At 42.1% G+C, this 57,671-nt stretch carries 47 protein-coding genes and 2 pseudogenes (1 of these 49 only partly in view); 22 read left to right on the top strand and 27 right to left on the bottom strand.

The genetic code is table 11. The features are described from left to right. Nucleotides 1-44: 44 nt before the first annotated feature. Nucleotides 45-2,225, bottom strand: a complete 2,181-nt coding sequence (locus tag AC5590_RS02145) for a cation:proton antiporter (RefSeq protein ID WP_169262924.1) — start codon at nucleotides 2,223-2,225, stop codon at nucleotides 45-47. A 299-nt stretch (nucleotides 2,226-2,524) separates the two neighbouring features. On the opposite strand from AC5590_RS02145, the gene AC5590_RS02140 reads away from it, so the two are divergent. Together AC5590_RS02140 and AC5590_RS02135 are read left to right on the top strand one after the other, a co-directional pair. Continuing rightward, on the top strand, nucleotides 2,525-2,674 hold the full coding sequence (locus tag AC5590_RS02140; protein ID WP_169262923.1) for a hypothetical protein: 150 nt from the start codon (nucleotides 2,525-2,527) through the stop codon (nucleotides 2,672-2,674). 73 nt (nucleotides 2,675-2,747) lie between these two features. Then, nucleotides 2,748-3,449, top strand: coding sequence for a PspA/IM30 family protein (locus AC5590_RS02135; protein WP_169262922.1), 702 nt, complete (start codon nucleotides 2,748-2,750; stop codon nucleotides 3,447-3,449). Between the two features lie 36 nt (nucleotides 3,450-3,485). Here the strand turns inward: AC5590_RS02135 and AC5590_RS02130 are convergent. Further along, nucleotides 3,486-3,876 (bottom strand): annotated as a pseudogene (locus AC5590_RS02130) (hybrid sensor histidine kinase/response regulator); the annotation flags it as partial. Nucleotides 3,877-4,156: 280 nt separating this feature from the next. On the opposite strand from AC5590_RS02130, the gene AC5590_RS02125 reads away from it, so the two are divergent. The 3 genes from AC5590_RS02125 (at nucleotide 4,157) to AC5590_RS02115 (ending at nucleotide 6,782) form a co-directional block, all read left to right on the top strand. Next, nucleotides 4,157-5,278: an IS630 family transposase gene (locus AC5590_RS02125; protein WP_169262921.1), complete on the top strand. Its 1,122-nt coding sequence runs from the start codon at nucleotides 4,157-4,159 to the stop codon at nucleotides 5,276-5,278. Nucleotides 5,279-5,637: 359 nt separating this feature from the next. Next, nucleotides 5,638-6,330 (top strand): RNA-guided endonuclease InsQ/TnpB family protein, encoded by a 693-nt coding sequence (locus AC5590_RS02120; RefSeq protein WP_282453037.1) that lies wholly within the window; start codon nucleotides 5,638-5,640, stop codon nucleotides 6,328-6,330. Nucleotides 6,331-6,344: 14 nt separating this feature from the next. Further along, nucleotides 6,345-6,782 carry an RNA-guided endonuclease InsQ/TnpB family protein gene (locus AC5590_RS02115; RefSeq protein WP_348982672.1) on the top strand — a complete coding sequence of 146 codons (438 nt, stop codon included), beginning with the start codon at nucleotides 6,345-6,347 and terminating at the stop codon, nucleotides 6,780-6,782. Between the two features lie 90 nt (nucleotides 6,783-6,872). Here AC5590_RS02115 and AC5590_RS02110 read toward each other — a convergent pair whose 3' ends face one another. The 3 genes and pseudogenes from AC5590_RS02110 to nfi form a co-directional block, all read right to left on the bottom strand. Beyond that, entirely contained in the window at nucleotides 6,873-7,583 is a 711-nt protein-coding gene (locus tag AC5590_RS02110) for a GDSL-type esterase/lipase family protein (RefSeq protein ID WP_171976442.1), read from the bottom strand. Between the two features lie 66 nt (nucleotides 7,584-7,649). Next, nucleotides 7,650-8,537 carry a CPBP family intramembrane glutamic endopeptidase gene (locus AC5590_RS02105; RefSeq protein ID WP_169262920.1) on the bottom strand — a complete coding sequence of 296 codons (888 nt, stop codon included), beginning with the start codon at nucleotides 8,535-8,537 and terminating at the stop codon, nucleotides 7,650-7,652. Nucleotides 8,538-8,774: 237 nt separating this feature from the next. Next, nucleotides 8,775-9,440 (bottom strand): annotated as a pseudogene (gene nfi, locus AC5590_RS02100) (deoxyribonuclease V). Nucleotides 9,441-9,750: 310 nt separating this feature from the next. Between nfi and AC5590_RS02095 the strand changes: the two are divergent. Next, nucleotides 9,751-10,836: a hypothetical protein gene (locus AC5590_RS02095; protein WP_169262919.1), complete on the top strand. Its 1,086-nt coding sequence runs from the start codon at nucleotides 9,751-9,753 to the stop codon at nucleotides 10,834-10,836. 77 nt (nucleotides 10,837-10,913) lie between these two features. Then, nucleotides 10,914-11,879, top strand: coding sequence for an aldo/keto reductase (locus tag AC5590_RS02090; RefSeq protein ID WP_169262918.1), 966 nt, complete (start codon nucleotides 10,914-10,916; stop codon nucleotides 11,877-11,879). A gap of 7 nt (nucleotides 11,880-11,886) precedes the next feature. On the opposite strand, the gene AC5590_RS02085 is transcribed toward AC5590_RS02090, so the two are convergent. The 8 genes from AC5590_RS02085 to purC all read right to left on the bottom strand — a co-directional run bounded on the left by AC5590_RS02085 (nucleotide 11,887) and on the right by purC (nucleotide 22,062). After that, nucleotides 11,887-12,723 (bottom strand): class I SAM-dependent methyltransferase, encoded by an 837-nt coding sequence (locus AC5590_RS02085; RefSeq protein ID WP_169262917.1) that lies wholly within the window; start codon nucleotides 12,721-12,723, stop codon nucleotides 11,887-11,889. Between the two features lie 37 nt (nucleotides 12,724-12,760). Next, the gene (locus tag AC5590_RS02080; protein ID WP_169262916.1) at nucleotides 12,761-14,050 is read right to left on the bottom strand and encodes a DNA cytosine methyltransferase; all 1,290 of its coding nucleotides are present in this window, start codon (nucleotides 14,048-14,050) and stop codon (nucleotides 12,761-12,763) included. A 309-nt stretch (nucleotides 14,051-14,359) separates the two neighbouring features. Continuing rightward, entirely contained in the window at nucleotides 14,360-15,529 is a 1,170-nt protein-coding gene (lpxB, locus tag AC5590_RS02075; protein WP_169262915.1) for a lipid-A-disaccharide synthase, read from the bottom strand. 132 nt (nucleotides 15,530-15,661) lie between these two features. Beyond that, entirely contained in the window at nucleotides 15,662-16,480 is an 819-nt protein-coding gene (gene lpxA / locus AC5590_RS02070) for an acyl-ACP--UDP-N-acetylglucosamine O-acyltransferase (protein ID WP_169262914.1), read from the bottom strand. Nucleotides 16,481-16,815: 335 nt separating this feature from the next. Further along, on the bottom strand, nucleotides 16,816-17,349 hold the full coding sequence (fabZ, locus tag AC5590_RS02065) for a 3-hydroxyacyl-ACP dehydratase FabZ (protein ID WP_169262913.1): 534 nt from the start codon (nucleotides 17,347-17,349) through the stop codon (nucleotides 16,816-16,818). Between the two features lie 106 nt (nucleotides 17,350-17,455). Next, the gene (lpxC, locus tag AC5590_RS02060; protein ID WP_169262912.1) at nucleotides 17,456-18,307 is read right to left on the bottom strand and encodes a UDP-3-O-acyl-N-acetylglucosamine deacetylase; all 852 of its coding nucleotides are present in this window, start codon (nucleotides 18,305-18,307) and stop codon (nucleotides 17,456-17,458) included. Nucleotides 18,308-18,383: 76 nt separating this feature from the next. Next, nucleotides 18,384-21,074 (bottom strand): BamA/TamA family outer membrane protein, encoded by a 2,691-nt coding sequence (locus AC5590_RS02055; protein WP_169262911.1) that lies wholly within the window; start codon nucleotides 21,072-21,074, stop codon nucleotides 18,384-18,386. Between the two features lie 247 nt (nucleotides 21,075-21,321). After that, on the bottom strand, nucleotides 21,322-22,062 hold the full coding sequence (gene purC, locus AC5590_RS02050) for a phosphoribosylaminoimidazolesuccinocarboxamide synthase (protein WP_169262910.1): 741 nt from the start codon (nucleotides 22,060-22,062) through the stop codon (nucleotides 21,322-21,324). A 412-nt stretch (nucleotides 22,063-22,474) separates the two neighbouring features. On the opposite strand from purC, the gene AC5590_RS02045 reads away from it, so the two are divergent. Next, the gene (locus AC5590_RS02045) at nucleotides 22,475-22,735 is read left to right on the top strand and encodes a DUF7219 family protein (RefSeq protein ID WP_169262909.1); all 261 of its coding nucleotides are present in this window, start codon (nucleotides 22,475-22,477) and stop codon (nucleotides 22,733-22,735) included. 338 nt (nucleotides 22,736-23,073) lie between these two features. On the opposite strand, the gene AC5590_RS02040 is transcribed toward AC5590_RS02045, so the two are convergent. The 3 genes from AC5590_RS02040 to AC5590_RS02030 all read right to left on the bottom strand — a co-directional run bounded on the left by AC5590_RS02040 (nucleotide 23,074) and on the right by AC5590_RS02030 (nucleotide 28,976). Next, entirely contained in the window at nucleotides 23,074-25,647 is a 2,574-nt protein-coding gene (locus AC5590_RS02040) for a GAF domain-containing protein (protein ID WP_169262908.1), read from the bottom strand. 689 nt (nucleotides 25,648-26,336) lie between these two features. Continuing rightward, a complete protein-coding gene (locus tag AC5590_RS02035) occupies nucleotides 26,337-27,470 on the bottom strand; it encodes a glycosyltransferase family 4 protein (protein ID WP_169262907.1) in 1,134 nt (377 codons plus the stop codon). Nucleotides 27,471-27,821: 351 nt separating this feature from the next. After that, the gene (locus AC5590_RS02030; protein ID WP_169262906.1) at nucleotides 27,822-28,976 is read right to left on the bottom strand and encodes an NAD-dependent epimerase/dehydratase family protein; all 1,155 of its coding nucleotides are present in this window, start codon (nucleotides 28,974-28,976) and stop codon (nucleotides 27,822-27,824) included. 312 nt (nucleotides 28,977-29,288) lie between these two features. On the opposite strand from AC5590_RS02030, the gene AC5590_RS02025 reads away from it, so the two are divergent. The 4 genes from AC5590_RS02025 to AC5590_RS02010 all read left to right on the top strand — a co-directional run bounded on the left by AC5590_RS02025 (nucleotide 29,289) and on the right by AC5590_RS02010 (nucleotide 32,810). Further along, nucleotides 29,289-29,636, top strand: a complete 348-nt coding sequence (locus AC5590_RS02025; RefSeq protein ID WP_169262905.1) for a slr0373 family blue light stress response protein — start codon at nucleotides 29,289-29,291, stop codon at nucleotides 29,634-29,636. Nucleotides 29,637-29,731: 95 nt separating this feature from the next. Continuing rightward, nucleotides 29,732-31,243: a stress-responsive protein Ycf46 gene (gene ycf46, locus AC5590_RS02020; RefSeq protein ID WP_169262904.1), complete on the top strand. Its 1,512-nt coding sequence runs from the start codon at nucleotides 29,732-29,734 to the stop codon at nucleotides 31,241-31,243. Nucleotides 31,244-31,383: 140 nt separating this feature from the next. Continuing rightward, nucleotides 31,384-31,734: a DUF1257 domain-containing protein gene (locus tag AC5590_RS02015; protein WP_048868763.1), complete on the top strand. Its 351-nt coding sequence runs from the start codon at nucleotides 31,384-31,386 to the stop codon at nucleotides 31,732-31,734. A gap of 581 nt (nucleotides 31,735-32,315) precedes the next feature. Next, complete coding sequence (locus tag AC5590_RS02010) at nucleotides 32,316-32,810, top strand: P-loop nucleotide/nucleoside kinase family protein (RefSeq protein WP_169262903.1); 495 nt, start codon at nucleotides 32,316-32,318, stop codon at nucleotides 32,808-32,810. 4 nt (nucleotides 32,811-32,814) lie between these two features. Here AC5590_RS02010 and AC5590_RS02005 read toward each other — a convergent pair whose 3' ends face one another. Continuing rightward, nucleotides 32,815-33,006 (bottom strand): hypothetical protein, encoded by a 192-nt coding sequence (locus tag AC5590_RS02005; protein ID WP_211178234.1) that lies wholly within the window; start codon nucleotides 33,004-33,006, stop codon nucleotides 32,815-32,817. On the opposite strand from AC5590_RS02005, the gene AC5590_RS02000 reads away from it, so the two are divergent. Together AC5590_RS02000 and AC5590_RS01995 are read left to right on the top strand one after the other, a co-directional pair. Continuing rightward, nucleotides 32,987-33,088, top strand: coding sequence for a DUF433 domain-containing protein (locus AC5590_RS02000; RefSeq protein WP_348982673.1), 102 nt, complete (start codon nucleotides 32,987-32,989; stop codon nucleotides 33,086-33,088). The genes AC5590_RS02005 and AC5590_RS02000 overlap by 20 nt on opposite strands. A gap of 117 nt (nucleotides 33,089-33,205) precedes the next feature. Continuing rightward, nucleotides 33,206-33,436 carry a DUF4926 domain-containing protein gene (locus tag AC5590_RS01995; RefSeq protein WP_211178230.1) on the top strand — a complete coding sequence of 77 codons (231 nt, stop codon included), beginning with the start codon at nucleotides 33,206-33,208 and terminating at the stop codon, nucleotides 33,434-33,436. A gap of 91 nt (nucleotides 33,437-33,527) precedes the next feature. Here the strand turns inward: AC5590_RS01995 and gcvP are convergent, their stop codons facing one another. The 4 genes from gcvP to AC5590_RS01975 form a co-directional block, all read right to left on the bottom strand. Continuing rightward, nucleotides 33,528-36,422, bottom strand: coding sequence for an aminomethyl-transferring glycine dehydrogenase (gene gcvP / locus AC5590_RS01990; protein ID WP_169262902.1), 2,895 nt, complete (start codon nucleotides 36,420-36,422; stop codon nucleotides 33,528-33,530). A 244-nt stretch (nucleotides 36,423-36,666) separates the two neighbouring features. Then, a complete protein-coding gene (gene gcvH, locus AC5590_RS01985) occupies nucleotides 36,667-37,053 on the bottom strand; it encodes a glycine cleavage system protein GcvH (RefSeq protein ID WP_169262901.1) in 387 nt (128 codons plus the stop codon). Between the two features lie 416 nt (nucleotides 37,054-37,469). Further along, on the bottom strand, nucleotides 37,470-38,612 hold the full coding sequence (gene gcvT, locus AC5590_RS01980; protein WP_169262900.1) for a glycine cleavage system aminomethyltransferase GcvT: 1,143 nt from the start codon (nucleotides 38,610-38,612) through the stop codon (nucleotides 37,470-37,472). Nucleotides 38,613-38,678: 66 nt separating this feature from the next. Then, nucleotides 38,679-39,542: an Rpn family recombination-promoting nuclease/putative transposase gene (locus AC5590_RS01975; RefSeq protein WP_169262899.1), complete on the bottom strand. Its 864-nt coding sequence runs from the start codon at nucleotides 39,540-39,542 to the stop codon at nucleotides 38,679-38,681. A gap of 602 nt (nucleotides 39,543-40,144) precedes the next feature. On the opposite strand from AC5590_RS01975, the gene AC5590_RS01970 reads away from it, so the two are divergent. The 4 genes from AC5590_RS01970 to AC5590_RS01955 all read left to right on the top strand — a co-directional run bounded on the left by AC5590_RS01970 (nucleotide 40,145) and on the right by AC5590_RS01955 (nucleotide 45,549). Further along, nucleotides 40,145-40,876 carry a hypothetical protein gene (locus AC5590_RS01970; RefSeq protein WP_211178229.1) on the top strand — a complete coding sequence of 244 codons (732 nt, stop codon included), beginning with the start codon at nucleotides 40,145-40,147 and terminating at the stop codon, nucleotides 40,874-40,876. A 162-nt stretch (nucleotides 40,877-41,038) separates the two neighbouring features. Continuing rightward, complete coding sequence (locus tag AC5590_RS01965; RefSeq protein WP_172195219.1) at nucleotides 41,039-41,794, top strand: hypothetical protein; 756 nt, start codon at nucleotides 41,039-41,041, stop codon at nucleotides 41,792-41,794. 430 nt (nucleotides 41,795-42,224) lie between these two features. Next, nucleotides 42,225-44,942 (top strand): two-partner secretion domain-containing protein, encoded by a 2,718-nt coding sequence (locus tag AC5590_RS01960; protein WP_169262897.1) that lies wholly within the window; start codon nucleotides 42,225-42,227, stop codon nucleotides 44,940-44,942. A gap of 112 nt (nucleotides 44,943-45,054) precedes the next feature. Then, nucleotides 45,055-45,549, top strand: coding sequence for a pentapeptide repeat-containing protein (locus AC5590_RS01955; RefSeq protein ID WP_169262896.1), 495 nt, complete (start codon nucleotides 45,055-45,057; stop codon nucleotides 45,547-45,549). 235 nt (nucleotides 45,550-45,784) lie between these two features. Here AC5590_RS01955 and AC5590_RS01950 read toward each other — a convergent pair whose 3' ends face one another. From AC5590_RS01950 to AC5590_RS01940, 3 genes are all read right to left on the bottom strand, one after another. Beyond that, nucleotides 45,785-46,126 carry a XisI protein gene (locus AC5590_RS01950; RefSeq protein ID WP_169262895.1) on the bottom strand — a complete coding sequence of 114 codons (342 nt, stop codon included), beginning with the start codon at nucleotides 46,124-46,126 and terminating at the stop codon, nucleotides 45,785-45,787. A gap of 256 nt (nucleotides 46,127-46,382) precedes the next feature. Beyond that, complete coding sequence (gene devC, locus AC5590_RS01945; protein ID WP_169262894.1) at nucleotides 46,383-47,558, bottom strand: ABC transporter permease DevC; 1,176 nt, start codon at nucleotides 47,556-47,558, stop codon at nucleotides 46,383-46,385. Further along, complete coding sequence (locus AC5590_RS01940) at nucleotides 47,555-48,862, bottom strand: ABC exporter membrane fusion protein (RefSeq protein WP_169262893.1); 1,308 nt, start codon at nucleotides 48,860-48,862, stop codon at nucleotides 47,555-47,557. The genes devC and AC5590_RS01940 overlap by 4 nt, the downstream gene beginning before the upstream one ends. Nucleotides 48,863-49,329: 467 nt before the next feature. Here AC5590_RS01940 and AC5590_RS01935 point away from each other — a divergent pair, with 467 nt between their 5' ends. Both AC5590_RS01935 and AC5590_RS01930 read left to right on the top strand, forming a co-directional pair. After that, the gene (locus tag AC5590_RS01935; RefSeq protein ID WP_169262892.1) at nucleotides 49,330-49,539 is read left to right on the top strand and encodes a hypothetical protein; all 210 of its coding nucleotides are present in this window, start codon (nucleotides 49,330-49,332) and stop codon (nucleotides 49,537-49,539) included. Nucleotides 49,540-49,662: 123 nt separating this feature from the next. Next, nucleotides 49,663-49,980, top strand: coding sequence for a hypothetical protein (locus tag AC5590_RS01930; protein ID WP_169262891.1), 318 nt, complete (start codon nucleotides 49,663-49,665; stop codon nucleotides 49,978-49,980). Nucleotides 49,981-50,268: 288 nt separating this feature from the next. Here the strand turns inward: AC5590_RS01930 and pyrG are convergent, their stop codons facing one another. Beyond that, a complete protein-coding gene (gene pyrG / locus AC5590_RS01925; RefSeq protein ID WP_169262890.1) occupies nucleotides 50,269-51,906 on the bottom strand; it encodes a CTP synthase in 1,638 nt (545 codons plus the stop codon). 201 nt (nucleotides 51,907-52,107) lie between these two features. Here pyrG and AC5590_RS01920 point away from each other — a divergent pair, with 201 nt between their 5' ends. Both AC5590_RS01920 and AC5590_RS01915 read left to right on the top strand, forming a co-directional pair. Next, a complete protein-coding gene (locus tag AC5590_RS01920) occupies nucleotides 52,108-54,009 on the top strand; it encodes an N-acetylmuramoyl-L-alanine amidase (RefSeq protein ID WP_169262889.1) in 1,902 nt (633 codons plus the stop codon). Between the two features lie 610 nt (nucleotides 54,010-54,619). After that, entirely contained in the window at nucleotides 54,620-56,467 is a 1,848-nt protein-coding gene (locus AC5590_RS01915; protein WP_169262888.1) for an FG-GAP-like repeat-containing protein, read from the top strand. A gap of 559 nt (nucleotides 56,468-57,026) precedes the next feature. On the opposite strand, the gene AC5590_RS01910 is transcribed toward AC5590_RS01915, so the two are convergent. After that, nucleotides 57,027-57,566, bottom strand: a complete 540-nt coding sequence (locus tag AC5590_RS01910) for a DUF2085 domain-containing protein (protein WP_169262887.1) — start codon at nucleotides 57,564-57,566, stop codon at nucleotides 57,027-57,029. A gap of 61 nt (nucleotides 57,567-57,627) precedes the next feature. Next, nucleotides 57,628-57,671, bottom strand: the final stretch of a protein-coding gene (gene argZ / locus AC5590_RS01905; protein ID WP_169262886.1) for a bifunctional arginine dihydrolase/ornithine cyclodeaminase. The gene runs 2,068 nt beyond the window's last position; the window shows 44 of its 2,112 coding nt (coding positions 2,069-2,112); its start codon lies off the right edge, out of view; its stop codon occupies nucleotides 57,628-57,630.

The following is a 57,671-nucleotide window of genomic DNA, read 5'->3' as shown; positions in this document are numbered from 1 at the left end:
AACGTTATATTTTTTCTATTAATCATTCAGAATTCACTATTGAGCTAATTGATGATCTCTAATTTATCGTTAGCAAGAATGGAAGTAATATGAGAACTAATTTGACTGTGGCGACGAGTAATCAGTAGTGAGGAGCGACACTCAATAGCTAGTTGATCTGTGTATCTTCCCAGGGTTTGACGTTCGATACCCCAAGCGCGACTCGTACCAGCAATAGTCAGATCAACTGCTTCAGAGGCTGCGACTACAGCTTGAATAGGCTCTATAGCTTCCACTATTTTGATGTCAATGCGATCGCGTACACTTTGAGGCAATTGCTCCATCACGTTGTGAAGCTCGTAACTCAGTTCATTTCTGACTTGATTCTCTGCTACAACCTGTAAAACCTGTAATCGGCAGGTATCACGATTTATTAGCAGTCTCAAAGCCAGTATCATTGCCAAATCGTCATGAATGTTTGCAGAATAAGGAACCAACAACCTTTCTAAACGCTCTTGTCCTCGATCTATAAACACCGCTACATCTACTGGTGCATTGGTGAGAATTTGACCAACTCGTCCACCTAAGCGATTCTTACTAAAAGCTGGACGATGCCATCCTACTAAAATTAAGTTAGCTTGCTCAAGTAAGGCAATCCGTGCTGTTTCTCGTGCAACATTGCTCGATGTGCAAACAATAGGATGCATATAGGAGCGTGCTTCTGATGGTTCTAGACGTGAAATCAATTCTTCTAGCTGTTGGCGACGCTGTGTAATAACTCGATCTGCTTCTTGTGGAGTACTTTCAAAGCCATAGTCTTCTTGCAGTTCAATCAAACTGAGTGGGTAAACGACGGCGGGTTGTCGATAGTTGATTGCGATCGCAACAGCCAACTCCATCAAACCTTTTTGGCTGTTGGGATTTGCGACTGGAACCAAAATTCCGTAAGGACGATTGTAAAAATCTTCACCACCAGAGGTGCTTGTTTCTTTTTCTTCTGGTTCTTGCTCAACCACATCCAACTTGATCAGCTTTTTCGGATAAGTCAGCTCTAACAGTGGCGAAGTCATAAATGTTGTGACTAGTGCCATTATCACCAACATGGTAAATAGTAGCGGCGAAATGACTCCAAGACTCAGACCAATATTTAGCACTATCAGCTCAGTTAAGCCCCGAGTATTCATCAACCAACCTAGTGCTGAGGCTTCTCGCTTATCTATACCACTGACACGCGCTGCTACATAAGTTCCGACGTATTTACCTATGATTGCCACTGCGAGCACAGCTAAGCATAGTGCCCATAATTCTGGTTTATTCAGCAAACCAATTTCCGTCCGCAAACCACTATAAGCAAAGAACACTGGTAGCAGAAATATCAGCACAAAATCTTCGGTTTTTATTGCTAATTCCCGCACTAAACCTGCATTCTTTGGCATGGCTGCTCCTAGTAAAAATGCCCCAAATATGAGGTGAATACCAATCAGTTCAGTTATTAGGGCAGAAGCAACCACTCCCATGTAAATCAAAGCTAGAACTAATTGGCTGAGGCGTCCAGTCCGACGGTAGTAGTTGGCAAGGCGTTTCAAGAAAATTCGCCCTACTGTCATCATGAAGCCGATGTAGATCAGGGAGTATAAAATCGTGGGAATAGCTTTGACAAAACTACCAGTATGTGCAACAGCAATAGCCACTGCTAACAAACACCAAGCAGTGACGTCATCTACTGCAGCACAAGTCAGCGCCAAAGTTCCCAAACGTGTTTTTTGCAAATTGTTCTCAGTAATAATCCGTGCTAATACTGGAAAAGCAGTAATCGACATTGCTGCTCCCAGAAACAGTGCGAAGGCGGTAAACGACACACTAGCATTGGATACTAGAGGATACAGCAGAACTGCTAGCAGCGTTCCTAATGAAAACGGTACTAAAATACTGACGTGAGAAGTTAAGATTGCTACCTCTAAATTGCCGCTGAGGTATTTCGGGTTTAACTCTAACCCAATCAAAAACATGAAGAAAATTAACCCTACCTGAGACAACACATTCAGGAAGGGAATTGTTTCGGGTGGAAATAAGGTAGATGCTAATCCTGGAGCAACCAAACCAAAAAGAGATGGTCCGAGCATTATCCCAGCAACAATCTCTCCAATGACTAATGGTTGGTTAATCCACCGGAAGGCGAGTCCTACTAGGCGTGACAGTCCGATAACAATTAGCACTTCAACGAGAACGAGAATAACTGTCTGCATGTTTTCCTCACAATCGACTATCCAGTGGTCTAAAGATGATTCTTTATAACCCTTTAATATGTCAAGTCAACGTTATCTAGTTTACTTATAGTAATTCGTGGCGTTAATTGTTGTTAACAAGCGCCGTTATAGCTTGCAAAGCCCGTTATGGATCAGTATGCATTACCTATTTCTATCAAATGTCTAATGAACCAAGTAACAAAGTGGCATACGCTTTGCGTAAGTATCAGATATGAGCATGAAGGTTGACTAAGGACAGGGCTAGAAAAGCTTAAATAAGCCAAAAAGAAAGAAAAACTATGGGATTAAGCGAACGCGTTAACCGAGTCATAAAAGCAAACTTGAATGATATTGCAGGCAATTTCAACCGGATAGAAGGAGAAATGTTTATTGCTGGAGGAGGTGTACTCAGATCTTGCACCTTTCCGTATAACCCTGGGTTTAGTTAAAAGCAGTGCAATAAAGCTACAGTCTTTTTCTTGGCTTTTATAGGTTAAATAAGGATTTTAGGGTTGTTACTGTGTGTCAAAACAACATCATTTTTTATTGGTGCAAGATGTGAGTGTAGCGGGTGCGGGAATTTCTGCTATGGTTGGGAACATGGGTCTAGCTGGTATAGGCACAGCCGTGGGAATTTATGCCCCTCATTTGATAGCTGCGCGGACGGTTGCTGGAGCTACTGCTTATGGACTCAAAAAAGGAGTGGAAAATCAAGACCCTTTGGCTGTAGGTGCAGCAGCACTTGGCTCAGCTGGCGGTGCGGGTATTTATGCAACAATCGGAAATATGGGATTAGTTGTGGTTGCAGCGGGTTTTAGTATAGGCATGGCTCATGTCGTGACTGCAGGCGCAGTGGTTGGACTTGGGGTTTACGGTTTATCGAAAGTTCTGGACAAATCCGACACTCTTTACAAAATAAGACCCAGCATACAGCAAAGCATTGACAGCGCTACAGCAAACCTTAAGCAATTGGAATTACAGTACAAGCAAGCTGAAGATGAAATCCAACCATGGCATCAAGTCGCTGTGGTAGCTTTGAAAAAAGAACGTTTGGATTTGGCTCGTGAGGCTTTGAATCGGAAGTACATTTATCAAGAAACTGGCTTAAGTCTCAAAAATCAGATTGATCAGCTCCTCAGAGTTATTAACAGTCTGAATAATGATTTGATGGTGATCGAACGAGCGATCGCTTCGCTGCTGTGCGAAGCGCAGATCGCCCCATAGAAGTGCGTTTTCTGACAATCGCTTCTTTTGCTTAAGTTAATCGCTGCGTCCAACTAAGTTGGAAGTGACCTCAACTAATATTGCTGGATCTACTGGTTTTGAAATATGTTGTTGAAAACCTGCTGAAATTGCCTGCTGATAATCAATTTCCCCGGCATATGCCGTGAGGGCGATTGCCGGAATTTGCCCACCTTGCTCTGGTGGCAGAGTTCTCACTTGACGCATGAGTGTGTAGCCATCCATCTCTGGCATGCCAATGTCGCTGAGCAGCATCTGCTTGGCGGAAGTATTCAAACACATGGGGGAGAAAGTCCGGGTGAATGCCTTTACCCGTATCGCTGACGGTGATTTGGGCACAAGATCCAACGCGCTGCAATCGGATGTCTACTGGTCCGCCGACATCGGTGAACTTGACTGCGTTTGAAAGTTGACCAGGAGTGCGATCGCATCAGCATTGCAATCTCGCTGTCGCCGATAAATATGTCTTGCGGAACAGTTGCCTTCACGTCAACAAGGGGTGCAGATACTTTTGATTTTGAATAGCGCTCGAACGATACTACGTGGGATAGCAGCGATTAAATCTAGCATATTTAAGAGTCCTTCTTACATCTACCCAAAGGTACAGGAGTTTAAGCCAGTGGATGAGATTGTAAGCTAATCGGCATTTAAGTTGCATAATAAAAAGGTAAAGTAACCTAAAAGTAACTATGCCACCACCAGCAAGGAACTTTTTAACGCCGGAACAAGTTACTCAGCTACAACAAGCTCTAAAAGAGAGTGAATTACCGCACGTTAGAGAAAGAATTTTAATTATTCTGCTCCAAAATGATGGGAGAACACAACAAGAAATTGCTAATTTTTTAGGTTGTTCGCTTAGAACAGTAGCATATTGGTGTATGCACGGAGACCCAGATAATCTAGAAACATTACATAATAAAAGAGAGTACGAGCATTACTGGAAAGCGACTCCTGAATACATTGAACTATTATTAAAAACAGTTGATAAAGAACCATCAGATTTGGGTTACGAATTTGGAAGATGGACAGCAGAAAGATTAGCCACATATTTAAGTGAGCAAACTGGGATTGAATTAAGTAGCTCGCAAGTGAGGAGGATATTAAAGCAAAAAAAGTATAGTTATATTTGGGCTAAATATGACTTAGAAGATAAACAAAATCCAGTAGAGAGAGCAAAGTTTAAAGAAAAACTTGTTCAATATTTATCAATAGCACGAGAACAACCAGAGCGTTTACAGGTATGGTTTTGGGATGAAAGTGGTTTTAGTTTACGTGTGATTCGACGTCAGAATTGGGGTAAGAAAGGAAAACGTAAAAATCTTCCCGGTCAACGGCGGCATGGTCGTCTTAATGTGATGGGAGCAATAAGAGAAGCAGATCGTAAGCGGGTATGTTTTTTTATTAAAAAAGGTAATGCAGATATTTTTTATGAGCAATTACAACACTTAAATGAGTTGATCAAACAAGAGTGGGTAAACAAAGGAAACCGCTCGGAAGATTTTTCAAAGCTTGGATCTAAGATTATTTTAATCTTAGATAATGCTAGTTTTCATAAACGTAAGGAGATTCTCGCTAAAATATCTCAAGAGTTCCCTAATTTTATTTTAGAATTTTTACCGACTTACAGTCCTGATTATAACATGATTGAATTAGTCTGGCATTCATGTAAAGAATACATCGCTCATCGTTTGTTTAAGTCATTAGATGAATTGAAATCTTTACTAAATAAGTTATTAAATCAAGGTGAGTTAGTTATTAACTGGCATCGCAAAATAAAACATAAGGGAAATAACGTCTATATTGCAGCTTGAATGCGGATTAGCTTAGAGCTTGTCCTAAGTAGCAAATAACCTAGACAAACATAGTCATTCATTTACAAATATCTCCCGTATTTTTAATCAATTCATCAATGAGACCTCTTAGCTGTTCTTGCCAGTCAGGAATGGCTTTTAACTTTTCTTTAACGCCTTCGCGCACTTTAAGACAGACAGGAGACTTGTCAAACGGCTCTTCATTGAAAGGAAGCGCACCAAGTTTGTTTTTTCTTTTAAAAGTCCTTTAAAACTTTTAAATATTAGTATACTAATATTTATGTGGCAAACCTTGAGGTCGCTCAATGCTTTTATCCATCAAGACTAAGTTGAAGCTAACAGCAGAGCAAAAAACAATAATGAGCAAACACGCAGGCATAGCGCGGTTTACTTATAACTGGGGTTTGGCGACTTGGCAGAACTTATATCAAGATGGATTCAAGCCGAATAAATTCCTGCTCAAAAAGTTCTTTAACAACTCAGTGAAAACTCAGTTGGAATGGATCAAACACAAAGGTATTTGTCAAAAAATAACTCAATATGCTTTTGACCAACTAGGTGCTGCCTATGACCGATTCTTTAAGGGCCTGGGAGGATATCCTAGGTTTAAAAACAAAGGTCAGAATGATTCTTTTACTATTAACGCAGCTGGAAAACCCATTCCTATAGGCGGCGTACGTGTTAAGTTACCGACCATTGGCTGGGTTAAGACTTGCGAAGGTTTGCCCCATACTACGACGACTAAGTTATCAATATCTCGGATAGCAGATGACTGGTACATTGCGTTTGCACACTGTGTCGAAACTGAGCCAAGCTCTAAGTCTGTAGATGTTGTAGGAGTGGATTTAGGCATTAAGGAACTAGCTACGCTTAGCACTGGCGTTACATTCCCTAATCCAGAAGCCTATAAGAAAAACATTCAAAAGCTGAAGCGATTGTCTAAAGCTTTGGCGCGAAAAACCAAAGGTAGTAGCAATCGTCATAAGGCAAAAATCAAACTAGCTAAGCATCATAACCGCGTTTCAAGCATTCGCAAAGACTCGCTTCATTAAGTCACGAATTACTTATGCAAAAACCACGCGCTTGTAGTAATCGAAGACTTGCAGTAAATGGCATGATGCAAAACCATAAACTTGGGCAATCCATAGCTGACTCTGGGTTTTATGAATTCAAAAGACAGCTTGAATACAAATGCAAGAAGTTTGGAAGCAAGTTAGTTTTAGCGGATAGATGGTACCCATCATCCAAAACTTGTAGTAGATGTGGCTGTAAAAAAGAATCCTTGCTATTAAGTGAACGTGTCTACAATTGTGAGCATTGTGGACACGTAATTGATAGGGATTTAAATGCCGCAATCAACCTGAGCCATTGCTCCACTAGGGTTTTCCGGCTTGTAAGCGCAAAGCGCACGCCAAGGGCGTTAGACGTAAGGCGTGCCGTAGGCATACGCACAGCGTCTGGGCAGGAGTTAGCATGTGGCGTATCGCGTCTGGCTAAGACGTGAATGCTTTCTGAGGGATAACCGCTCCCATGCTCCCTATGAAGAAAGAAGCAAATGTCTAGACTTGTCTAGGGTTTCTATAGCAGTTAGTTTTCACTCACACGAACTAAAATTGTAAGAAGCAAACGCTTCCCAACTGATAACATCTTCCAAGAGAGTTTGATACCCAAGTGTATTTGGATGAAGACCGTCTTTGCTCAAACGTTTGAGTCTCCAAGCTTCAGTGCGCTCCATCCATTTTTGGAAAATATCGAGATAGGGAATTTTTCTTGCGGTACAAGCAACTCGGATCGCTTCTTTGTAACGGTGCTGGTCGGCATGATTATAGTAAAAGCAATTCATAAATGGCATTTTGGCTTGATCAACTGGTACCATGCCTACGAATAAAACCGGACATAATTGCTGTGCCTGGTCAAGTAAAAATGCAATGTGTGATTCAAAAACCGCAAAATCTGTATAGTTTCGTCCGTTGAGACGACCTAGCCGTGCAGAATCATTGACTCCTACTGAAAGAATAATCAAGTCGGGAACCTGGTTTCGCAGTTCACCACGGTGGCGAAATTCAACTCCTAGCCTTTGTGATACTTGCTGAATGCGATCGCCCCGCACCCCCAAATTGTAAAGAACATGACCTGGGCTATCTGCTAACATCCAACATCGTCGTAGTCGTTCGACCCAGCCGCCTCCTTCTGGATCGCCAAATCCATATACTAAACTATCTCCTAACGCCACAATTTTTAGAGGCTGGCAACGTTTTGGTACAGCTGACAGATGCATTAAGGAACTTGCTTCAAATGTCTGCATCTTTAAAATGTGTTTTTTATATTTTTATAAGATTCTATACATTTCTATATCTATTGTGTAATTTTTTTATGACTCTTTTTGCGAAGAATTGATGAAGTAAGGCATAGCAGCATCTTTGCGTGGCCAGTTTTGGGAAACAAAGCGTACTAAAAGAGGTAACGAGAGAACTATAAACAGGATACCTAACCACAAGCTATGACGTAATTGTTCTAAGTTGTTCATGGTTGGGGTAGGTATTGAAACAGTATTTAACAGGCTCATGACCACTACAAAAGAATTATTCATTGCATGACAGGCAATGGGTACGATCAGTGAGCGTGTCCGGATGTACAACAGCCCTAAAACCATTCCTACCATAGACAATCCCAGAAAATTCGCGTGCCCAATGCCGAACAATAGCGATGAACCCAACAATCCTGCTTGAATGCCCCACTTACTTGCCCAGCGCTGCAAAATAATCCCCCTAAACAGGAATTCTTCCGTAATTGGGGCGACAACCACTAACACGATCGCTTGCAGCAAATTGAACAACACTGGTGCAGTCCTTTGAGGTATTGGGGTTTTGGCAACGTCATATAGGATTCTATCTACAAGTGATGGAGCCATTAATGACAGTAGGTACAACAAGACTAAGTAGGAACCAATAGAAAATAAAATCAACAGAATAACTAAGCCTACCTTCGGCAACCACTTATGGTTATTTGGCAATCGACCAACAACGTAGTTAAGGTGAATTCCTAAGCGCTTGAAGTCTGCCAGTATCCAGAGGCAAAGTGAGCCAAACACGAAAATGTAAAGGACGAGATTTAAGACTTGAGGATTGAAATTCAACGGTTTGGTCACTTGAATTAGCCCCAGCGCCAAACCAAGGACAAAAGATATGAGGAAAAGTCGCAGCAGCAAAGAGCGAACTTTAAGACGGAGAAATGGATTATTGATTGTTTCAGGAGTCATAATTTATAGGATACTTTGCGTAAGGGTATGCAGCAGTTGCTAGTTCTGTTGGTCTTACCCATCAAGGTCTGTTGCTCCTGGCAAAAGTCCCAGTTCGCAAAAAGCTTGGAGTTTTCTAGTCTAGAACAACTGACTTCAATTCTGGATACTTGTTCTCGCAAGCTACCTGTCATTTCATTGAGATCTTGAATCGCGATAATAGGTATCTTGCAACAGACGAGATAGAATTTCTCTGGCTTATTTTGAAGAGGCAAGTTTATCAGCAATGCGTGTTGTTTCTGGCAATCGATATTTTGTGGTACAACGCAATACATAATCAATTGCCGTAGGTAAACTAATTCTATGACCGCTAGATATATAAAGTGGTTTTACTTTTGTACGCGTCCGTAAAACAACTCCAATTGTTTCTTCTTTATCTATGAGTGGTACGCAACTACCGCGTGTTTCTGGCAAGTCTTCATACTTACCAACAAGCAACGATTTAGCAACACCAATTGTCGGTATATCTACAATTAAACCCAAATGGCAAGCTATACCAAATCTTCGAGGATGGGCTATTCCCTGTCCATCACACAAAATAAGATCTGGTATTGTTTGAATCTTTTCCAGTGCATCTAGTACAGCAGGTATTTCACGAAATGAGAGGAAGCCAGGGATGTAGGGAAATGTTGTCGGACGGCGTGCTAGGCTTGTTTCTTGTAGCTGTAAATCAGGAAAACTTAGCACTGCGACAGCTGCACGGCTAATTGTCCCATCCGCTTAAAAACCCATATCTACCCCAGCTACATACTGTATAGGTTGTTTGAGTTTATCTTCGGTAATGACCTCATATCTAAGCGTTTCTTGAATGTTTCTAGCTTCATCCACTGTTAAAGACCAAGCATGACGTTGGGAAATCTTCATATTTATAGCTTGAGTTGAAATTTTGGAGTTTGGGAAATTGTTCTGAATCTGGAAGTGTATAACTTTACTCTTTTTTCTTAAGAGATTTTAATTCATACTTTGGATAGATGCAATAAAATACATTTTTATATGAGATTCCATAGGTTGCTTATTAGCACACCAGTATTGTTTAATGCAACAAAAGTTTGCTGTCGATATGTTACAGTCTAATGTTGCAATGATCAGGTCGAGCAACAACCAGCTGCGCAACTACCCTGTCTTTTGGAAATGTAGACATTTGTCCATTTAAGTCAAGCAAAGTAGGTGTGAGATGAAAAAGCTTAAATTACCCAGATGGTTTCCTTACCCCAGTTCTTGGTTAAACGCCTTGATATTATCAATGTTTATGACTGGGTTGGTCGCTTTGATAAGGCGTAGCAATGGTTTGGACTTTAATTTCGCTAAATGGTCAGACAACCCAGAACTACTTACCATATCGGTAATATTAGTCGCTATATTACCGATACCTGCGATCGCCTTTTTTCATCACTTTTTTATTAGTCGCTTCATCAGCGCTATTCCAGGAGAAGGGATAATCAATATCAAAGGATTTGTTCCTGGATTGATAAGTTGGTGGGAAAGTTTATATAGTTGGCTTGTGTTTGTCCTTTCTACTTTAATTGCAATCTTGCTTTCTAGTCCTTTTTTACCTTTATTTAAACTCAACTACGAAACAATCATTAACAGCCACACTCAACCTCACAAAAACATACAAGCAATTTTTGCTATTTTCTGGATCATCAGCGCTGCTATTTTTTACCAAATTGAGTATTCATTTAAGTTCCATTTGATGTTTGCTGATATTGATGATGCTCAATCGGAAAGCGCAAAGACAAGAAATGATGCGCCAACCGATGTTAAGACTGATGACACCCAGTTAAAGAAAACTGATGCTACAGAAATACAAAAAACTGCTCAAGTACCAACGAAAAAGCCAACCATCGTTGATTTTATTGTGAAAAATCGAAAGTTGCCCAAGAGATTTTTCAGATTTGGTTTAATTTCTATAGTTGTTTTATGGGTATATCTGTTTGCTAACTTACCAGAAGTGAAACAAACTTTCTCATCTACAAGTATCTCTTTAGAAAGACCACTAGGACTTACTCCTGAACCTGGTGCTAAAACTAAAGATAACACTTTTGATCGCGCTATTAGCAAAGGTAAAGTCGCAGCACAGCTAACAAAGTCAGCGCAAAGTAGAGATGAGTGGCAAATTGTTCTTAATCGGTGGGAACAAGCAATTAGACTTTTAGAAAACGTGCCAGCTTCTAGTCAGGATTACTCAATGGCACAGCAAAAAATTATCCAATATCAAATTCATCGGGAGTTTGCTAGGCAAAATGCCGTATTGAATTAGTTTTTACAATCCACTGCCCACAGTGACTCTGGGCTAATATACAGAAAGAAAAGCAGATTTATCCCAGTAAGCAAACTATGTCAGGAAACACGACGCGGCGTAACTTCCTTATCACTGGTGTTGCTGTCACAGGCAGTATTGTAGGAGCATCTACCTTGCAACAACAAGTTGCTGACACTGCTAAACCACCAGCGACTATGCCAGAACGAGTGCTGGGACGCACAGGCGTAAAAGTTCCCATTTTTGGCTTAGGAGGAGCAGGTCAAACGCCTCTGTCTTCGGAAGGGAAAGAACGTGATGCTGTCGCAATTATCAGGAAAGCACTCTTACTTGGCATTCGTTACTTTGATACTGCAGCTGACTACGGACCAAGTGAAGATTATTTAGGGAAAGTACTACCATCTTATCGGTCAAAAATTTTTCTGGCAAGCAAGACAGATAAAAGAGATCGTGATGGTGCGTGGCGAGAGTTAGAAAGAAGTCTTAAACGTTTAAACACAGATCATCTTGACTTGTGGCAATTGCATCACGTCTCTTCGCGCGAAGAACTCAACACCATCTTTAGTTCATCTGGTGCAGTCAAAGCTTTAGAAGAGGCGATGCAGCAGAAACTCGTCCGCTTTGTTGGCATAACCGGACACCACGATCCAGAAGTGATTGCTGAAGGATTGCGTCGCTATCCGTTCCACACAACGCTTATCCCCGTTAACGCTGCTGACAAACACCACCCGCGTCCATTTCTTCCAGTTGTTCTTCCGATCGCACAACAAAAGAATGTTGGCGTGATTGCGATGAAAGTACCAGCTTATGGTCGGTTGTTCAAACCCGGCGGATTAAGTGGCATGCAGCAAGCTATGGGATATAGTTTGTCCCAAGCGGGTGTTCACTGTTGCGTTATTGCGGCTGAAACTATCAAGCAATTGGAAGATAACGTCAATGTTGCTCAAGCTTTCCAACCTCTTGGTGACAAGGAATTAGCTGCAATCGAGCAGCGTAGTGCTGCAGTTTGGAAAGATGGCACGTTTTTCCGAGCTTGGGCATGATATTTCGCTATTCTACTGGCTTACGACCAAATGTAAAAAAAATCGTCATATCGTTCCAAACCCCTTGCTCAGTTTTTAATGCTTCTAATTCTGTCTCAAACTCAGCCTTCACTTGTGCTAACTGCTGTGATGAAAGTTGCGACAAGGGATTTGGAAATTGTCCTGGTGCTGGATGGGAACCTCCTGTCCACATTTGTTTTGCTTGCTCTAAGCTGATGTAGTTACCATACTGCTCAGGCTTGATTTCAATCGCCTCAAATCCTGCTTGCTGGAGCAAGTCATGGCACTTTTCAATTGTTCCTGTTGGTTTACTCAACGCTAATGAAACGCCATACTTTTCGACAACTTTCTGCACAACAACGCCTCCAACAAAAGCAGTGTCTGCAAATGCATGAAAGCCAATAAGTCCACCTGCTTTGAGAAATCGCATCCATTGGCGCAAAGTGGCTGGAATATCAGCCATCCAAATCAGCGCAGAAGAACACAAAATTGTGTCAAAACTATCGGCGCAAAAGTTCAGTGCTTCCGCATCCGCAAGTTGAAACTCAACATTCTCAAGACCAAATCCTTCAACCTTTTGCCTTGCTATCTCAAGCATTCCAGTTGAAATATCCACGCCGACGACGCGTCCTTGAGATCCTACAATTTGAGCCACTTCAATCGCGACCATACCTGTGCCAGTTGCAATGTCTAAAACGTGTTGTCCAGGTTTGATTTGTGCGTACTCAATCAGGCGATGAGCAATCTGAATATGCCAATCTGAATTATCGTAGGTTTGGCTTCTGCGGCTGTACAAATCCGCTATTTCTTTTTTGTAGTCATTTAATTCAAGTGGGTTAGTCATCTTGGAATTTTAACAATTACAATGTTATAAATATTTTCTAATTTCTTTTTCTTAATTCTATAATCCGTGAATCAACACCGTAATGTTCAGCAGCCTTAGACATATCATACATTAGTAAATTTTCGTTTCCTAGTTCTTGTATAACTCCAGGTTTATATGGGCAAACACCAAGAACTTTTATAATTTCTGATGCTACTGCCTTAGCTAATAATGGTGGAACAGAATTTCCTATTTGTCGAAATCCATGCAATTTTGTGACATGAAATCTAAACCAATCTGGATAAGAATGTAAACGAGCAGCTTCACGCACAGTAATACATCTTGAAGTGAATGGGTGAATTGGTCTAGCGGAAGTAAAAGCTCCTCTATTCCTTGGTGTTCCTGCTCTTAGTGTGTTGCATATTCCTTCAGGAGCAAGTTTATAAAAGCGGCTAATAGGTTCTGTTTTTCCAGGAAGAGTAGCTTCAAATCTCTTGATAGATTGAAAAGTATGCTTTGTTCTTAAACTTGAGGTGAGCATTCTAGAATCATATTTACGCTCATATGAATAATCATTATCTGTATAGCAAAGCCCACGAAGTTGTCTACTGTAATCGCTTGGTTTACCAAATTCTGCAATCACCGAATCTTTTTCAAAGAGTTCTATATAATCTTCTACTTCAGGTAGATCGCCAATTGCATCAAAAACTGTTGGACTTAATGGTAGTTGGTTTTGAAAAGCTGTTTTATTTAATTTTGCAGGTCTAGTCAGGGCTGCAGGATAGTTTGGTAATTCTAAATCCTGACGACAACCTAGCAAAAATAGTCTTTCACGATTCTGTGGCACTCCGTATTCAGCAGCATTTAAGACTTTATAATCTTTGCTCACTTTGTAACCACTTTGTTCAAATTCATTAATAATGACTGAAATAAACTCTCTATGCTTTCCTAGAGTCATTCCTTTAACATTTTCTAAAACAAAAAACTTTGGCTGCAATTCGAGAACTAAATGTATAAAGTTTTTAACTAAAGAATTACGAGGATCATCAAAAATACGTTTACCTATCAAGGAAAAACCTTGACATGGTGGTCCGCCAAACACGACATCTATTTCTCTATCACCAATAGAGGAGTTCCTTCTTATTTCTACTCCTGTAATATCAATAATACTTTTACAAAAAATATCCCAAAAAGGAAAATTAAATTCATGTGTTGCACAATGAATTGGATCAATTTCAACAGAAGCAAGCACATCAAATCCTGCTTGCTCAAAACCAAGAGTCATGCCACCAGCACCAGCAAATAAATCAACAGCTATAGGTCTTTGTTTCTGATTACTGTGAATCATATTGGATATTTAAGCTACTCACAAGCAAATTTTAGGATAACGAATAAGGGCGCTGTTAGCAGCGCCGCTAGCTTGGCTGATTGACTTTTAGCGTAACCTACATTGCACTTAGTAAAAAAAATGTCAAAGTTATTACATATTATTTGACTCCCTTCTCGTCCGCCTAGGACTATAAGTCCCAGGCTCATATACGAAGTCCATTAAAACGAACTGGAACGGGATATTATTTTTGAATAAATTTAAACACTATTTAATACAAGCATTGGTAGTTTACAAAGTCATGGTGCAAGATATTAGGTAATTGAAAATCTAATCCTCAAAATTTGGTAGCATTTGCAAAATTTCTTTTGCAGCGCGATCGCACACTCCCACTTCTCCCAAACACTGCCGCATTTCTTCATAATCTGCCGAAATTTGCTTTTTACGTTCCGGATTAACCAGTATTTCCAACGCTGCTTCGGTGATATTCTCTGGAGTCGCTTTTTCTTGTAAAAACTCTGGCACAATTGGCTTCATCACAACTAAATTAGGTGGCGATGCAAAAGGTATAGAACCTTTGAGCACACTCCGTGCAATCCAAGCCGTGATTGGATGAAGTCGGTAGAGGACAACTTGAGGTACTTTCAATAGTGCCAATTCCAAGTTAACTGTACCAGATTTAGTGATTGCTAAATCAGCGGCGGCGATCACTTCCTGAGTTTTGTCGGATACCACGGAAGCTCGTAAATTATACTGCTGTATTGCTTTCTCTATAGGTTTTCGATAGATTTCAAGAGAGAGAGGTATCCAAAAGTGTACATTAGGTAATTTTGCTTGAATCACCTGAGCCGCCTGAAACATCACAGGCAGAAGAAGTTTCAGTTCTTGACGACGAGAAGCGGGCAGAAGAGCAACACTGATCACATCTTCCGCAATTCCTAACTTGGCACGAGCATCTTCTCGACTGGGAAAGTTTTGGACTCTATCTACTAAAGGATGCCCTACCCAGGTCACTTTTGCTCCCCTTTGTTGGAAGTAACGCGCTTCCTCTGGAAAGATTGCTAGCAGCTTGTCTGTTATACCAACAACCATATTGGTGTTGCGTGAATTAAGCGACCAAACCCATTCCTGTGGTGCAATATAATACACTACACGAAGGTGTGACAAGTTGCGGCGAATATAATTACCAATTGCCAAATTTGGTCCCATGTAGTCAATCAGTATCACCAAGTCAGGTGAATTTTGTTTGAGATAGGCGATCGCCCGTCGCTGCATTTGGAGTGTTGGTAACACATAAGGCAGTGATTCCCAAATACCCACCGAGCCAATCTCACTAGTATTACCTATAAGGGTGGCTCCAACACTAGACATTTTTTCGCCACCCAGCGCCACAATCTCTAAATCCAAGCCAGCCGCCGCAGCTTGGCGGTTGAGTGCAGTAATAAGTAGCGATCCTTGCAGGTCGCCAGACACTTCGCCAGTACTGATAAATATACGCATTTATAAATGTAGGAATCGGGAGAGAGGGAGGGAGGGAAAGAGGAAGGGAGAGAGGGATAATTTCCTTTTCTCATTTCGTCCGCTTTTCCCTCATCTCCCCTTATATTTTTTCTTATCCCATTGTTTTCTGACTTAAGATTCGTCACTTGCGGCGACTTTCCCCTTACCAGGAATTAAGCCACGTCTTCCTGGCATTTGAGAAAGTAGCAAAAAGCGACGCAGATGCTGTAATTGTTGAGTATCTCCTAGGAGTTCTAGCTGTTCTAAGGAGTCTTTAAAGAGCAACTCAGAACGATAAAGAATGCGGAAGGCTTTTTTAAGAATTTGAAACTCGTCAGTACTAAAACCACCACGTTTGAGTCCAACAAGGTTTAGTGAACGAATTCGGGATGGATTCCCTTCTACGAGCATATATGGAGGGACATCTCGCTCAATGCGGCTCATGCCTCCTACCATTGCGAAGCTACCAATATGGACAAATTGATGGATTCCAAGAACTCCACTAATAACTGATCGTGATTCTATGTGGACGTGACCGGCGATCGCTACAGAATTAGAAATCGTCACATTGTCTTCTATCACAGAATTATGACCGACATGGACATAAGCCATCAATAAGTTAGCGTTTCCGATGCTAGTTTCTTTACCCGCACCAGTTGCGCGGTTAATCGTGACGTATTCGCGAATGCGATTATCATCTCCGATTTTTACCCAGCTCAATTCGCCATCATATTTCCGGTCTTGGGGTTCCATGCCAATAACTGCGCCCGGAAAAATGTGATTTCGTGCCCCAATTTCCAAAGGTCCTTCTAGTACAGCATGAGCGCCGATGGTGGTTTCAGGACCTACTTTAACATGCCCTCCAATAACAGCATAAGGACCGACTTCGACTGTCGGGTGCAATTGGGCACTAGGATGAATAACAGCAGTAGAATGAATGAGGGTTTTCAAGGGTGCATCTCCAGAACAGACTTGAGTGCTGAGAGTTTAGTTAGCTAGTAGCCGAAAGTGTGAACGAAGCTACTCAAGTGTGAGGGTGTCGAAAAATATAGAACTCAAATAATAATGCTATTGTGGGTTGTGTCTTTTACTGATATCCTTATCAGTTACCAGTTATCAGTTATCAATTTGAATTCAGAATTCAGCAATTGTGAATTCAGTATTCAGAAGGAAGAAATAAAGAATTCTGACTCCTGACTGCTTCACTGTTCACTGTTTGAATCAGAATTTGATAAAGGCACGTCACGGTGATGCCTTTACCACGCCTTTACCACAAAAGCAAATTTTTAAGATACGAGGGAAAACATCAGTTCGCCTTCAGTAGCGAGTTGACCATCAACTTCGGCGCGAGCTTGCATCTTACCGAAACGACGTTGTTTTACCCACAACAGTTCCACAGTCATCACCAGTTGATCTCCTGGTACAACTTGACGGCGGAAGCGAGTTTTATCGATACCAGCAAAGACAAACAACCCACCTTCCAACCCTGGAAGTTGAGTCAAAACAATACCGCCGACTTGTGCCATTGCTTCTACAATCAGCACTCCTGGCATAATTGGACGTCCTGGAAAATGACCTTGAAAATGGGGTTCATTGATCGTGACGTTTTTAATGCCAACAGCTCGTTTTTCGGGTACATATTCAATAATCCGGTCTACGAGCGCAAAGGGGTAGCGATGGGGTAGTAGTTTTTGGATATCTTCTATAGAGTAAATTATCTGATTGTCCGCTTTGTTTATGCTTGTACCATCTGGCTGATTATTGGTAGATGCTGGTGTGGGAGCATCAATAGTATTGGTTTGTTCGGTGACAGTTGACATTGACACTGTTATGTGATTTGTATTTTGGTTTTTTCGTAGGTGCTTATTTGAACCTCCCCTTTTGATTCTGAATTTGGGATTTTGCATTTGAGAACCAATCTAAAATCTAAAATCCAAAATCTAAAATCCTTTGTGCCAGTTGAACGTGTAAATTGTGGCTGGCTTTGTACGCCAAGAAATGAGCGCAGGGGAAAATTCCAAGTAAACTTAAATCTCCTACTAAATCCAAGATTTTATGACGTACTGGCTCATTTGGAAATCTTAATGGTGGATTTAGCCAACCTTCTGGTCCACAAACAAGTGCATTATCTAAGCTTCCACCTTTAATTAACCCTGTCTGCTGTAAATGTTCGATTTGATGCAATAAACCAAAGGTTCGAGCCGGAGCAATTTCTGTAACAAAGCTCTCATAAGGATTTTCACTTGTCGCATGAGCAGACCAACTGTGCCATTGATTACTTATTGCTGCCAAATCGAAATCAATGCCGTAGGTAAAGCGAGTTTCTGGGGCTGGAAGCGCACAGGCAAAAGCATCACCTTGACGCACCCAAATTGGCTGGTCAATGACAAGAGGAGCTTTGTCCTCAGTTAAGTTTTGTGACATTAAGCCAACTTGAGCGATCGCATCTGTCCACACCTTTGCCGAACCATCTAAAAGCGGCACTTCTGGACCGTCAATTTCAATTCGGGCGTTATCTACTCCCATTGCAGCAAGGGACGCCAGCAAATGCTCAACTGTACGGACGTATGCCTCACCTTTACCCAACTGAGTCGAAAGCATAGTTTGACTAACCGCTGCGACTTGGGCTGGAATGATTGGAGTATCAGGCAAATCCACGCGTACAAAGTAGCGTCCACTTCCGGCTACGTCTGGTCGTATCCGAACTTGCGTAGTAACTCCGCTATGCAGTCCTACCCCTGTTTGAATGATTTCATCTGCTAATGTGTGTTGTTGCATATTGTATTTTTGTCTTTCGTCTCTAATCAGTTGTCAAAAAATGACTAATGACTAATGACTAATGACTAATGATTACTTAGAACCTTTCCCCAATACCAAAGTTGATACGGCTATCTCCATCATCGCTGATACCGTAGTCAATACGAATTGGTCCTAAAGGAGACTGTACGCGTACTCCAAGACCATAGCCGTAGCCAGTCCCGTTTTTGTTGAGTATCTCAGCTGGTCTGGTACCGCTTCCCAAATCAGTACCAAAATCAAAAAAGACTGCACCACTCACTACTGAGAATACCGGGAAGCGATACTCAAGCGAAGCTTGTACGAAACTCCGTCCGCTGCTTAAACCTCCTTCGTCATATCCTCGGACGGAGTTACTACCACCAAGAGAGAAGGCTTCGTAAGGAGGTAAGTCACCCAGGATTGTTCCCGCTTGAAGATTGAAAGCAATGGTTTGGGGTCCTTTGCTAAAGTTAATAAAGCTGACAGGGAAGTATTGACTGTAACTACCCCGCAACCTAGTTAAGAAAATACTCCCCAGTCCTATGGGTACCGACTGATCAAGACCAACGCGGAAGTAAGAACCCTTGGTAGGTTGCAAGGGATTATTTCTCAGATCACGTGCAACACCCAGTTGTAATAACAACAAATCATCTTCACCTTGTCCAGATTGGCTCAACTCAATAAGATTATTGGTGCTTGTATCCTTTTCGAGACGTCCCTGCTTTCTAATATCGCCATCAGCATCTTTGATAGCAACTCGTTGATACTGCAAACCAGCTGAAGCGGTCCATTGCGACCTCTCGAAGGGATTTTTGGACAAGGGACGGGTAAAGTTAACACCGCCTCCTAAACGCGTGATGCGGGGGCGATCGCCACCGTCATCAGGTTTGCTGGGATTAAAAGTCTCAATGTTTTGATCCTGACCTTCAAAAATCAAGGAAATCGACCGACGACGGAAGAGATTTGCTGTGTAAGAAGTTCGATATGGATCACCTCCGATCCAGGGATCTGTGTAGCGCAGGTCAAACAAAAATTCATCTCGTGTTCCGATTTGTACCTCTGCCCCTAATTTTTGATTTCTGCCATTGAGGTTTTGCTGCTGATAGCTGACCGAACCAAACAAACCACTAGCAGAACTAATACCAGCACCAGCTCCAATCGAACCGCTGTTGCGCTCAACCACGTTGACAACCACATCTACCCTATTGGGATCTGCTGCGCCCGTAATGGGGTCTTTGCTGGGATCAAGGGAAACATTTACATCTTCAAAAAGCCCTAGTCCAAAGACCCTTTGTAAGTCTTTTTGGACTGTGTTTTTGTTAAAGATTTTCCCTGGCTTCAATTCCAGTTCTCTTGTCACGATATAAGGTTGTGTGCGTCCCCGGATTGGTTCTCCCTTATCATTTGTTACCTGACCTTCTTTATTGCGGAACTGTACTCGGATATTTCCTACGACCCCTTCTGCTACTTGTAAGGTGACAACGCCGTTGTCAGAGACTTGCGGTGCTCCGATCACGTTTGCCAATGCATAACCTTGGTCTTGATAGCGCTTGGTTAATTGCTTGATGCCTTCTTGCAAGTCACGTAAATTGAGTATTTTTCCATACTGGCTTTTGAATATTTCATCCGTAGCATTAGCTGGTAGTACGGAGGAAACGTTTGTGCCAGAATTTGCCTGTACCTGGACTTTAGTCAGGACGGGGTTGGGTCGTACAATAAAGCTTACCCGCACTCCCAAGGGGCTATCTTCGGGTACTGCTTGCACGTTGGAAAAGAAACCAGTGGCGAAGATGGAGTTGATATCTTCTTGTAATTGGGAACGGGTTGTTGTTCGTCCTGGCTGGGTGCGAATGACTCGAAAAATTTGATCTTCGAGTTCTTGTGGGAGTTGTTGGTTCGTTTCAGATCTAATGAACACTTCAGAAACCAGTACGCGGGGTTCTGATGCTTCTGGGGATTGCTGTGGTTGGGGACTTTCTGGAGTTTGTGGGGATGTAGGTTGAGTCCCTGGTTGATTGGTTCCGTCTGGCGTGGTAGGAGTACCGGGAGTTTGGGGAAATGTCTGCTGCTGTTGATTGTTAGGAAGGGGTGTTTGTGGAGAATTTTGTCCAGGTTGAGTTCCTGGTTGATTAATTTGGTTTGGCGTGGTGGGAGTACCAGTAGTTAGGGGAGGTGTCTGCTGCTGTTGATTGTTAGGAGCAGGTGTTTGTTGTTGAATGGTTGGAAGCTGATTATTATTTCCTGGTGCGGGAGTGGTAGTAGGAGTTTGGGGGGATATTTGATCTTGTTGAGTGTTGGGAGTAGGCGTTTGCTCAAGATTTTGTGCAGTTTTTAACGAGGTGGAACTTCTTTTTGCCACTATCAGCCTTTTTATTAGAGCCGCTGAAGTTGGAAGTTTCTGAGAAACTTTGTACTGTTGAGTGTTTAAAGGTTTTAAAGCCTCTGCTGTGTGCGAAAAATTTTTGACAGGTTGTGTCGTTTGGCTAGTTAAAGGTTTTAAAGCCTCTGCTGTCTGCGCAAAACTGTTGAGGGGTTGTGTCGTTGTTGACTTTTCTGTGGAATTTGGCACTACAACTTCCGGTTTCGCCACAGCGGCTGTTGCTGGCAAAACCCCGACAACTTTATGCTGCGGATCAGCTGTCGGTTTAACAACCTCTGCTGTCTGGTTTGAATTTGAACTATTGAGAGTTTGTGCATTTGCACTCACTAAACTACCAAAAGGCGATGAAATCGCCACAACTGTGACTATAACGGGAGATAAGCGCATTTTATTTAGATTCCTCTTCACATCCACACACCATCACGGAAGCAATCATCCTTTCGAGCAAAGGTTATGTAAAATTAGATTTCTACTTTTGCAATGTACCCTCATAAGGCAAATAGCAAAAGGCATAAACTCGATAAAACTCATTTACTTGTCCTTTTTACCAGAAGTATGAGGAATTGGGGATCACCGATGAAGGGTTGGGGATAACCTAGTTTCCAGTAAAGAGTCTCCAATATCCTCTGTCACTTCAATTGCTGCTTTCTATCGCTTTGAGTACTCGTTGTAAAACCTCCTGGTAGGCATTTTCTACATTCCCCAAATCTCGACGGAAACGGTCTTTGTCTAGTACCCGGAGATTTGGATCACTTTGTTTGGAGTTGTCCCACAATCGACTTGTATCTGGACTAATTTCATCGGCTAATAGCAACTGCTGTTGCGCGTCTAAGCCAAACTCCAGTTTGAAGTCTACTAAGGTAATATCGCACCGCCCGAAAAAGTCACAAAGAGACTTGTTGATTTGTAATGCTAGATGAGCAATAGTATCCACTTGTTCCGGAGTTGCTAGTTCCAACAGGAATAGGCGATCGCTTGTCAATAATGGATCTCCAAGCTGGTCGTTTTTATAATAAAACTCGACCAATGGCTTTTTTAGAACAGTCCCAAGCGCTAATCCTGTTTGTTGGCACAAACTTCCAGCAGCTATATTCCTAACAACGACTTCTAGGGGCAAAATCTTCAATGCCTTGACCCGCATTTGATCAGGAGCAGGGGTGTCTATATAGTGAGTCCTGATACCATGTGCTTCCAGTTGCTGAAAAATTTGACTGGAAATGCTACAATTTATAACCCCTTTTTTTTCTATACTACCCCGCTTTTGGGCATTAAAGGCAGTTGCATCGTCTTTAAACTCAGCTAATAAGATTTCAGGATCATCCGTCGTGTAGAGGATTTTAGCTTTGCCTTCGTATACTCTTGTTTTAACAGACATGGCTAAAGGTAAAGTTTATTGAGCTATGGGCAGCTTTTATGCTTTTAGGCTTAACCATTTTATCTTTAGTCATTAGTTATTAGTCATAAATAACAGAGAAATGATGTACACAGCCGGATCAATGCTCACTTTGGGTTAAGGCTTTAGTGTCTAGCTAACAAAAAACTTTTAAATAAGAGTATAGCTGTTTACATTAACTTGTCAGAAATTTTAACTGGATAAATTATTAATGATGAATCCTTAAAGAGTAAAAAATATTACAATATCCGGTGAAAATTTTCAGTTCAATTGAATACAATTATTATTTGAAGGCAAAAGAAGTTAATGAGTAACCAAAGGAAACTTAACCGAGGTTAGTAGTTATTGACTTCAGAGTCGAAAACAGGGGCCGATTTCGTAAATGGAGAGAAAAATGGTAGATAAAAATGATTTTCTCTATCCTCGTGGTCGCTACTATGGTCAGGTAAAGCCAGAAAACCTGGTTTTTAATGCGAACTTACAGGAATTCGCGCAAAAAGTAAGTTACATTTGTAATTTAGAAACAGCCGGAAAAGTACCACCAGAAGATGCGTACGATCAAATCAAGGAGCTTTGGAAAAATCTAAGAAACTCCAAAAAACAACTGGGGATCGGCGAACATCCTTTTGATACAGAGCAAGGAAGCAGTGAATAAGTTGTCACCGACCTGTTTACAAAAATGACTCAATAAATAATTTATGGGTTTTACTAATAAATTGTTATGGAAGGAGTGGCAGCCCATTGTTGTGGTAATTCTTCTTGATATAGCAGGAAACGCTTAACGCTTAACAGACTTTCAAGTCTCTTGGTGACAGTGTTTTGTCATTAGTTCGTGTTCTAATCTACCTGGCGACTGCTGTAAATAAAAGGGAGTTTTTAATGACTCGTCAATTTTCAGCAAGCTTAACCCAACCTTTAGGACGTAGTTCCGAGTCTGATTTGTCCTTACAAACATGCCTGCGCCAAACGCAGGAAGTGACTATAATTCCTTGACTACTTCGTCAGCATACAGTAAACACCATCCCAGGAATCACTGGGTGGTAAATTAAGATAATTACAAGATCTTTGTAAGTGAATATCAACCGCTTGGTCTTTGGGTCGGATTTTTTTGGCAGATTGAAAGCAGGCAATAGCGTATCGAAAATTGCGTGACAAATAAGCGTTACGTCCATTTTGATAATGAAACAAAAACTCCTGAGTGTTGGTATCTAAAGGAGTGTGGCGATCGCCTATCAACTCATAGATATTGACTGCTTGATATTTTCCTTTCACCCTTATTTTGTCTAACTCACGCACCCAAATTAGTTCCCTGCATAATTTGTACGTAAATTCACTTAAGATAATGTCACAGCCGTATTCCTTGGTAACGCCTTCTAGGCGCGAACTCAAATTCACACCATCTCCGATGACGGTATAGTCCATCCGTCTTCGAGAACCAATATTGCCAGAAACTACTTCTCCAGAACTAATTCCAATTCCAACATGGATTTGTGGCTGTTTGAGGACAACTCGCCGCTGATTAAATTCTGTTAATCGTTGGCGCATTTCCAAAGCGGACTGGATCGCCCTCCAAGCGTGATTCTCCGTTAACGGTAGTGGTGCACCAAACACTGCCATCAAGGCATCACCAATAAACTTATCTAGGGTGCCTTCATGGTTAAAAACTGCTTCGACCATCGTTTCAAAATACTGATTCAGCAAAGATACTACTTCCGCAGCGCCGAGATTTTCTGTTAAGGTGGTGTAACCTCTGATATCAGAAAACAGGATGGTAACTTCTTTGCGTTCGCCCACCATCAAAGCATCTTCCCCTAGTGCCATAACTTGTTCTGCGACTCGGGGAGTCAGGTAGCGATACATAGTGGTTTTCATGCGTTTTTCCTGACTGATGTCTTCCAAAACCACTAAACCACCCTTTACTCCACCTTCTGGATTTGTTAAGGGGTTAACGGTTAGATTGATGCTCCGTTCAATTTTCTGAACATTGTCTGCATCAAGCAACGCCAATCTAGCTTTAGGAGGTTGATTCCAAGGAATGAAAATGTCTGGGTTGGTGCGATCGCGTACTGCCAGAATGCAGACAGATGCATCCTGCACAGACTTTACATACAATGTCTCTACATACAGTCCTACTGTTAAACTTTGTTCTGGTACATAATGTCTTGCTCCAGTTTTTAAACTATCTTGTAGTCGCAGTTGTAAATTATCAATAGGCACAATCTCCCAGACTAAGCGACCAATCAAGTTTTGTTCCCAAAGATACTTGTTGTTTTTTGCGTTTGGTTCTTTTAAAGGACAGCCTAATAACTGTAAAGCGGCATCATTAATTGTGACTATTTTACCTTCCATATCCGTAGAAATAACTGCATCCGAAAGACTTTGTAGAATATCTTTTTGATACTGCTTTTCTAATAAAACATTCTCAAATAAGCGGGCATTTTCTAAAGCAATCCCTGCTTGAATATTAAAAGCCCGCATAAATTCTTCATCTGACGCGGTAAAAAAATTACCTTGATGCTTATTAATTAACTGCGTTACGCCAATTAATTCATTTGCTGAGTTAAAAACAGGCAAACACAGAATATTGCGGGTCGCATACCCTGTCTTTTGATCTGTCGTGGGGTCAAAACGTGGATCTTTATAAGCATCGGGAATATTCAGTGCTTCACCCGTAGATGCTACGTAGCCTGCAATACCTTTGTTATCAGGCATACGAATTTCCATTGTGGTTGTACCATCTGCAGATGCTACCTTAGTCCAAAGTTCTGCCATTTCTTTACGATATAAAAATAAAGTGCTGCGATCTGCTTGCATCAGAATCCGGGCTTGCTCCATGACTATTTGCAAAGTTGCTTCAAGATCCAAACTTTGTCCTAAAGTTTGAGTTGCGCGTAAAAGAGCAGTTGCACCTCGTTGATTGCGAGCTGCAACATAGAAAGATTGGCAACTTTCCAAGATAATACCGATAGAAGAAGCAAAGTCGCGAAAGTGCACTTCATCTTCATAATCAAATGGAGTACCCAGAGTTTTATTTGCCAGTTGCACCACAGCTACAACTTGGTTTTTGCTGCTCAAAACTGGCATACATAATATATTGCGGAACTTGTAGCCCAATTGTTTTTCTAATTCCGGACTAAAAAGGGGATGAGTAGAGGTATCAGATATGTTTAAACATTGAGCTGTATTCGCAACATGACCGGGAATACCAGCAGTCATAGAAGTCCGAATTTCTATAGCCTTTTGGGTGTTCCCTTGAGGAACTTTTGACCATAACTGACCTTTATCGTAGTCAACTAAAAAAATTGTCGTGTGTTCTGCCTGCAAAATTTGACCAATTTTAAGTGTAATCGCCTCCAATACTTTCTCTAGCATTGTTTCTAAAGCTTCATTATTGATTAATTCGATTGCTCTAAGAAACTGCTGAAACTCGGCTGTAATAAAGTCAAGTAAGCAAACAAATTCGTTAACCGAAAGATTTTTGACGCGAGACAGTAAGGAGTGAGTGCGATTCACTTGAGTCAATTCAGTTAATGTAGCCAGGACGCTACCAGGATTTAGGAGTGTCATGGGGATTTTAGATTATATGGTAAATCGTAGATAGTAGGTCGTGGGTAGTAGTTAGTTGATCGAGGAACAACCAATACTTAGTTACTAATAACCGATAACTAATAACTAAGTAGCCGTGATGAACTGTGTACATTAAAACACATGAAAAGATTTCTCCCAGCCTACAGCTCATTAGCCCCTTAGGGGCAAAGCTCGCCGGGAGGATACTTCCCCCGGCAGATTTTGGCGTTCTTGCAACGCGCTTCACTCACTCCTCCCTCTATCCTTACTTTCAAGTCAGGTTCGCACAATCAAAATAAAATATGTAACTTTTTATAAAGAAAAAAGCTTTTGATCAAAAGTATCTAACACTGGGCAACTTTGGCGCAAACCTCTGGGGGGGAAGCTTCCCCCGCAAGACTTTGTAAAAAAGGCGGATTAATTCGTCTTCAAATAGCTTTTTGCTTGTGTGTTGGTCATTCAATTTTTCCTTGTTGAACTTTACGAAGGTTCTGTTGTTGTCTGGCTTGTCCTGTTGAAATACTTTTCTATATCGAGTTCTATTACTCGTTTTTCTATCCCTGTGGAACTATAACTAAGACTTAGGAATAGTTGTTTTTGAGCGTCGTGCGCAGAACGCCCGGATCTAAAGCCATTTTTACCGTTGGTAACATAGTTCTGTTTATTTGTACTCACCTACTGAATAATCTTTATGCCACTTTTGGTAGTTCAGAATAAATCACCTGTTGATAGTAGCTTTCTAGCTGGCGTGTAGCAGCACCCCATCCCCAACGTTCTGCCTCCTGACGCGCATTTTGACGGATAGTTTCTCGTTCCTGTTGCTGTTGTAGAAGACGAACTGTTGCATCAATGGCACTTTGAACGTCTTGTTCTGGCTCAAAAAGATATCCATTCACTCCATCTGTCACAATATCAGGAATACCACCAGAACGTGCAGCAACGACTGGACATCCACCTGCCATTGCTTCTAAAAGAACTAATCCCAGTGTCTCTGTTCGAGAAGGAAAAATAAACGCATCAGCACTAGCAAAGGCAGAAGCTAATTCTGTACCCACCAAATACCCAACAAAATAAGTATTTGTTCCAGCAAAGTATTTTTCCAATGTTTGACGATGGGGACCATCTCCAACTAATGCTAGCCGTGCCTTGGGGATAGCTTCTAAGATTGGTTTGATACGTTCAATTTCTTTTTCAGCGGAAAGACGCCCTACGTAAAGTAACAATGGGCTTTGTGGGTTATTTTGCGACAGGCGCGATCGCATTTGCTGACAAGCATTGTCAGGATGAAATGATTCGGTATCCACTCCCCTTTGCCACAGATCTACTCTTTCAATACCGTGTGCTATGAGTTCTTGCATCATTGCTGTGGAGGTACAAAGATTTAAAGCTGCCTGATTGTGAGCCGCTTTTAGTAGTTCCCACAATAATCCTTCCAGCATTGCTAAACCGTAATGCTGAAGGTATTGAGGCAGATGAGTATGGTAAGATGCGACCAAGGGAACATTTAGATATTTACTATAAAATATACCAGCTAATCCCAGAATTGCTGGGTTAACTACATGAATGATATCTGGTTTAAATCCCTCCAAAGCTTCACCGATTGCTGGACGAGGTAATGCCATTTTTAACTCTGGATACAGTGGTAGGGGAAAACCGGAGACACCATATACTTTAGCTCCTTTATACTCAAAAATGCCACCATCAGGAGCAATGACTAAGACTTGGTTACCATTACGCTGAAGATGGTCAATGGTATGACGCAGGCGTGTTACAATTCCATCAACTTTGGGTAGAAAGGTTTCGGTAAACAGGGCAATTCGCATAAAACTTGTATTCAGTACTAGCCTTGTATGAACTATGAAATGAAGGCAAAGGTTTGAAGTCTAAAGCATGTAGTCAAGAATGTTTATTTCATCCTTGATCTTTCTAAAATGACTAGTCGTCATACTGAATAACAATATGACGACTATATTGTAGATAGTCAACGTTCCTTCAAAAAGAACTCAGAATAACGTTACAGCATCTACTGGAGTATTCAGCATTGAGGGAACTGTTGTGAGATTTTTAGGGACTTGGAACCTCAACTCCTCATTGGGTGGTAAGCGACTAATATTAAATTCTGAGTAGGTGAGTTATGACCTCGTTGTTTGTCAACAGCGGTCTTCAAGATTTACTTAATTCCTCCGCCAAGAGACTTTGGGTAGAATTTGATTTTGATCAACATGATCCTGATATTTAGTAGCAAAGTTCAACAGAGAATCGAGTAGGGAATCAGAAAGATAGTGAGGCTGCAAGCCAAGATCCAATAATTTGGTATTTTTGGCGTTGAAGTAATGTTCTTCTCTCTCGACTCTGGGATTATCTAAATGATTGATTTCAACATTCAATCCCATTGCATTACCGGCTTTCTTGACCATCATGGCCAAATCACCAACACTGAATTGTTCGGTAAATTGGTTAAACACGCGGAATTCTCCAGATTCAGCTGGGTTAGCAATTGCAATCTCAATACATCGTACTGTATCTCGAATATCTAAAAATCCCCGAGTTTGCCCACCTTTACCATAAACAGTCAGCGGATGACCAATAGCTGCTTGAATGCAGAAACGGTTTAGTGCAGTTCCGAACACGCCATCGTAATCAAGGCGATTAATCAACAGTTCGTCCATCCCTGTCTCTTCGGTTAAAACACCGTAGACAACGCCCTGATTCAAATCTGTTGCTCTTAATCCCCAAATCCGACAAGCAAAGTGGATATTGTGGCTGTCATGAACTTTGCTCAAGTGATACATTGAACCGGGCTGCTTGGGATAAGGAAGAGTATCTTTACGCCCATTGTGTTCTATAGTAATGTATCCTTCTTCGATATCGATGTTGGGTGTGCCGTATTCACCCATTGTCCCTAGCTTCACCATGTGACAGTTAGGAAAGTCTTCCCGCATTGCATACAGCAAGTTCAATGTACCAACTAGGTTGTTCACTTGAGTCATAACCGCGTGTTCGCGGTCAATCATTGAAAAAGGTGCTGAACGCTGTTCACCAAAATGCACAATTGCTTCTGGCGAGAATGCGTGCAGGGCCTTACTCAGAAATTCGTAATTAGTAATATCGCCAATGAAAAGGTCGATAGATTTACCAGTTAAATCGTGCCAGCGCTGTATACGTTGCTGAATTGGCGCGATTGGGGTCAGAGTTTGCACCCCCAGTTCGTTATCCCAGTGCCGTCGCACTAAATTATCTAAGATACCAACTTCATGACCGCGATTTGAAAGGTAAAGTGCAGTTGCCCAACCGCAATACCCATCGCCACCAATAACCAGGACTTTCATTTTCACCAGTTTTTACTCGCTGATAGCTAAATCTACCAGGTTTGTGTCCCCTCTAATCATCAAAGATGGAGCAGGAAGTGAAGAAGTGAAGGTTGCCCCGTTCAAGCTAGTCGCGAAGTGCTTACGTACTTCTGCCTTTGTTCAAACGAGTTGTCGAATTTTCGACTATTACATTGTCCCTGGCAATAGTACTTCTGTTATATTATTAAGATATGTAACAAAAAAAGCGTCAAAACGCTTTGACGTCTTGACAAGGAATTGAGGTTCCGATATCGTGATATACATACCCGGGTAAGACCGCTAAAAAGTAATATGCAAGCTAAGCAAAAGATTACATTGTATCTGTCGCCAGAACTGCACAGGAAGTTAAAGATTCGCTCGGCAATTGACTCGGAACCGATGTCAGAACTAGCGGAACGTGCCTTAGACTTCTACCTGGCAAATTCGGAATTAGTAGAGGAAGCACAAGCATCATATGGAAGGACGCACAGAGTTTATTCTTGTCCAACTTGCGAAACTTCAGTTGTGCTGCGAGATGCAGAATTGGTCAGTCTGGGTCACCAACCCGGAATGATTGGTCATCAGCAAGAGCGTCTTGCGATTGATGAAATGGATCGGAACCAAAATCAAAAGGGTAAGGAAGAGCTAGTTCCTTGCTAAATAGGAATCATGAATATCAAATTCATAGTTTCCCTGTTCGTAACATAGCAAAGCGAAGTCTGTACTGTCTGTAAAGGTCTCAAGTAGGTCGATGTATGAAAGAAGAGCTCAGTATCCTCATTCAAGCTCAATACCCTTTAATCTACCTTGTGACCTCCGAGGAAGAGCGGGCTGAGCAGGCAATTTCTACAATCGCTCAATCGTCAAAGCCACAGCGAAAAGTGTATGTTTGGACAGTAACTCACGGCATCGTGGAGTATGGTCAACCCCGGAACGTCACTCAACATAACACCGTTTCTCCGGAAGCGGCAGTTGAATGGATTATCCGGCAGAAAGAACCAGGTATATTTATTCTTAAAGATTTACATCCATTTATAGATGCGCCAGCGACAACAAGGTCATTGCGTGATGCGATCGCCAGCTTTAAGGGGTTGCACAAGAATGTTATCTTGATGTCACCGATGCAGCAAGTCCCAATTGAACTGGAAAAGGAAGTTGTCGTTCTTGATTTTCCGCTTCCAGACATGGGAGATTTAAATAAAGTTTTATCTACTCATTTGGATCAAAACCGTGGACGGCGGTTAGCAACAGAAGCGCGTGAAAAACTCTTAAGGGCGGCTCTAGGATTAACTAAAGATGAAGCGGAAAAAGTCTACCGTAAGGCACAGGTCACTACAGGGCGTCTGACGGAAGATGAAGTAGACATAGTTTTATCTGAGAAAAAGCAGCTAATTCGGCGCAATGGTATATTAGAATACATAGAAGAAGACGCAACTATTGATGCTGTTGGTGGCTTGGAAGAGTTGAAAAGGTGGCTGAAGCAGCGCTCTAACGCTTTTACAGAGAGGGCGCGTGAGTACGGTTTACCTCAACCAAAAGGTATGCTAATCTTAGGAGTCCCAGGTTGTGGTAAATCCTTAATTGCCAAAACAACTTCTCGACTGTGGGGTTTGCCACTACTGCGATTAGATATGGGGCGAGTCTATGATGGCTCAATGGTAGGACGTTCAGAAGCAAATTTACGTAACGCCTTAAAAACAGCAGAATCTATTTCACCCGCAATTTTATTTATAGACGAGTTAGATAAATCATTTGCTGGAAGTGGAGGTTCTGGAGATTCTGATGGTGGAACTTCCAGCCGGATATTCGGCTCTTTCCTCACCTGGATGCAAGAAAAGAAATCACCAGTATTTGTCATGGCAACAGCCAACCGAGTTGAACGTCTACCTGGTGAATTTTTGAGGAAAGGTCGCTTTGATGAAATTTTCTTTGTAGATCTGCCCACCCCAGAAGAGCGCCAAGACATATTCACGATACACTTGTCTAAGCGCCGAGAAGACATCTCGCGATTTGACCTAGAACAACTTTCTAAGATGTCTGACGGATTTTCTGGAGCAGAAATTGAACAAGCGATTGTTGCGGCAATGTACGAAGCTTTTGCCCAAGATCGGGAGTTCACACAATTAGATATTATTGCGGCTATTAAAGCAACACTGCCGTTGTCGCGTACGATGCAAGAACAAGTCACAGCTCTCAGAGACTGGGCTAGACAACGAGCAAGACCAGCCGCATCCTCCGTTGCTGAGTATCAGCGACTGGAGTTCTAAAAGCTTTCTCCTGCTACCACAGGGGGAAAGGCTAGCGCCAAAAAGCTAGCAGTTATGAAAAAACCGCGTCTTGGTAAACGCGGCTTCGCTTAAAACAAACTGTTGTCTTTTTCTCTACTTTCTCATTGGAGGAAACCCAAATGTCTCACTTTAGCACTCTGCGTACCAAAATCACCGATGCAGAAATTCTTAAGTCTTCCCTGCGCGATCTAGGCATCTCTGTTAAGACTGAAGCTGATGTTCGTGGTTACAACGGTCAGCGTGTTCGTTCCGACATCGTTGCAGTTTTGGAAGGCGAGTATGATCTCGGTTGGTCTCGCAACAGCGATGGTTCCTTCGATCTGATCGCAGACCTATGGGGTGTTGCTAAGAAGCACAACCAAACCGAGTTGATCAACTCCATCAACCAAAAGTATGCCGTTAACAAAACCCTGGCAGAAGTGAAGCAACGCGGTCTGCAAAACGCCAACGTTAAGTTGGTATTGCAATAGTCATATCTCTGCGCGTTCCCAAAGCTGCACGGGTTAACCAGGTTAATAGCGGTTAGCCCGCTTTTTTTACGGACTAGGATAATTCCTAGTCCGTTAATTTTTTTATGCCTTGGAACCTACGAGGAAAGAAACCAGGACTTACGCAAAGGTAACGTATTTTCGTCCGCAGCGACGAGCGTATCCCCTGCGGAGACGCTACGCATACGCGTAGCGTGCCGAATAGACCTGTTGCACGAATCAAGAAAACAGGGCAAGTTCATATTGGATGTTATACAGAAAATTTCTGAATAACAGCGATGAATATACTGAACAACTCTTTCTTACGTACAAAATCAGGTGAATATACGGAATTTTTCACCTAACATCTGAAAAAGGATAATATACAGAAAATTTCTTGATATCCACCCCAAATTGAGTAGTTATACGGGAATAGCTGTATCATAGTTAGATATGGACGATATACATAAAATTTCTTGATATTTATGATTAAATGCCTGTAACCCTTTCTCTATTTAAATCGCGAGCATGTGATATACGGAAAGTTTCTGCATAATAAATAGTTAGGCTGAGGGACATAGGACATGAAGCAGCGAGGAAAGCTCTTCTTCTTTTGCGGAAAGATGGCGGCGGGAAAATCGAGCCTTGCAAGGGAAATAGCGCGGCGAGAGGACGCGGTTTTGGTAGTGCAAGACCAGTTGCTGATCAAGTTGTTTCCGGGCGAAGTCGTGGACATCCCTAGCTTCGTCAAGTATTCATCAAGGCTGAGAGATGCTCTTGCGGCGCACATATGCTCACTGCTCTTAAAGGGCATATCTGTTGTGCTCGACTTTCCTGGCAACACGAGAACGCAGCGTGCCTGGTTTCGGGAGCTATTTGAACGTGCGAACGCCGATCATGAGTTGCACTACGTCGATGTAACTGACGAGTTGTGCAAGCGTCAGCTGCGGGAGCGGAGTAGGGAGCTTACTGAAGGCTCAGCTTTTACGAGCGATGCCGAATTTGATGCCATTACAAAGTACTTTCAGGCACCATCAGACGATGAGAACTTTAACGTCATTCGTCATCAGCGCGGCTAACACTTCATGGCGGCGGACAGGTGAAAGCCGTTGGTGAGGTTGCAAAGGTTAACTGCCGCCGCTGCATTTTGCCGTGTAACCGCGATCGCTCTGCTTTAGTCTGCTGGCATGGTAATAAAAGAAAAGGTATCCGACCATGCCAACGCACAAACAACCTATCGTATCCGGGAAAACCAGTGATTGCAGGAACTCGCATCACAGTTGAAATAATTCTCGAAAAACTTGCTGCTGGTGAAACCCCAGAGCAAATACTGGGACTTAAAGCCCCCTGTCATTAGTCCTTGAATCAAATCTTGCTGTTGAAGTGCAGTTGTGAGGAGTGCGTGGATTGTACGAGATACAGAAAAATTTCCTCGTTTAGTAAGTTGTTATATTCTTTTAGATAAGGGCTGAGTATGAATTCACAAATTAAGTTACTTGATGTAGTTGCATTGCTGAAAGATTTACCAGAGCTTGATTTGTATAGGGGACAGGTTGGAACAATTGTTGAAGAGTATGAGCTTGGAGTATTTGAAGTAGAGTTTAGCGATACTCATGGTCGCACTTATGCGATGGAAACATTAGAAGCTGACAATTTGATGATTTTATATCATCACCCATTGGCAGAAGATAGGATTGCTATGTAGCATTGGTGAGGGAAATTGGTATTAGGGATGAGTAACTCTTTATCTGAAAAGTATTGAGCGAGGAATAAAAACTCCTCACTCGCCATTCTATTTAATACGCATCCATTGGCAGACAAGAGCAAACAAAATTTCTATCTCCATATGCGGCGTCAATACGACCAACACTGGGCCAGAATTTGTGTTCGCGAGTCCAAGGTGCTGGGTAAGCAGCTTGTTCCCGTGAGTAGGGATGATTCCATTCTCCGACAATCAGACTTTCTGCGGTGTGGGGTGCATTTTTCAAGACATTATCTTGGGCATCCATCTTACCTGATTCAATTTCCGCGATTTCTTGGCGAATAGCAATCATTGCATCACAGAAACGGTCTAACTCTTCTTTGGATTCACTTTCTGTGGGTTCCACCATGATTGTACCTGCCACAGGCCAGGAAACCGTTGGTGCATGGAAGCCATAATCCATTAGGCGCTTGGCAATATCATCGATTTCGATATTTGCAGATTTTTTGAGCGATCGCAAATCCAAAATACACTCATGAGCAACTAAACCATTTTTCCCTTTATACAAAACGGGATAGTAAGATTCAAGTCTGTTGGCGATATAGTTTGCATTCAGAATTGCGACTTTGGTTGCTTCCGTCAAACCATCTGCACCCATCATAGCAATATACATCCAAGATATCACGAGAATACTCGCGCTTCCCCAAGGTGCAGCGGAAACTGCACCCATTTTTTGTTCACCGTCCATTTCAACAACAGCGTGCCCAGGAAGAAATGGTACCAGATGGGAAGCAACGCCAATAGGTCCCATACCAGGACCACCGCCACCGTGTGGGATACAGAAGGTTTTATGCAAGTTCAAGTGACAAACATCCGCGCCGATATCTCTCGGACGACAAAGCCCCACTTGAGCATTCATATTCGCCCCATCCATGTAAACTTGTCCACCGTGAGTGTGAACAACAATACAGATTTCCTGAATTTGCTCCTCAAACACACCGTGAGTTGAGGGATATGTTACCATTAATGCCGCAAGTTCTTTACTATGCTTTTGAGCTTTAGCCTTAAGGTCATCTAAATCAACATTACCTTCAGCATCACAAGCAACAGCAACCACTTTCATCCCACACATCACAGCACTTGCAGGGTTTGTTCCATGTGCTGACTGGGGAATTAAACAAACATTGCGGTGTCCTTCCCCTCGACTTTCATGATACTTCCTAATGACGAGCAACCCTGTATATTCACCTTGAGAACCAGCATTTGGTTGCAGGGAAATTCCCGCAAATCCTGTGATTTGCGCTAACCATTCCTCTAGCTGCTGGAACAGGATTTGATAACCCCGTGTTTGTGATAGTGGTGCAAAAGGATGTATCTTGCCAAACTCAGCCCATGTGACTGGTATCATCTCAGATGTGGCATTAAGCTTCATCGTACATGAACCCAAAGGAATCATCGACGTTGTCAGCGACAAATCCTTAGCTTCCAGCTTGTGCAGGTAACGCAACAACTCAGTTTCTGAGTGATAGCGGTTGAAAACGGGGTGAGTGAGGTAGCTAGTGGTACGGGGGAGAAAAAGAGCAGGGGAATGCCCTGAAGCAGGGGGGAAGAGTAGATCGTCGCCAAAAGCGAAAATTTCCAACAGGTCGATTAAGTCTTTTTCTGTAGTCGTTTCGTCTAAGGATATACCTACAGTAGTTGTGTTTAAAATGCGTATGTTAATGTTATCTGCTTTACAAGCTTGTAAAATCTCATCTAAACTCCGTTCTCCTAAATCGACTTGCAGGGTATCAAAGAAATATTCAGAACCAATGCTGTAACCCAAACGTTTTAATCCTTCTGACAGCATCACAGTCTTTTGGTGGATGTTCTCAGCAATTCTTTTGAGTCCATCAGGACCGTGGTATACAGCATACATACTTGCCATGACTGCCAGCAACACTTGTGCTGTACAGATATTACTAGTTGCTTTTTCGCGGCGAATGTGCTGTTCACGGGTTTGCAAAGCAAGGCGCAACGCAGGTTTACCCTGAGCATCTTTTGATACACCAACAATTCGCCCTGGAACTTGACGCTTATACTCTTCTTTGGTGGCAAAGTAAGCTGCGTGAGGTCCCCCGTAGCCCAAGGGAATACCAAAGCGCTGAGTGCTTCCTACAGCAATATCAGCACCAAATTCACCTGGGGGTGTTAGCAAAGTCAGACTTAAGGGGTCTGCTGCTACCGTTACCAATGCTCCCATAGCATGGGCTTTTTCTATAAAAGCGCGGTAGTCATAGATTGTGCCATCGCTGGCGGGGTACTGGAGAATTGCCCCAAAAATGGGTTCAGAAAAATCAAAGGTTTGATGATCTCCGACAATAATATCAATTCCCAAAGGTTGAGCGCGTGTTTGCAACACATCTATAGTTTGGGGATGACACTCACGAGAGACAAAATAGGTATTTGCTTTATTTTTGCAAAAACCATAGCTCATAGTCATCGCTTCTGCGGCTGCTGTGGCTTCATCTAGCAATGAAGCATTAGCAATTTCTAAACCTGTTAAGTCAATAATCATGGTTTGGAAATTCAGCAGCGCTTCGAGTCGTCCTTGGGCAATTTCTGGCTGATAGGGAGTGTAGGCGGTATACCAACCAGGGTTCTCTAGAATATTGCGTCCAATCACAGGTGGGGTGATACAGTCGTAGTACCCCATACCAATAAACGAGCGGAAAACTTGATTTTTGGAAGCGATTTCCTTGAGCTGAGCAAGTGCTGCGTACTCATTTTCTGCTTCTGGTAACTCTAATGAATCAGATAACCGAATTGCCTGCGGCACTGCTTGGTCAATAACTTCATCAAGAGTACCATAACCCAGCACCTCAAGTAAATGCTTGATATCACTGGATGATGATCCAATATGCCGTTCTTGAAAAGAACTTAACTTTTGGCTACTTTCCCCTGACATCTGCTGATGGTTTGATTTAGGACGAGGAACATTAGTTACCACGAACTGCTCTCCGACGCGACTACTTCATATTTTGCAACAATTCTGTTTGACGCGTTGGGTATAATTTGTCAATTTCTCAAAATTAATGAAGTTTTTTTAGAAAAAGTCATAAAACTTTTCCGGATACTGTAGGGACAAGGACAAACAAGAGTGAGGGAAGTAGAGAAACACAGAGGCAGGGAAGAGTTAATGATCAATCACTCTTTCCTCACACTCCTTCACTCCCTTACTCCCTCACTCCGTTCTATCCTTCTACCTGAATGCTGTATTCACTTGCAGTCAAGGCATCATCAATTTCACCAGACTTGTTAACGCGTACTTTGAGCAACCATCCTTCCCCATAAGGATCTTCTGCCAATTGTTCTGGTGATTCTATCAAAAGTTCATTGCGTTCTATAACTGTACCAGTAACTGGGGAATTAAGGTCTTCCACAGCTTTCACGGATTCAATTGTGCCAAAGGTTTCTTCCTTGGAGACAGCGTCACCAATATCTGGGAGATCTAAAAACACAATGTCACCTAATTGGTCTACCGCAAAGTCGGTAATGCCAATGGTGGCAATTTCGCCTTCCAGACGCACGTATTCATGAGTATCTAAGTATCTCAAATCTTCAGGATATTCAAAGGGCATACCACTTCCTCATCCACATAAAAAAATTACTACACCGATAGCGATTTCCGCTATATCTATTTAACTGTTATCAGTTATCTATTTCATCCCTTGGTTAAGGGTTGAGCTACCACAGTGGCTCAAAAATTGACGCATTCACGAATTAAAAATTCAAAAAAATATTTTTTTGAAATTCGGTTCGCAGTGAAGGAGCCAATTAAGCGAAGGGATTGTGATGAGCGACTACGAACACCCAACGGGAGAGCTAGTCGTGAAGGCGCAGGAAACCGTTCGGCTGAGCTCACGGCCGAAGCCTTCCTACATAACGCGCTTACTCACCACTTACCTGCTATGTTAAAATCCGACCAAGAGCAGTTGCTGGGGTTTTACGCCAGTCGTCTCAAGTGCCGGTCTAAATTACACTATACCCATTCGCTTCATTCAAAATTCTTCACACGGTTTTTTGATCGATAAAACGGACGTTTTACCACAACCGCTGGGTAAGCTTTGCCACGAATTTCTACTTCTAGCTGCTGATTCACAGTCGCTAGTTGACTGGGAACATAGGCTAAGGCTATGGGATAACCAAGAACTGGTGATAGTGTACCACTAGTCACCTCTCCAACGACCACACCAGTTGATAACACTTGATAGCCATGACGGGCAATGTTACGCCCTTGCATTTGCAAACCTACTAGTCGGCGTTGAACTCCAGCAGCTTTTTGCTGTTCCAAAACTGAGCGACCGATAAAGTCTCCTTTGGTATCAAGATGAAGTAGCCAGCCTAAACCAGCTTCTAATGGAGTCGTCGTGTCGTCAATATCCTGACCGTAAAGTGGCATTGCTGCTTCTAGCCTGAGGGTGTCTCTCGCACCCAGTCCGCAGGGAATGACACCAGCATTGATTAGACTTCTCCACAATTCTACCCCCACATCTAAATCTAACATCACCTCAAAGCCATCTTCCCCGGTGTAACCCGTGCGGGCAAGAAATGCTGGTTTACCTAGTACTGTTCCCTGCAAGTGCCCAAATGCTTTAATAGATGTTAAATCTTCTTGCACCAAGGTCTGAAGAATGCTTACGGCTTTTGGTCCTTGCACGGCAATTAAGACTTTTTCAAGTGAAAGGTCTTGGAATTTCACTTGATTTTGGTCAAGATGTTGCAAGAGCCATGTTTTATCTTTGTCAGTAGTAGCCGCATTGACAATTATCACTCCCCGTTGTTCACCAGTGGCGTCTTCGCCTTGGTAGTAAAAGATGATGTCGTCAATGATACCACCTTTATGATTTAATAAGACAGTGTATTGAGCTTGACCGGCTTGCAAGCGGCTTAAATCTGAAGGAACTAAAAGCTGGAGTTGAGATATAAGGTTCTTCCCTTGCAAAGTAAATTTACCCATGTGGGAAATATCGAACATTCCTGCTGCATTTCTCACAGCCTCGTGTTCCTTGGTTATGCCAACAAATTGCACAGGCATTTCCCAACCACCAAAAGTGGTGAGTCGTGCTTTGAGTTCTTGTGCAAGTTCAAATAAAGGCGATCGCGCTAAGGATAGGATGATTTCTTCTTGATTAGCCACAGGTCTATTTGTTTAGATACGTTTGTCTGTAGTATTTCACTTTTGGTATCTACAGTGTACTTAAACCTAATTTGATTGATCTTGCAACCAAGTCGTTAAATCTGCTTGAGTTGAAAAATCCAATAGTGCTTCGGCAAGATTCTCCAGTTGTTCGATAGATAGCTGACTGATACGCTCTTGCAATTGCTGATCCATGTTACCAATGCGGCGTCGAAGCTGACGCATAATTAACTCTAGAGCTTTTTCCTGTCTGACTTCCTCAAGGATTTCCTCACGGACTTCCTCATAAAATCTGGTTTTTTTGATATCAAAATCACCCAATCCAAACATCCTCACCAACTCCTGACGACTGATGCGCGGTAATTTGTATAGTACAATTGTTTCTATTAAATCTAGCACTTGCTGTACAAGCGCTGCATTGGTTAGCTCTGTGCGTGTCCTGGCAATCAAGTTTTTGGCTAATGCGGGAGTTTGTTTTTCATTTTCAACTATTAATTTAATGATACCAACTCCCAAAGATTGTTCAGCCCTATCCCCAAGCTCATTCAGATATAATCGTGTTACAAGTTGACTTTCGAGTAAGACTTGATAGGGTTCGACTTTTGTTGGTTCGATGCTACGGCGAGGAAATATAACGACTGCTCTCCAAGCCTTGGTTGGTGCGTAAAGTCGCAAATACAGAAATATTTCTGAAAATAAACGGGCGTAAAATTCGGTATCTTTTTGAAACTGAACCTCAACAAAATAAATTGGGCGAGTACTAGCATCAGCAGTGGGAAGAAAGACTCCATCAATACGAAATGCTGTTTGTTTTAATTCTACAGAAGCGAAATTATATGCATTTGCCTCATAAGATTGCAGGTTAATTAATTCAAAGAAAGCATTCGGAAAGGTTGTGAATAGGCGATAAAAAATGGAGTCGGTTTTCATTTGAACTTAAATAAGTATTCTTTGTATTCTATGCCGCCTCTTTTCAATACCAACTCAATTCGCGCTTTGCGATGGTGCGGAGCAGCTGCCAAAGGCGATCGCTTCGCTACAGCATAGCGGCAGATCGCATTTCATTCATAGGTGCTTGGTGGGCGATAAGCCGGAGGCTTGACGCTACGCGTATCGCACAAAGTAAAAGACGCGATGAGCGCGTATCGCTATAAGTGAGCGTGAATTTGAATCTGGCGATCGCCTCCACCTTCTCAATACAAACAGTACAAACACCAGGAAAAGCTCAAAGCTAAATATAAACACTCATAAATAGCTTAATTTCTTCAACAACACCCTGGCAATTTACGAAAGGTGGACACTGGGGTGAAGTTAATGTGAACCTAGTATGTCTTTTTTATGAATTATTGACATAACGTCTAGCAGAAATACTGTTGACCGTGGTTTTATATTGTTTAGGAAATGCTCTCCGAAAGATGTTATTAACTCAGCAGTTTCCATTCCACGAGATTAGTTTTAAAGAATGCGGGTGCAGCCTTTAACAACTTTCTCATTCATTGCACACATCGTAAAGCAATTTGAGAGGTTATTGAATGATGATTAATAGATTGGCAAAATTTATATCAGCAGCTACTGTATTAGCTATGACAGTTTCTTTCGCTCCACAATCTGCTCTGGCTCAAAAATTCTCTGGTGCTGTAAATAATAACATTGAAGATACACTGGAATTTGATCTTGAAACCTCTGCTCCTAACAGATCAGGGATATTCTATGGAGCAATTCAAAACCCAGTGTATATTGATAAACCTCCCTTTCAACTTGGTGACTCCACCGAAACTTCTAGAGAGTATAAATTTAATCCAGCAGATTTGAAAGTTTCTTTAGCAGAGATTTCAGACTCATTGCGAAATGTACTCAATACTCAAAGCAGTGGCAGTAGCTTCGAGAATAAATATGGCAGTACTGTAGTCAAATATGAAGCTAGGTTAGAAGATAACTCAAATCCAAAAAACTTCGTTAACTTTGCATTTTATGCTCCCTACACTGAGCCATTCACTAATCTAAATTCTCTATCTGTTTTCAATGCATCAAATTTAACTCCATTTTTGAATTCTCAAGGTCAGGTTGAATTCCCAGAAGAGATTAGCAATTTGAATGGCGATTCTCTTGCTTCATCTAGAGGATTTATCGTAACTTTTGAGCCTGATAATGTAACCAAGGTTCCAGAACCGGCGGCTACAGCAAGTTTACTGGGTTTTGGAATTGTGAGCACAGTATTATTGCGCAAACGTAAGAAACGCCCAGAAACAAGTTTATCTAAATAGTACAAAGACGAGAGTAAAGGTGTTCTAAAAATCTAATTAACTGGGGTGCATCGTGATTTGAGCAAATTACCTCGTGCTCAGATTCAAAGTTGTGTCATTAACTTTCTCCTTAGTTGCTGAAATCCCTTGCCAGCAAGTATTTATTTTTGTCGAATGGGTGTAATGATGATTAACAAATTAGCAAAAGTTATATCAGCAGCCGCTGTATTGACGATGGCAGTTTCTTTAGCTCCACAATCTGCTCTAGCTCAAAAATTTTCTGGTCAAGCAAATAATGTAAACGACAGATTTTCATTTGAAATTAACCCCTCTGCTTCTTACACTGGAGGGATATTCTCTGGAGCAATTCAAAACGCAATCTATACTGATAATGACTCTCTTGCAGTTTTAAACGCTGAAACTCCTAAAGACTATAAATTGAATCAAGGAGATTTGAAAGTTTCTTTAGAATCCATTTCAGACTCCTTGCAGCAAGCACTCAATGTTCGAAGCAGTAGCTTCAAAGGTAAATTTGGCAGTACTGTAGTTAAGTATGAAGCTAGGTTAGAAGATAATTCCAATCCAAAAAACTTCATTCATTTTGCATTTTATGCTCCCTATACTGAGCCATTCACTAATCTAAATTCTCTATCTATTTTCAATGCATCCAATTTAACTCCATTTTTGGATAGTTCTGGTAGTGTTAGTTTTCCGAAGTATCTTTGGGGTTTAAAATTTGATGATAATCTGGAACCTAATCCTTTCAATGAGGATGATTATAGGACTTTTGACTGGACTCCTGATTCAGATAGAAAAAAGGTTCTAGAACCTGCCGCTACAATAAGCTTACTGGTTTTTGGAATTGTGAGTACAACATTATTGCGCAAACGTAATAAACGTCCAGAAATAAATCTATCTAATGCTAAAAAAACTCTGTGAAGGTGTAACAATCTAATTAGCTACTTCCGTATTTGGACAGGATTATCATCAGGTGAATATTGGTGAATATTGCTGATTTATACATTAATATTAGTCAGCAATACACACTCCATAGCGATTCTCAGTTACATACACTACAAAGTATGGGCACAGCGTGCCCCTACAAACGACACGGCAGTCGCATAAATTAATTTTTATATTACAGATAATCTTCCTGAGTTCAAGAAGTAGTAGAGTAACTTAGAAGATTTAATAAAGTATCTAACGAATCCAACGTAAGGTGCGCACTGCCCATTGCCTACGAATGACATAGGAAGGTAGGTAGTGCCCACCCTACAAATTAAAATTTTCAGTCACTCACCAACAACATCCCTGTCTCAACCCAAACCACGTCCTTTGTAAAAAATTCTTCATAACAAACGCATTTACTATGAAAAAGATATTGCCCATTTTGTTAACCTTACCCCTATGCACTATAGCGAGTTTTACTTCTATAGGTACACTCAGAGCGCAACAAGTGACTCCTGATGGAACTGTATCTACCACAGTGACTACTCCTGATGGAAAAATTTTCAACATCAATGACGGAACCATTCGGGGAGGAAACCTTTTTCATAGCTTCAAAGAATTTTCTGTTCCCACAGGTGGTTCGGCTAACTTTAATAATGCAGCTGATGTGCGAAACATCATCGGTCGGGTGACGGGTGGTTCTGTTTCTAGTATTGATGGTTTAATTAGGACACTCAACTCAGCTAACTTATTTTTACTCAATCCTGCGGGGATTATTTTTGGACCAAATGCCAGTTTGAATATTGGTGGTTCATTTTTGGGAAGTACTGCGAATAGTTTTGTATTTGGCAATGGGTTTGAGTTTAGTGCTACTGATCCCCAAGCACCACCGTTGTTAACAATCAATGTTCCGATAGGTTTACGATTTAGAGATAATCCTGGAAATATTGTTAATCAATCTCAAGCAAGTCTTGATGGAGCAACTAATACATTTAGTTCTCCTGCTGGGTTAAAATATCCTGCTGGGTTACAAGTTCCAAATGGAAAAACTTTAGCTTTAGTAGGCGGTAATGTTTCCTTATCAGCTGGTAATTTAACTGCACTTGGCGGAAGGATTGAGTTAGGTAGCGTTGATAGCGATAGTTTTGTGAGTCTCAATCAGATAAATACAGGCTATGCTTTGGGATATCAAAATGTTCAGAAACTTAGAGATATTGGACTGTCTAGCGGTGCACGAGTAAATACCAGTGGTGATGGTGCTGGTGGTGATATCCAAGTGCAGGGTAAAAATATTACTCTCACAGAGAGTTCATCGATTCGTTCTGGTTCTCTTTCACAAGCAGGTGGAAATTTAATCATCAATGCTGCTGAGTCTGTGAAATTGAGTGGAGGTTCCGTAATTGGAACTTCTGCTGATGGTGAAGGTAAAGCTGGAGATGTATTGGTGAAAGCTTTTGATTCTGTAGAGTTAGAAGGAACTGCATCAGCTTTACCTACTTTTCTTTTCTCTCAAGTATGTGGTTTCTCTTCAGAATGTAGCACTGCTACGGGTAATGGTGGGAATATGACGATTGAAACAGGGAAACTACTCGTTCGAGATGGAGCCAATATTGATACTTCGACTTTCGGTGTTGGAAACGCAGGGAATATATTGATAAAAGCATCCAATTCCGTAGACGTGATCGGCACAAACAACAATCCAAATAATAGGATATTGAGTGGTATTCGTGCTCAAGTTGGCACAAATCCACTAAACAATGCAGGCAATGCAGGAAATGTGACTATTGAAACTCAACGATTAACTGTTCAAGGTGGAGCGCAGATATCTACTGCTGGTCGTAAAACTGGCGGCAATGGTGGAAATTTGACTATCAATGCGACAGATTCAATTCTCTTAAGTGGAACTTCACCATTTGCTACAGGTGAACCTTTGGACACTGGACGCAGTGGTCTATTTGTGTCTGCAGAACCAGGCGCTACAGGGAATGTAGGTAGTTTAAAGTTGACGACTGGAGTGCTGACTGTTGAAGGTGGAGCGAGAATTTCAGCAGATAATTTTGGTTCAGGTTCACCAGGTAGTTCAACTTTAGATGTCAGGCAATTGGTGATTCAAAATGGCGGGGAAGTCAAATCAGGTTCTTTCGCTACTGGTGATGGCGGAACTTTGATTGTCAATGCAACCGAGTCTGTGGATGTTATCGGTAGTAGAACCATTGCAGGTAAAACTCTCCCCAGCACTTTGTTCTCTGAAGCTTCAGGTGCTGGTAAAGCAGGGAATTTGATTATCAATACTCCAAATTTAAATGTCCGCAATGGTGGACGAGTGACTGTCAGTGCAACAGGAACTGGTGCTGCAGGTAATTTAACTGCAAATGTAAACACCATTCGCCTCAACCGAGGAAAACTCACTGCGCAAAACAACGCGGGAGACGGAGGTAACATCAACCTCCAAAACTTAGGTCTGTTGCGAATGGAAAATCAAAGTCTGATTTCTGCTCAAGCTTTTAATGATGCCAACGGTGGTAACATCACTATCAACGCTCCCAACGGTTTTGTGGTTGCTTTTCCTGGACAAAACAATGACATTGTTGCAAGTGCAGAACGAGGAACAGGTGGCAACATCGATATCAAGGCTACAAATATTTTCGGTTTGGAACAACGCAAGTCAACTCCCATAAATACAACCAATGACATTGATGCTAGCTCTCAATTTGGCTCTCAAGGAACTGTAATTATTAATACGTTAGATGTTGACCCCAGTCGCGGATTATTTGAATTGTCTGAGAATGTCATCGACCCAGCACAGCAGATTGCCTTAAATCCCTGTATAAAAGGTTTTGGTAGTACTTTCACCGTCACTGGGCGTGGCGGGTTGCCAACTGATCCGAATAAAATCCTTAGTAGTGACAATGTGCGCGTTGATTTGATCCAGCCTGTTGTCAATCAAAAGAATTCCAGTAGTGACACTCAGAATCAGTCCTCCAGCAGTGCAAAAGCCAAACCCAAAGTCAAAGAGATAATACCTGCCCGAGGATGGATCTTCAATGAGAAAGGTCAGGTGGTTCTGGTAGGTTACGATCCTACCCAAACTGGTATACAACGTTCCCAGCCAACACCTCCTGCTTGCCCTGCCTTTTAACCAGTTATCAGTTATCAGTCATCAGAAATTTTGATAACTTTTTACTGTTCACTGTTCACTGTTCACTGTTTTAATAAATTGTGGCAGTGTTGAGATTTATTAAGTTGGCATTATGAAGTATCAGCAAGTAGTCGTTGGGTTGGTTCTAGCTATAGTTCTTTTCTTGTTTCCCCTGTCAGCAGAGGGAGTCGGTTCTTCGAGCATCAGGCGTTCCACGGACGACGCCTTCAACGGTAAGGATTTTTCTGGTCAAAGCTTGATTGGATCTGAATATATTAATGTCAAGCTTAAGGACGTTAATTTTAGCAATGCTGATTTGCGCGGTGGCGTTTTCAATAGTTCAATGTTAGAGGGAGTCAATCTGCATGGTGTAAATTTTACTGAAGGTATAGCCTACTTGGCTGCTTTTCAGGGCAGTGATTTGAGCGATGCGATCTTTACAGACGCAATGATGCTGCGTTCTACTTTTGATGATGTAGACATTACTGGTGCTGATTTTACCAATGCAGTTCTAGATCGTCTGGAAGTGAAAAAACTTTGTGACAAAGCAAGTGGGGTAAATTCTAAAACTGGTGTTTCTACGCGTGAGTCTTTGGAATGTCGGTAAATATAGTGGATATTAGCTTAGCCGTCACGATGTTTTGTAAGTAGAGGTTTTTGGCGATCGCTTCCGAGTGAGCGATCGCTGTATTTATGTTCCCTCAACCTGGGATGAAATTTCATCTTGCCTTGCATTGAGCAGATTTGAGTAACGAGACGTGAAGGGGGTTTTCAGTCTATTTTTTGTTAGTAAAGCGATACGCCTTTATGCGTCTGTTGCTACAAGTGCAATCGCAGATTCCCTAAGCAACTCCACACCCAGTATACGGGCGCTTGTAAGGTGGATGTAGTCCCAAGATAATGTCTTCTTTAGGTACGCCCATCTCGACTAATTCTTGAGCAAGATTGGCTTCTGTCATATTGCGTTGAATCCAAACTTTACTATCTTTGATGTCTAAATGAATGAAACAGTTATAAACCCGTTTGAGTCCCGACCAGCCAACATCTAAAATTTGGTAGTGGTCGTGTTCTGTATCAAAGACAAGCTGGCACTCAACATTGTTATCTGAATTACCAGACTCAAGATTTGCATGAGATGTCAACAGTTGGCGGATGATTTGACGGTATTGCTCTAGTCTGTCCATTTAAGTAGGTAGGCGTAATTAATTCGTAGATAGCAGTAGTGCCAAGAGTTGCGCGTTGCGCGGGTTCCCCGCGTTGTAGCGACTTCGGAGCATCTTGCCCGCGAGCGAGACGCTCGCACTACATCTTATTTTTAATAAAACCCACTTACTTAATAATTATCGTTGGGATAAGGCAGATAGATAACCTTGCTAAGGGGAGGGTTGGGGAGAGGTAATGCAAGAATTATGGTTGATTGCCCGGACATCACATAACATATTAAAACATATCAGCAGGATCAGCCGCTTGGAGTTTGCGGGTGGCGATCGCTCCAGAAATAACACACATAATGATTGTCAACATGAGCACCACCAAGGCTCGTGTTAAAGTCATGTATATGGGTAAATTTGTCGCCGTTCTTGTTAAATAATAAAGTCCCAAAGGAACTATTGTTCCTGGAATAAAGCCCAGAAATGCGAGGATAAGAGTTTCTTCAAAAATGATTGCTAAAAAGTATAAATTATGATACCCCATTGCTTTTAAGGTTGCGTATTCCTTCAGGTGTGCATTGACATCGGTAGAAAGAACTTGATAGACGATAATAATGCCGACTATAAACCCCATTGATACACCTAGACCAAAGATAAAGCCAATAGGGCTTTGTGTCTGCCAGTAGTTTTCTTCAAACTGGATAAATTCTTCATGAGTCAAAACCCTGACATCATTGGGTAAGTAAGCTCTTAATGCTGTTGCAACTTGCTGTGGATCGTAGCCCGGTTCAAGATAAACTAAACCCAGATTAATACTAGCTGCTTGTCGTCCGGGAAACAGGCGTAGAAAATTCTGATCACTGGTAATCAGGTTACCCTCAGCCCCAAAGGAAGTCCCCAATTGAAATAAGCCATTAATAGTAATGGTATGATTTTCTGCTTCGGTAGTAACAGTTTTACCTTGTTCAATTTGAGCAATTACTTGTTGATATTCCCCTCTAGAACCTTTGTCAAATAAGAAATTATCTGCAAACTTAATCTTATCCGACTGTTGGTTTATTTCTGGTAGCCCAAAAGCTGGTTGCTCAGGATTAACCCCTAGCACTTGAATGGAAGCTTCACGACGGGTTTGGGGATTTTTCCAGGTGATGAAACTCACATACAATGCTTCTGCCGACTTTACTCCTGATATCGAGGAAGCTTGGTACAGTCGCCGCCGGGAAAATGTAGACAGATTTTGCATATTACGAGCTTTGGGACTGAGTAAAACAATGTCTGTTTGCAAAACTCGGTTGAGCCGAGTATTACTGTCATAAAGTGCAGTCTGAAAGCCAAGCTGCATGAACATGAGCACATCAGCAAAAGCAATACCTGATAATGCGACAAGCAGACGGCTTTTTTCATGACTCAGTTGCAACCATCCCAGAGGTATTCGCTGGTATAACTGTTGTATGAATCCAATCAAAGTGAAATCACCACCTTAACTTGTAAATTGGTAAACTGAGCAGCTTTCTGGCTTGATGTGTGATCGAGTCGGATATGCACTTGGACAATTCGGGCGTCAATATTGGTACTAGGATCGGTATTGACGACACTCTGCCGACGCACCTGTAAACCTATCCGCTCCACTTTTCCTTGTAATTCACCAGGTAGAGAATCGCTGATGATCCGCACATCCTGCCCTATACGGATTTTGCTGATATCACTTTGGTAGACTTCCGCAACAGCATACATTTGGCTGGTTTGTCCAATCTCAACAATACCATTACTCGACACCACTTCCCCTGCACGTGTGTGTATATCCAACACTTGACCATCTTGGGGTGTTCGCACGTAAGCCTGTTGCAAATCTTTTTGAGCTTGATTGACTTGTGCGATCGCATCATCAACTTCTGCTTTTGCTGCTTCCACATCTACTGGACGCACTTCGGCTATTTTCTGGAGTGTGGCTTGAGCTTGGCTGATTTGTTTACTAAGCGTTGTGTTAATGCGGGTGAGAACAGCTTGAGCCTCGCTGATTTGGCTGCTACTCGTACCATCAATACGGGTGAGTATTGCTCTAGCTTCTTTGAGTTGCAGTGTTGCAGTGTCTACACTCAGGAGCTTACTATCAAATGAAGACTTAGAAATTGCACCATTCGAGTAGAGTTGCTGATTACGGCTATATTCGGCTTGAGCGTTGTTGAATTGGGCTTGCAATTTCTCAACAGTTGCTTGTTGCGCTATCTTATCGCCTTTGGACTGTGCTTTGAGTCGGGCGATCGCCTCCTGTTGTGCTGTCTTATCACCTTGCCACTGCGCTTTTAATTGGTCAACCGTAGCTCTTTGTGCTTCAATTTCACCGCGTTTTGCACCTGCTTGCACCATAGCAAGGTTTGCCTGTTTCACTTTTACTTGTTGCTGTGCTTTGATAACAGCAGCTTGAAGACGATCTTTGCTGTCAAGAATAGCAATCACCTGACTTGCTTTAACTTCCTGCCCCTCCTTCACTAACAATTGCTCAACTCGATTTTGTTGACTAGATGTTGGTGCAGAAACTTTAATCACCTCTCCCTGTGGTTCTAGCCTTCCCAAAGCAACGACTTTTATAATTTTAGGAATGCTGGGGCGAGACTTTTGGATCTCATTAAACTTGTGTGACTGTAACTGCCAGAACCTGTATGTTGTCACACTTACAACAACAAATGTTATGACAGCTGCGAGTATTGTGAGTGGGCGACGGCTATGCTTAAAGGATGAGGAACCGCTAGCTGTTGCATGACGCACCATAAGGTACTTCCTGTGGGACAAAATAAACTAAATAGTTTAATTTCTTTTTCAAAACTAAACTGTATAGTACAAACTTTCAATAAGAACTATCTACAGCCACTTTCAAGACAAGGAAAGACTGTTTACTGCTCTCATACAGCAACTGATACTGGAAAAATATTATGCATCATTTAACCCGCAAAAAGCTCAATTCATGGAAGGTGAGGCATCTGTTATCCTGCGTCACTTGGCATTGACAATTTTCTAGTGTATAAACATAGCGGAATTTCAGCACAATCAACTCCCTAAATCCTATATTCTTCGCTCACACTATGCGATAACGGGGTAATTCAACATTCAAAATTCTAAGTTTGAATTTGAGTAAATTTGAGCATGCTTCCTACGGAGGAAGTGTGAATTACGCTTAGCTTGTGCGTAACAACATAAAGAATACAAAAAGTAAAAAATCATACAAACAGGGGGATTTCATGTTTCATCGCCAGATTATCTCGATGTGTTTACTTCTGTCAGGGATCCCCGTATTAGTTCAAACAGCTGATGCTCAGATTCCTCCGCTTCCATCTCTTCCGGTTCCATCACCCAGCGCTCGTGTCGCTAACTCCTACAACAATCCGCTTACTCCTCAGATACCTAACGTGGCGACGACGGATGAAGCGGGAAGCCCAAAAGACGAATAAGACCGTCCTTATGCTAGTTGGATTTAGGGGGAAGCCCCATCTTCAACCGTTCGCGCAGCGTGCCGTCAGGCATAGGTAAGATGGGGTACTTCACGCACTCAACTACTAGAGAGTCTAATTTCCATGCTTCATCGCAAGATTTCGCCGCTTATGCTTGTGTCACCGTTCTCAGTACCAGCTACAACACTATCCACCTCTAAAAAAGGCAGTCCCCAGTCAGTTGACATGCCTCAGAGTATGGCTAGCGTCACAGACTTAGTGCTGCCTAACAACGATAAAGCCATAACACAAACCGAAGTTGAATTACTTATTACACAGGCGATTCGATACCACGAGTTTAGAACTACTGTCCACGCTATATTCATGATAGTTGTAGTTTACACAGCTGGGTTTTCTTGTGCCTTATTCTTGTTTATAAATCAGTGGACACCGCACCACTAATAGCGTTTCACTTTAAGGTTGATACAAATAGACAGCAGCGAGCAGAGGGAAAGAATAAAAGACCAATCATTTGTATCAGGCTTGATCGTGAATACGTTTCACTCGCAATGATCGTTTTACATTTAATTACGCCTACCTACTTAGCAATCGAGGTATAGCAATCCTAAATCATTGGTGAACAAGAAAATTCCCGAGTTCTAAAAGAAGTCGGGAATCTGAGCATGTGCCACTTATACACAAAGCGCAAGCACTTTCACGCAAATCAAATAGACTTGCTATAATGACTCTTTAAAAAACTTCCAGTGGTGTATGTACCTCAGAAGAAGGGTAATAACGAGCAATTGTCGCTTCGATCAAACCTTTAAATAAAGGATGAGGTGCACTGGGAGATGATTGAAATTCTGGATGAAATTGGCAAGCTATAAAAAACGGGTGATTAGGAATTTCGATAATTTCTACTAGGCGTCCGTCGGGAGAAGTCCCACTAATAAGATAACCAGAGTCTATAAAGACGTTGCGGTAAGAGTTATTAAACTCGTAGCGATGTCGATGGCGTTCATAAATAACTTCTTCTTGGTAAAGTTTGAAAGCCAAAGAGTTAGGAAGTAAGCGACAAGGATATAAACCTAAGCGCATTGTTCCACCCAAATCCATGACATCCTGTTGTTCTGGCAATAAATTAATGACTGGGTTTTGTGTATGTGGGTCAAATTCGGCGCTGTTAGCATCTTGTAATCCGGCTACGTCTCGTCCCCATTCTATGATTGAGCATTGCATTCCTAAGCACAAACCTAAGAATGGGATTTCGCGTCTTCGAGCGTATCTAATTGCAGCAATTTTGCCATCTACCCCCCGGACGCCAAAACCTCCTGGGACTACTATTCCATCCACACCTTCGAGATAGGTTTCGGCTGCTTCAGTTTCCAATTGTTCTGAATTCACCCAACGCAGGTGCAGTTCACTACTCATTGCAATTGCTGCGTGACGTAGCGCTTCCACAACCGAAAGATAGGCATCACTTAGCTGCACGTACTTACCGACAATCGCAATTTCCACTCGATGGCTGGGACTGTATAATTTTTCTACTAATGTTTGCCACTGCACCAAATGAGGTTGGTGTTGTTCCATGTTCAGCAATTCTAGTGTTTGCTGTGCTAGTCCTTCTCGTTCTAAATTCAGGGGAACTTCATAGATACTCTTAGCATCTTGAGATGGGATCACGCATTCTACTGGTACATCGCAAAATTCAGATAATTTGTTTTTTAACGATGTTGGCAGTGGGCGATCGCACCGACAAATTAAAATATCCGGTTGAATACCAATTGATCTGAGTTCTTTCACCGAGTGCTGTGTTGGCTTAGTTTTCATCTCACCCGCTGAGGCAATCCACGGTATCAAAGTGACATGCATATACACGACATTTTGCCGTCCTACATCTTTTCGGAATTGACGAATTGCTTCCATAAATGGTAGTGATTCAATATCTCCTACTGTCCCACCAATTTCTGTAATAACAACATCTGGATTTGTATCTTTAGCAACCCTAATAATCCGTTCTTTTATTTCATTTGTAATGTGGGGAATAACTTGGACTGTGCCGCCATTATAATCACCACGACGCTCCTTATTAATGACGGCTTGATAAATTGAACCAGTCGTCACACTATTCAACCGGGACATAGAGGTATCAGTAAAACGTTCGTAATGTCCCAAATCTAAATCTGTCTCAGCACCATCTTGAGTCACAAATACTTCCCCATGCTGAAAAGGACTCATGGTTCCTGGATCAACATTAATATAGGGGTCGAGTTTGAGAATTGAGACCGAATAATTTCTTGACTTGAGCAATCGCCCCAGACTTGCTGCTACAATTCCCTTACCAATACTAGAAACAACACCACCAGTTACAAATACAAACTTAGTCATACTATCTTTAATTTTGCGCAACTTCTAGAAACACACCTCGCCATTGTGCCACAGTCACCCCCTTCGAGAATTCAAAATTCAAAATTATAAATTTAAAATTATAAATTGATCATTTTAAATTTATTTTTGAATTCAACCCCCATACTTTTAGGGGGAGGTGCTTAACTCCGCTCTTGTTATCAATTATTCTTTTATTTTGACGTGAGATCACTTTTAGGATTAATCTTATTAAGCTCTATAGTCACCCCCTCTATCGCTTTGGCTCAAGAACAATCCCTGAAGGTTGTTTTTCCGAAAACAAACTACCAGACTACTGCACAGAAAATTTTCTTTCTTGGGACAGCACCAGCAAGTGGAGAGGTTCTGATCAATGATCAGCCAGTAACTCGTAGTAAGTCTGGTCATTTTGCCCCAAGTTTACCCTTACAGTTGGGAGAAAATCTTTTTACTGTCCGCTACCAAAATCAACAAATCCAGATTCGGGTGACAAGAGTTTCTACTCAACCGGAAGTCCCACAGGGGTTAGGCTTTGCCAAAAATTCTCTCACACCAGCGGTGGATATAGCCAAACTTCCAGGAGAACAAATTTGTTTTAGTGCTATCGCCCCTTGGGCGACTCCCTCTGGGAGTCTCGCCGCACCGAATGCGACGACTGTTTCTGTAAAATTGGGAAATCAAACTATTTCCCTTTTACCGCAACCTCAACAAGCACAACTACCAGCAAATTCTGCCGCCTTAACAGGGCAAAACCAACCCTCAACCCAGTCTAACGCGGGCAAGTATCAGGGTTGTGCGACAGTTCCTCAGTTTAATCCTTCACTGTATACCAACAACACTGTCTCTGCTGCTATTGCCGAGAACCAGACCAAAAATATAGATTTGGGTAAACCAGAATTCCAACTCACCCTGAATGGTAAAACAATAACTCAACTAGGAACTGGAAAAATCAGCATCCTCTCACCTGCACAGTTGGAAGTCGTAGAGATTATAGCAGACTCTGGAGTTGCGCGCACTGGTCCGAGTACAGATTATTCTAGACTAACACCTCTACCCAAAGGCACACGATCAGCAGTTACAGGACGTGAAGGTGAGTGGTTGCGTTTGGACTATGGTGCTTGGATCAATGGTAAGGAAACTCGTCCTTTACAAGGAGCAATTCCTCCACACAGTATCATCCGCAGTGTTGGCTATCGTAGACTTCCTAGTGTGACAGAAATGGTTTTCCCACTGCAAGTTCCTGTTCCAGTGAGTGTGCAGCAAGATGACCAAACTTTTACTCTCACTCTTCATAACACTACTGCTCAGACAGATATAATCCGCTTAGATGATGATCCTTTGATCTCTCGCTTAGATTGGCAACAACTACCACCCACTCTCCCAGGCGGACAGCCAGGAGTACAGTACACATTTAACCTCAAAAAAGCTCAACAGTGGGGGTATAAGCTGAGGTACGATAACACAAGTCTGGTGCTATCTTTACGTCACTCTCCTTTCATCTCTTCTGCTAATACTAGGGAAAGACGCGGGATGTTCGCCATACAAAAGCCGTTATCTGGAATCAAGATTCTACTCGACCCAGGACATGGAGGAAAAGAATCTGGTGCATCGGGACCAACAGGTTATTTGGAAAAAGATGTGAATCTGGTGGTTTCTAAGTTAGTGCGCGATGAGTTGGTGAAGCGAGGGGCGAAAGTGGTGATGACACGGCAAGATGATAAGGAAGTATCGCTAAGCGATCGTGTGGCAATGATCGATAAAGAAGAACCAGCGATCGCCATTTCTATACATTACAACTCCCTACCCGATGAAGGTGATGCTGAAAAAATTAAGGGAATGGGAGTCTTCTGGTATCATCCCCAAGCTCACAGCTTTGCAGTCTTTATGCAAAAGTATATTGTTAGCAAATTAGGACGACCATCCTATGGGGTCTTTTGGGATAATTTAGCACTGACACGTCCAGCAAGTGCACCTTCAGTTTTGCTGGAATTGGGTTTTATGAGTAATCCTAATGAATTTGAGTGGGTGACGAATGTTCAGGAACAAAAGAAGTTGGCAAAAGTCATAAGTGATGGAATTACTGAGTGGTTTCGTAGTGTCCGGTGATGCTTCGGCTAAATACAGCAGATTTAAAGTTCGTGAGGTACAAAAATACCCCATCCGCCCTATCGCGCGTGAGGGTTAGGCAGGGGTGTACTTTACTTACTAGCAAATTGCTGTATGTAGAACGTTCAATAACAGGGTTGTTATTGGTTATTTATGATTTAATACTGATGACAGTCTGAGAGTAGTATTCAATTAGATAGAACACACAACAATGTTGTGTGGCTATTATGTGATTTGTAATTTATACAAATCATACGTTGTGTCATAAAATATGCAAGGTAGACGTGCATGCTCTTAGTTCTTAAAGTTTTCTTATACCAAAGTTTCAGTTATTATTTAAATGATTTTTGGAATTAAGAAGCCACAATGTAGGTAAAATAATCATTTGTGACACTATACTTGGTATTGTCTTCTTCTTTTTTGATGTAATTGATCATACGTAATTTAATTTTATAGTAAAGTCAGTTGACTATCATTCGTATTAGTTTATACAATATTTTAGCAAATCAAATTGCTAGATCAGTAGCATCTACAACATAGGTAGTTTATATCACTATGTATTCCACTCACATCTTTCTCAAAATACTTTTTTCTTAACAAAGGATGAGCCATGGTACAGACTTTAAACGTTTCTGGAACAACCAACTATACGGCTGCCGCTACACCCCAAATTGTTGCCGCCAATTTAACTATTTCTGACCCCGCCGATAATGGCAATTTAAATGGTGTATCGGTCATTATCAACTCTAACTTCAACAAAGATCAAGACCAGCTTGGGATTAACGGACAGAACGGTACTAATGGCACTATCAATGGTCTGAACTGGAACTACAACACAACAACAGGGATTCTAAGCATAACTGGTACAGCTTCCAACCAAGCTTACCAGGATGCGCTACGCCAAGTTACTTACAGTAATAACAGTCAGACCCCCACTACAACACCGCGTAGCATTGAATTTAGTTTGGGAACAACCTTAGGAAGTGCAGACAACAACCACTTCTACGAGTTTGTCTCTGCTCCCAAAATTACTTGGACGGAAGCTCAGTCTGTAGCTGCTAGTCGTGAATACTTGGGACTCAAAGGTTACCTAGCAACTATCACCTCTGACAAAGAACAAAACTTCATTCAAGGCAAACTTCAAGGAAATGGCTGGACAGGAGGCAGTGATGGTGCCGTTGAGGGAGACTGGCGTTGGGTGACAGGACCAGAGACTGGAACAGCGTTTTGGATTGGAGATGCAACTGGTAATCCAGTTAATGGTCAATATAGCAACTGGGCACCTGGTGAACCGAACAACCTTTTTGGCAGCGAAAAATACGCCCACCTTATTGGTAACTCCGCCATTGGTCAAACTCTAATAGGTAAATGGAATGACCTTTCCGACAACGTGGAAACTGGAGAGTACATACCTCAGGGTTATATCGTAGAGTATGGTGGCTTACCAGGCGATCCAACTGTACAACTGACCGGTAGCGTCACAGTTAATGTGACTGGAAATGCTTCAGCTAATGTGAAAAATCCCGCTAAATTTGATTTCACTGGAGACGGCAAACCAGACATTCTGTGGCGGAACTATAAAACTGATGAGACTGCTATTTGGGAACTTGATGGTACCACATTAAAACAGGCGTACTCACTTCCAAAAACTCTAAATCCTGACTGGAAAATCCAAGGTCAGGCAGATTTTACAGGGGATGGCAAAACAGACGTCGTGTGGCGCAACTATGCTACTGGTGAGACTGGTTTCTGGCAAATGAATGGCAGCACCTTGGAAAAGGCAATCATAAGTACCCCAGTTGCTGATCTGAATTGGGAAATTAAAGGTGTATCAGACTTTACTGGTGATGGTAAACAAGATCTCTTGTGGCGCAATAAAAAAACAGGTGAAAATGGCATCTGGGAAATGGATGGCACCACTCTAAAAAAATCTACCTTGCTGACTTCAGCAGATATTTCCTGGGAAATCAAAGGTCTAGCAGACTTTACAGGTGACGGCAAAGACGAAATTCTCTGGCGCAATAAGACTACAGGCGAGAATGCAATCTGGCAGTTGGATGGTACTAGTCTAAAACAGTCTACACCACTGAGTGCATATGCAGGAGATACTTCTTGGGATATTGCCGGTCAGGCAGACTTTACAGGTGATGGTAAGGTTGACATTCTCTGGCGTAACTACCGCACAGGTGACAACGCTATTTTGCCGATGGATGGTACAAATCCACAACAAGCGATCGCGCTCAACAAACTAGATATTGGTTGGCAAGTCGCAGGGCTGGCAAACTTTACAAACGATGGTAACGTAGACATTCTCTGGCGCAACTCTGGTACTGACGAAACTGCTATTTGGCAGATGAATGGTACTAACTTAGCACAGGCGAGCGCACTCCCCAAAACTGGTGGTAATGCCTGGGAAATCATCTCCCCAACTTCCTTCCCAGCTGGAACGGTTGGATAAGAGCCATAAACTTGAGCCACTGCGTTCGTTACCGGGGTTCCCAAGGACAGTGCAAGTGGCGTATCGCGCAGGGCTTTGGCGTGAATGCTTTCCGAGGGCTAACCGCTCCCATGCTCCCTATGAAGAAAGAAGTAATGTCTAGACTTGTCTAGGTTTTATATAGCAGTAGATTGACTGTGTGATTCAATTCGTTTGCAGGCGTGGTAAATGTGGTAAGCGTTTACCACGCCTACGAGTTTTTATCAGTTATAGCAGGGAACGCTTAACAGGGAACACTTCGACTCTGAGTCCTATGTCCTCCGGACACGCTTCGCGAACGGACTGCGCTTGCGCTTACGACAAAGCTCACGGTGGCGCAGTGCATCGCTCTTAACAGACTTGAAAGTCTTTTGGTGACCGTGTTTTCTCATTAGTTGGTGTCCTAATCTACCTGATGACTGCTATATCAGTTTTTACTGTTCACCGTTCACTGATTGAAAATCCCCGTATGTAACCTGTTAACTGATAACTATTCAGTGTTCACTGTTTGAATTTTGAACAAATTCGCTTGCTCTGAGGCTCAAAACTTCTCATGAATTGGTACTCGCCGCCACTCGTGCAATATTGGCATAGTAAATAAACCCCATGCCAAACCAGTGATCAACCCAAAAGGTGTAACAACGTAATTATGAAAATTCCACCAACCCAAAACCTCTGCTGCCAATTCCAGTGGATAAGCCATCATTAACACACTAGCAAGCGCCGCACCACTCCAACCATACTGACTTAACCAGTAAAAACCTTTGCCACCTGTAACTCCATATAACAGACGCGTTATCAACAACCCTGTCACAGTACCGTAACAACGCATACACACAGCCATAATATACGGTGGTGACAATGCTACGCCCATATCCGGCTGCGGACAAACATGAACGCCCATAAAATAAATAATATTTGCAATTACGGGTAATATCGGCAACCCAGACGCAGCAAGAAATGGAGCTACAAGTGGTCCTACCACCATCCCAGCCAATAAAAAATCAGCGATTGCACTCACCCAACGAATTTGAAAATGCTGAGTAGAAGAACTTTTTTTAAAAACTAATCCTGGCAACATTTCTTTCTCTTTCGTTTTTATAAGGTGGGGAGCATTGCTACCCACCCTACTTTCTACTTTCTTAACTTACTTTAGCAGTATACGGACTAGTTAACTTCTGCAATT

Origin of the sequence: Brasilonema octagenarum UFV-OR1, from assembly GCF_963888615.1 — a bacterium.
Taxonomy (GTDB): Bacteria; Cyanobacteriota; Cyanobacteriia; order Cyanobacteriales; family Nostocaceae; genus Brasilonema; species Brasilonema sennae.
Note: the sequence above shows the minus strand (reverse complement) of the source record. Positions and strands in the feature narration are given on the sequence as shown.

Bases quoted from the DNA above. Each gene is read 5' to 3' on its own strand.
- AC5590_RS02145 (WP_169262924.1), bottom strand. From the start codon at position 2,225: ATGCAGACAGTTATTCTCGTTCTCGTTGAAGTGCTAATTGTTATCGGA.
- AC5590_RS02140 (WP_169262923.1), top strand. From the start codon at position 2,525: ATGGGATTAAGCGAACGCGTTAACCGAGTCATAAAAGCAAACTTGAAT.
- AC5590_RS02125 (WP_169262921.1), top strand. From the start codon at position 4,157: ATGCCACCACCAGCAAGGAACTTTTTAACGCCGGAACAAGTTACTCAG.
- AC5590_RS02120 (WP_282453037.1), top strand. From the start codon at position 5,638: ATGAGCAAACACGCAGGCATAGCGCGGTTTACTTATAACTGGGGTTTG.
- AC5590_RS02115 (WP_348982672.1), top strand. From the start codon at position 6,345: ATGCAAAAACCACGCGCTTGTAGTAATCGAAGACTTGCAGTAAATGGC.
- AC5590_RS02110 (WP_171976442.1), bottom strand. From the start codon at position 7,583: ATGCAGACATTTGAAGCAAGTTCCTTAATGCATCTGTCAGCTGTACCA.
- AC5590_RS02105 (WP_169262920.1), bottom strand. From the start codon at position 8,537: ATGACTCCTGAAACAATCAATAATCCATTTCTCCGTCTTAAAGTTCGC.
- AC5590_RS02095 (WP_169262919.1), top strand. From the start codon at position 9,751: ATGAAAAAGCTTAAATTACCCAGATGGTTTCCTTACCCCAGTTCTTGG.
- AC5590_RS02090 (WP_169262918.1), top strand. From the start codon at position 10,914: ATGTCAGGAAACACGACGCGGCGTAACTTCCTTATCACTGGTGTTGCT.
- AC5590_RS02085 (WP_169262917.1), bottom strand. From the start codon at position 12,723: ATGACTAACCCACTTGAATTAAATGACTACAAAAAAGAAATAGCGGAT.
- AC5590_RS02080 (WP_169262916.1), bottom strand. From the start codon at position 14,050: ATGATTCACAGTAATCAGAAACAAAGACCTATAGCTGTTGATTTATTT.
- lpxB (WP_169262915.1), bottom strand. From the start codon at position 15,529: ATGCGTATATTTATCAGTACTGGCGAAGTGTCTGGCGACCTGCAAGGA.
- fabZ (WP_169262913.1), bottom strand. From the start codon at position 17,349: ATGTCAACTGTCACCGAACAAACCAATACTATTGATGCTCCCACACCA.
- lpxC (WP_169262912.1), bottom strand. From the start codon at position 18,307: ATGCAACAACACACATTAGCAGATGAAATCATTCAAACAGGGGTAGGA.
- AC5590_RS02055 (WP_169262911.1), bottom strand. From the start codon at position 21,074: ATGCGCTTATCTCCCGTTATAGTCACAGTTGTGGCGATTTCATCGCCT.
- purC (WP_169262910.1), bottom strand. From the start codon at position 22,062: ATGTCTGTTAAAACAAGAGTATACGAAGGCAAAGCTAAAATCCTCTAC.
- AC5590_RS02045 (WP_169262909.1), top strand. From the start codon at position 22,475: ATGGTAGATAAAAATGATTTTCTCTATCCTCGTGGTCGCTACTATGGT.
- AC5590_RS02040 (WP_169262908.1), bottom strand. From the start codon at position 25,647: ATGACACTCCTAAATCCTGGTAGCGTCCTGGCTACATTAACTGAATTG.
- AC5590_RS02035 (WP_169262907.1), bottom strand. From the start codon at position 27,470: ATGCGAATTGCCCTGTTTACCGAAACCTTTCTACCCAAAGTTGATGGA.
- AC5590_RS02030 (WP_169262906.1), bottom strand. From the start codon at position 28,976: ATGAAAGTCCTGGTTATTGGTGGCGATGGGTATTGCGGTTGGGCAACT.
- AC5590_RS02025 (WP_169262905.1), top strand. From the start codon at position 29,289: ATGCAAGCTAAGCAAAAGATTACATTGTATCTGTCGCCAGAACTGCAC.
- ycf46 (WP_169262904.1), top strand. From the start codon at position 29,732: ATGAAAGAAGAGCTCAGTATCCTCATTCAAGCTCAATACCCTTTAATC.
- AC5590_RS02015 (WP_048868763.1), top strand. From the start codon at position 31,384: ATGTCTCACTTTAGCACTCTGCGTACCAAAATCACCGATGCAGAAATT.
- AC5590_RS02010 (WP_169262903.1), top strand. From the start codon at position 32,316: ATGAAGCAGCGAGGAAAGCTCTTCTTCTTTTGCGGAAAGATGGCGGCG.
- AC5590_RS02005 (WP_211178234.1), bottom strand. From the start codon at position 33,006: ATGCGAGTTCCTGCAATCACTGGTTTTCCCGGATACGATAGGTTGTTT.
- AC5590_RS01995 (WP_211178230.1), top strand. From the start codon at position 33,206: ATGAATTCACAAATTAAGTTACTTGATGTAGTTGCATTGCTGAAAGAT.
- gcvH (WP_169262901.1), bottom strand. From the start codon at position 37,053: ATGCCCTTTGAATATCCTGAAGATTTGAGATACTTAGATACTCATGAA.
- AC5590_RS01975 (WP_169262899.1), bottom strand. From the start codon at position 39,542: ATGAAAACCGACTCCATTTTTTATCGCCTATTCACAACCTTTCCGAAT.
- AC5590_RS01970 (WP_211178229.1), top strand. From the start codon at position 40,145: ATGATGATTAATAGATTGGCAAAATTTATATCAGCAGCTACTGTATTA.
- AC5590_RS01965 (WP_172195219.1), top strand. From the start codon at position 41,039: ATGATGATTAACAAATTAGCAAAAGTTATATCAGCAGCCGCTGTATTG.
- AC5590_RS01960 (WP_169262897.1), top strand. From the start codon at position 42,225: ATGAAAAAGATATTGCCCATTTTGTTAACCTTACCCCTATGCACTATA.
- AC5590_RS01955 (WP_169262896.1), top strand. From the start codon at position 45,055: ATGAAGTATCAGCAAGTAGTCGTTGGGTTGGTTCTAGCTATAGTTCTT.
- AC5590_RS01950 (WP_169262895.1), bottom strand. From the start codon at position 46,126: ATGGACAGACTAGAGCAATACCGTCAAATCATCCGCCAACTGTTGACA.
- AC5590_RS01940 (WP_169262893.1), bottom strand. From the start codon at position 48,862: ATGGTGCGTCATGCAACAGCTAGCGGTTCCTCATCCTTTAAGCATAGC.
- AC5590_RS01935 (WP_169262892.1), top strand. From the start codon at position 49,330: ATGTTTCATCGCCAGATTATCTCGATGTGTTTACTTCTGTCAGGGATC.
- AC5590_RS01930 (WP_169262891.1), top strand. From the start codon at position 49,663: ATGCTTCATCGCAAGATTTCGCCGCTTATGCTTGTGTCACCGTTCTCA.
- pyrG (WP_169262890.1), bottom strand. From the start codon at position 51,906: ATGACTAAGTTTGTATTTGTAACTGGTGGTGTTGTTTCTAGTATTGGT.
- AC5590_RS01915 (WP_169262888.1), top strand. From the start codon at position 54,620: ATGGTACAGACTTTAAACGTTTCTGGAACAACCAACTATACGGCTGCC.
- AC5590_RS01910 (WP_169262887.1), bottom strand. From the start codon at position 57,566: ATGTTGCCAGGATTAGTTTTTAAAAAAAGTTCTTCTACTCAGCATTTT.